At 67.6% G+C, this 52,640-nt stretch carries 50 protein-coding genes, 1 tRNA gene and 1 pseudogene; 22 read left to right on the plus strand and 30 right to left on the minus strand.

Features of this window, described 5'->3' with window-relative positions; translation table 11 throughout:
- The 6 genes and pseudogenes from ACDP63_RS15860 to ACDP63_RS15885 form a co-directional block, all read right to left on the minus strand.
- Positions 1–335, minus strand: a pseudogene (locus tag ACDP63_RS15860) (IS5 family transposase); the annotation flags it as partial.
- A gap of 68 nt (positions 336–403) precedes the next feature.
- On the minus strand, positions 404–1,033 hold the full coding sequence (locus ACDP63_RS15865; protein ID WP_024844918.1) for an FMN-binding negative transcriptional regulator: 630 nt from the start codon (positions 1,031–1,033) through the stop codon (positions 404–406).
- Positions 1,034–1,140: 107 nt separating this feature from the next.
- Positions 1,141–3,459 (minus strand): aldehyde dehydrogenase family protein, encoded by a 2,319-nt coding sequence (locus ACDP63_RS15870; protein WP_409928281.1) that lies wholly within the window; start codon positions 3,457–3,459, stop codon positions 1,141–1,143.
- 2 nt (positions 3,460–3,461) lie between these two features.
- The gene (deoC, locus tag ACDP63_RS15875; RefSeq protein ID WP_024844920.1) at positions 3,462–4,406 is read right to left on the minus strand and encodes a deoxyribose-phosphate aldolase; all 945 of its coding nucleotides are present in this window, start codon (positions 4,404–4,406) and stop codon (positions 3,462–3,464) included.
- Between the two features lie 3 nt (positions 4,407–4,409).
- Positions 4,410–5,069 carry a DUF1523 family protein gene (locus ACDP63_RS15880; RefSeq protein ID WP_409928277.1) on the minus strand — a complete coding sequence of 220 codons (660 nt, stop codon included), beginning with the start codon at positions 5,067–5,069 and terminating at the stop codon, positions 4,410–4,412.
- A 10-nt stretch (positions 5,070–5,079) separates the two neighbouring features.
- Positions 5,080–5,361, minus strand: a complete 282-nt coding sequence (locus ACDP63_RS15885; RefSeq protein WP_024844922.1) for a hypothetical protein — start codon at positions 5,359–5,361, stop codon at positions 5,080–5,082.
- A gap of 104 nt (positions 5,362–5,465) precedes the next feature.
- On the opposite strand from ACDP63_RS15885, the gene ACDP63_RS15890 reads away from it, so the two are divergent.
- The 5 genes from ACDP63_RS15890 to ACDP63_RS15910 all read left to right on the plus strand — a co-directional run bounded on the left by ACDP63_RS15890 (position 5,466) and on the right by ACDP63_RS15910 (position 11,059).
- The gene (locus tag ACDP63_RS15890; protein ID WP_028710481.1) at positions 5,466–6,734 is read left to right on the plus strand and encodes an acetylornithine deacetylase/succinyl-diaminopimelate desuccinylase family protein; all 1,269 of its coding nucleotides are present in this window, start codon (positions 5,466–5,468) and stop codon (positions 6,732–6,734) included.
- Between the two features lie 68 nt (positions 6,735–6,802).
- On the plus strand, positions 6,803–7,096 hold the full coding sequence (locus ACDP63_RS15895; protein WP_024844923.1) for an FtsB family cell division protein: 294 nt from the start codon (positions 6,803–6,805) through the stop codon (positions 7,094–7,096).
- Positions 7,097–7,324: 228 nt separating this feature from the next.
- Positions 7,325–8,356 (plus strand): pyruvate dehydrogenase (acetyl-transferring) E1 component subunit alpha, encoded by a 1,032-nt coding sequence (gene pdhA, locus ACDP63_RS15900; protein WP_024844924.1) that lies wholly within the window; start codon positions 7,325–7,327, stop codon positions 8,354–8,356.
- A 12-nt stretch (positions 8,357–8,368) separates the two neighbouring features.
- On the plus strand, positions 8,369–9,739 hold the full coding sequence (locus ACDP63_RS15905) for a pyruvate dehydrogenase complex E1 component subunit beta (RefSeq protein ID WP_024844925.1): 1,371 nt from the start codon (positions 8,369–8,371) through the stop codon (positions 9,737–9,739).
- A gap of 12 nt (positions 9,740–9,751) precedes the next feature.
- A complete protein-coding gene (locus tag ACDP63_RS15910; protein WP_024844926.1) occupies positions 9,752–11,059 on the plus strand; it encodes a pyruvate dehydrogenase complex dihydrolipoamide acetyltransferase in 1,308 nt (435 codons plus the stop codon).
- 107 nt (positions 11,060–11,166) lie between these two features.
- On the opposite strand, the gene ACDP63_RS15915 is transcribed toward ACDP63_RS15910, so the two are convergent.
- The 3 genes from ACDP63_RS15915 to ACDP63_RS15925 form a co-directional block, all read right to left on the minus strand.
- Positions 11,167–14,223 carry an efflux RND transporter permease subunit gene (locus ACDP63_RS15915; RefSeq protein WP_024844927.1) on the minus strand — a complete coding sequence of 1,019 codons (3,057 nt, stop codon included), beginning with the start codon at positions 14,221–14,223 and terminating at the stop codon, positions 11,167–11,169.
- The gene (locus ACDP63_RS15920) at positions 14,220–15,386 is read right to left on the minus strand and encodes an efflux RND transporter periplasmic adaptor subunit (protein ID WP_024844928.1); all 1,167 of its coding nucleotides are present in this window, start codon (positions 15,384–15,386) and stop codon (positions 14,220–14,222) included. Before ACDP63_RS15920 ends, ACDP63_RS15915 begins: the two co-directional genes overlap by 4 nt.
- A gap of 69 nt (positions 15,387–15,455) precedes the next feature.
- Complete coding sequence (locus ACDP63_RS15925) at positions 15,456–16,238, minus strand: division plane positioning ATPase MipZ (RefSeq protein ID WP_024844929.1); 783 nt, start codon at positions 16,236–16,238, stop codon at positions 15,456–15,458.
- A 271-nt stretch (positions 16,239–16,509) separates the two neighbouring features.
- On the opposite strand from ACDP63_RS15925, the gene ACDP63_RS15930 reads away from it, so the two are divergent.
- Positions 16,510–16,758 (plus strand): hypothetical protein, encoded by a 249-nt coding sequence (locus tag ACDP63_RS15930; RefSeq protein ID WP_024844930.1) that lies wholly within the window; start codon positions 16,510–16,512, stop codon positions 16,756–16,758.
- Complete coding sequence (locus ACDP63_RS15935; protein ID WP_024844931.1) at positions 16,755–16,961, plus strand: hypothetical protein; 207 nt, start codon at positions 16,755–16,757, stop codon at positions 16,959–16,961. The genes ACDP63_RS15930 and ACDP63_RS15935 overlap by 4 nt, the downstream gene beginning before the upstream one ends.
- Positions 16,962–17,082: 121 nt before the next feature.
- Here the strand turns inward: ACDP63_RS15935 and rpmE are convergent, their stop codons facing one another.
- The 9 genes from rpmE to ACDP63_RS15980 all read right to left on the minus strand — a co-directional run bounded on the left by rpmE (position 17,083) and on the right by ACDP63_RS15980 (position 24,521).
- Entirely contained in the window at positions 17,083–17,304 is a 222-nt protein-coding gene (gene rpmE, locus ACDP63_RS15940; RefSeq protein ID WP_011750118.1) for a 50S ribosomal protein L31, read from the minus strand.
- Positions 17,305–17,315: 11 nt separating this feature from the next.
- The gene (rplS, locus tag ACDP63_RS15945; RefSeq protein WP_024844932.1) at positions 17,316–17,696 is read right to left on the minus strand and encodes a 50S ribosomal protein L19; all 381 of its coding nucleotides are present in this window, start codon (positions 17,694–17,696) and stop codon (positions 17,316–17,318) included.
- Positions 17,693–18,562 (minus strand): tRNA (guanosine(37)-N1)-methyltransferase TrmD, encoded by an 870-nt coding sequence (trmD, locus tag ACDP63_RS15950; RefSeq protein WP_024844933.1) that lies wholly within the window; start codon positions 18,560–18,562, stop codon positions 17,693–17,695. Before trmD ends, rplS begins: the two co-directional genes overlap by 4 nt.
- Entirely contained in the window at positions 18,559–19,062 is a 504-nt protein-coding gene (gene rimM, locus ACDP63_RS15955) for a ribosome maturation factor RimM (RefSeq protein ID WP_024844934.1), read from the minus strand. Before rimM ends, trmD begins: the two co-directional genes overlap by 4 nt.
- Positions 19,062–19,436 (minus strand): 30S ribosomal protein S16, encoded by a 375-nt coding sequence (gene rpsP, locus ACDP63_RS15960; RefSeq protein ID WP_024844935.1) that lies wholly within the window; start codon positions 19,434–19,436, stop codon positions 19,062–19,064. Before rpsP ends, rimM begins: the two co-directional genes overlap by 1 nt.
- A 46-nt stretch (positions 19,437–19,482) precedes the next feature.
- The gene (locus ACDP63_RS15965; protein WP_024844936.1) at positions 19,483–19,779 is read right to left on the minus strand and encodes a chorismate mutase; all 297 of its coding nucleotides are present in this window, start codon (positions 19,777–19,779) and stop codon (positions 19,483–19,485) included.
- Positions 19,780–19,833: 54 nt separating this feature from the next.
- Positions 19,834–20,376 (minus strand): GNAT family N-acetyltransferase, encoded by a 543-nt coding sequence (locus tag ACDP63_RS15970; RefSeq protein ID WP_024844937.1) that lies wholly within the window; start codon positions 20,374–20,376, stop codon positions 19,834–19,836.
- A gap of 4 nt (positions 20,377–20,380) precedes the next feature.
- Entirely contained in the window at positions 20,381–21,877 is a 1,497-nt protein-coding gene (gene ffh, locus ACDP63_RS15975) for a signal recognition particle protein (protein WP_024844938.1), read from the minus strand.
- Positions 21,878–22,562: 685 nt separating this feature from the next.
- Positions 22,563–24,521 (minus strand): protein meaA, encoded by a 1,959-nt coding sequence (locus ACDP63_RS15980; protein ID WP_024844939.1) that lies wholly within the window; start codon positions 24,519–24,521, stop codon positions 22,563–22,565.
- A 698-nt stretch (positions 24,522–25,219) separates the two neighbouring features.
- Here ACDP63_RS15980 and ACDP63_RS15985 point away from each other — a divergent pair.
- Positions 25,220–26,590: a sigma-54-dependent transcriptional regulator gene (locus tag ACDP63_RS15985; protein ID WP_024844940.1), complete on the plus strand. Its 1,371-nt coding sequence runs from the start codon at positions 25,220–25,222 to the stop codon at positions 26,588–26,590.
- Complete coding sequence (locus ACDP63_RS15990) at positions 26,583–28,592, plus strand: cache domain-containing protein (RefSeq protein WP_409928278.1); 2,010 nt, start codon at positions 26,583–26,585, stop codon at positions 28,590–28,592. Before ACDP63_RS15985 ends, ACDP63_RS15990 begins: the two co-directional genes overlap by 8 nt.
- Positions 28,593–28,650: 58 nt before the next feature.
- Here ACDP63_RS15990 and ACDP63_RS15995 read toward each other — a convergent pair whose 3' ends face one another.
- Positions 28,651–30,174 (minus strand): OFA family MFS transporter, encoded by a 1,524-nt coding sequence (locus ACDP63_RS15995; RefSeq protein ID WP_231493230.1) that lies wholly within the window; start codon positions 30,172–30,174, stop codon positions 28,651–28,653.
- A 700-nt stretch (positions 30,175–30,874) separates the two neighbouring features.
- Here ACDP63_RS15995 and ccrA point away from each other — a divergent pair.
- The 4 genes from ccrA to ACDP63_RS16015 all read left to right on the plus strand — a co-directional run bounded on the left by ccrA (position 30,875) and on the right by ACDP63_RS16015 (position 34,489).
- The gene (gene ccrA / locus ACDP63_RS16000; protein WP_024844943.1) at positions 30,875–32,164 is read left to right on the plus strand and encodes a crotonyl-CoA carboxylase/reductase; all 1,290 of its coding nucleotides are present in this window, start codon (positions 30,875–30,877) and stop codon (positions 32,162–32,164) included.
- 15 nt (positions 32,165–32,179) lie between these two features.
- Entirely contained in the window at positions 32,180–32,395 is a 216-nt protein-coding gene (locus ACDP63_RS16005; protein ID WP_409928279.1) for a hypothetical protein, read from the plus strand.
- A gap of 36 nt (positions 32,396–32,431) precedes the next feature.
- Positions 32,432–33,793 (plus strand): NADP-specific glutamate dehydrogenase, encoded by a 1,362-nt coding sequence (gene gdhA, locus ACDP63_RS16010; RefSeq protein ID WP_024844944.1) that lies wholly within the window; start codon positions 32,432–32,434, stop codon positions 33,791–33,793.
- A gap of 90 nt (positions 33,794–33,883) precedes the next feature.
- Entirely contained in the window at positions 33,884–34,489 is a 606-nt protein-coding gene (locus ACDP63_RS16015) for a hypothetical protein (RefSeq protein WP_024844945.1), read from the plus strand.
- Here the strand turns inward: ACDP63_RS16015 and ACDP63_RS16020 are convergent.
- The gene (locus tag ACDP63_RS16020) at positions 34,477–34,929 is read right to left on the minus strand and encodes a type II toxin-antitoxin system RatA family toxin (protein WP_028710479.1); all 453 of its coding nucleotides are present in this window, start codon (positions 34,927–34,929) and stop codon (positions 34,477–34,479) included. The two genes, ACDP63_RS16015 and ACDP63_RS16020, sit on opposite strands and share 13 nt — an antisense overlap.
- Positions 34,930–34,987: 58 nt before the next feature.
- Here ACDP63_RS16020 and ACDP63_RS16025 point away from each other — a divergent pair, with 58 nt between their 5' ends.
- On the plus strand, positions 34,988–35,176 hold the full coding sequence (locus ACDP63_RS16025) for a hypothetical protein (RefSeq protein ID WP_024844947.1): 189 nt from the start codon (positions 34,988–34,990) through the stop codon (positions 35,174–35,176).
- A gap of 159 nt (positions 35,177–35,335) precedes the next feature.
- Here the strand turns inward: ACDP63_RS16025 and ACDP63_RS16030 are convergent, their stop codons facing one another.
- On the minus strand, positions 35,336–36,187 hold the full coding sequence (locus ACDP63_RS16030; RefSeq protein ID WP_024844948.1) for a neutral zinc metallopeptidase: 852 nt from the start codon (positions 36,185–36,187) through the stop codon (positions 35,336–35,338).
- A 128-nt stretch (positions 36,188–36,315) separates the two neighbouring features.
- Here ACDP63_RS16030 and ACDP63_RS16035 point away from each other — a divergent pair, with 128 nt between their 5' ends.
- The 4 genes from ACDP63_RS16035 (at position 36,316) to ACDP63_RS16050 (ending at position 41,426) form a co-directional block, all read left to right on the plus strand.
- On the plus strand, positions 36,316–36,912 hold the full coding sequence (locus ACDP63_RS16035; RefSeq protein ID WP_024844949.1) for a DedA family protein: 597 nt from the start codon (positions 36,316–36,318) through the stop codon (positions 36,910–36,912).
- Positions 36,913–36,964: 52 nt separating this feature from the next.
- Complete coding sequence (locus tag ACDP63_RS16040; protein WP_028710478.1) at positions 36,965–37,459, plus strand: disulfide bond formation protein B; 495 nt, start codon at positions 36,965–36,967, stop codon at positions 37,457–37,459.
- A gap of 93 nt (positions 37,460–37,552) precedes the next feature.
- Entirely contained in the window at positions 37,553–40,294 is a 2,742-nt protein-coding gene (gene gyrA / locus ACDP63_RS16045; protein ID WP_024844951.1) for a DNA gyrase subunit A, read from the plus strand.
- Positions 40,295–40,355: 61 nt separating this feature from the next.
- The gene (locus ACDP63_RS16050; protein WP_024844952.1) at positions 40,356–41,426 is read left to right on the plus strand and encodes an AI-2E family transporter; all 1,071 of its coding nucleotides are present in this window, start codon (positions 40,356–40,358) and stop codon (positions 41,424–41,426) included.
- 62 nt (positions 41,427–41,488) lie between these two features.
- Here ACDP63_RS16050 and ACDP63_RS16055 read toward each other — a convergent pair whose 3' ends face one another.
- From ACDP63_RS16055 to ACDP63_RS16065, 3 genes are read right to left on the minus strand one after another with little or no spacing between them, the layout of a single operon-like run.
- On the minus strand, positions 41,489–43,897 hold the full coding sequence (locus ACDP63_RS16055; protein ID WP_024844953.1) for a DUF3772 domain-containing protein: 2,409 nt from the start codon (positions 43,895–43,897) through the stop codon (positions 41,489–41,491).
- 8 nt (positions 43,898–43,905) lie between these two features.
- Entirely contained in the window at positions 43,906–44,937 is a 1,032-nt protein-coding gene (locus tag ACDP63_RS16060) for a cysteine synthase A (RefSeq protein WP_024844954.1), read from the minus strand.
- Between the two features lie 34 nt (positions 44,938–44,971).
- Positions 44,972–46,078: an NUDIX domain-containing protein gene (locus tag ACDP63_RS16065; protein WP_024844955.1), complete on the minus strand. Its 1,107-nt coding sequence runs from the start codon at positions 46,076–46,078 to the stop codon at positions 44,972–44,974.
- Between the two features lie 149 nt (positions 46,079–46,227).
- On the opposite strand from ACDP63_RS16065, the gene ACDP63_RS16070 reads away from it, so the two are divergent.
- Positions 46,228–46,317: transfer RNA gene (locus ACDP63_RS16070), tRNA-Ser, on the plus strand.
- Between the two features lie 132 nt (positions 46,318–46,449).
- Here the strand turns inward: ACDP63_RS16070 and ACDP63_RS16075 are convergent.
- Entirely contained in the window at positions 46,450–46,590 is a 141-nt protein-coding gene (locus tag ACDP63_RS16075) for a hypothetical protein (RefSeq protein WP_155984402.1), read from the minus strand.
- Between the two features lie 200 nt (positions 46,591–46,790).
- On the opposite strand from ACDP63_RS16075, the gene ACDP63_RS16080 reads away from it, so the two are divergent.
- A complete protein-coding gene (locus tag ACDP63_RS16080) occupies positions 46,791–47,474 on the plus strand; it encodes a hypothetical protein (protein ID WP_024846110.1) in 684 nt (227 codons plus the stop codon).
- A gap of 93 nt (positions 47,475–47,567) precedes the next feature.
- On the opposite strand, the gene ACDP63_RS16085 is transcribed toward ACDP63_RS16080, so the two are convergent.
- The 4 genes from ACDP63_RS16085 to ACDP63_RS16100 all read right to left on the minus strand — a co-directional run bounded on the left by ACDP63_RS16085 (position 47,568) and on the right by ACDP63_RS16100 (position 50,957).
- A complete protein-coding gene (locus tag ACDP63_RS16085; protein ID WP_177209352.1) occupies positions 47,568–48,842 on the minus strand; it encodes an OmpP1/FadL family transporter in 1,275 nt (424 codons plus the stop codon).
- Between the two features lie 317 nt (positions 48,843–49,159).
- On the minus strand, positions 49,160–49,717 hold the full coding sequence (locus ACDP63_RS16090) for a thiol-disulfide oxidoreductase DCC family protein (protein ID WP_409928280.1): 558 nt from the start codon (positions 49,715–49,717) through the stop codon (positions 49,160–49,162).
- A gap of 179 nt (positions 49,718–49,896) precedes the next feature.
- Complete coding sequence (locus ACDP63_RS16095) at positions 49,897–50,397, minus strand: Hsp20/alpha crystallin family protein (protein ID WP_024846107.1); 501 nt, start codon at positions 50,395–50,397, stop codon at positions 49,897–49,899.
- Positions 50,398–50,480: 83 nt separating this feature from the next.
- Positions 50,481–50,957, minus strand: coding sequence for an Hsp20 family protein (locus ACDP63_RS16100; RefSeq protein ID WP_024846106.1), 477 nt, complete (start codon positions 50,955–50,957; stop codon positions 50,481–50,483).
- 212 nt (positions 50,958–51,169) lie between these two features.
- Here ACDP63_RS16100 and ACDP63_RS16105 point away from each other — a divergent pair, with 212 nt between their 5' ends.
- Positions 51,170–51,388: a hypothetical protein gene (locus ACDP63_RS16105; protein WP_024846105.1), complete on the plus strand. Its 219-nt coding sequence runs from the start codon at positions 51,170–51,172 to the stop codon at positions 51,386–51,388.
- An 8-nt stretch (positions 51,389–51,396) separates the two neighbouring features.
- Here ACDP63_RS16105 and ACDP63_RS16110 read toward each other — a convergent pair whose 3' ends face one another.
- Positions 51,397–51,864 carry a hypothetical protein gene (locus tag ACDP63_RS16110; RefSeq protein ID WP_024846104.1) on the minus strand — a complete coding sequence of 156 codons (468 nt, stop codon included), beginning with the start codon at positions 51,862–51,864 and terminating at the stop codon, positions 51,397–51,399.
- 307 nt (positions 51,865–52,171) lie between these two features.
- On the opposite strand from ACDP63_RS16110, the gene ACDP63_RS16115 reads away from it, so the two are divergent.
- Positions 52,172–52,486, plus strand: a complete 315-nt coding sequence (locus ACDP63_RS16115) for a co-chaperone GroES (protein ID WP_024846103.1) — start codon at positions 52,172–52,174, stop codon at positions 52,484–52,486.
- Positions 52,487–52,640: the final 154 nt, after the last annotated feature.

Below are 52,640 nucleotides of genomic sequence, written 5' to 3' on the forward strand. Positions count from 1 at the left end.
CCTCAAGCCCCCGTTTTGCGAGGTCGCATCTGCGTGGACCTTGGAAATGGTGGCATCGACCAGCACATATTCGAAGTCGGGATCGGCGCTCAACTCCCTGAAAGGACGCTCCCAGACCCCGGCGCGGGACCAGCGGCGGAACCGGGTGTAGACGCTCTTCCAGTGCCCAGTTCCGGCGGCAGGTCGCGCCAGGGCGAAGCACCTCGTGCCAACCACAGGATCGCGTCGATGAACAGCCGATTGTCCGCAGCGCTGCGGCCCCGATCACCAGCCTTGCCGGGCAACAGAGGCCCGATCCGTTCCCATTGCTCGTCTGTCAGCGTCCGCCTGCTCAAGATCGCCTCCGTTTTCGATCTTGAAACAGAACTCAGACAGTATGGGAATCCTTAAATGAAGGCGGCGCCTAGGCGTCCTTTGGCCGCCGCCTTGCCATCGCTTCGGCCATCGCCTCGCGCCCGCTGGCCCGCAGCCCCGCAATGGCCCCGTGATAGTCGCGCGCCTCGCGGTTCTGGCTCAGCTTGGATTTGGCCAGCGTCCGGCGGATCGCGATGCGGAAGGCGACGATTCCGGCCAGCATCTGCTGCATGTAATCGGCCGGTGCATCGGCCATGCGCCAGGCCTCGGCGCCGTTCACCCGCCGTTCGTGGCTGCGGGTCAGCAGGCCGACCGCCGCGCGCTTGGCATGCTCGTCATGCTGGAAGGCGATGCCGCCATGGACATGGACCACCTGGTAGTTCCAGGTCGGGACGTGGCGGTGATGCTCGGGCTTGGTCGGGTAGAAGTTCGGCGAGACATAGCCGTCCTCGCCGCGAAAGATCGCCAGCACCTCCTGGCCCTCGGCGATCAGCCGGTGCATGTCGTTGGCCAGGGCCACATGGCCGATCAGCGTGCCGCCGGGACCGGCCAGCAGCGGGACATGGTTGGCGATCAACCCCTCGGAGGTCTGCGCCACGATGCAGGCCAGGGGCGACGCCTCGATGAGGGCGGCGATCTCCTGCGGGTCGATCTCGTGGAAATGCGGCGGGATATACATGGGCGCTTCCGGTGCTGGGACCGCCCGAGCTTGCCCGCCGGGCGGGCGGATGACAACGCCCTCCGTCCGCCACGGTCGCCCCGCCGGGGCAGGGCCAGCCCGATGACCTAATAGGCCGTGCTGCCGGTGCCGGCGGGAAGCGCGCCATAGGGCAGCCAGACGGTCTTGGTCCGGCTGGCGGCGCGCAGGAACTCGCGGCCCTGCGCCTGCGGATCGCTCCAGTCGCGCGGCGCCGGGGCCCAGACCGGGATCAGGGTCTCGGCCGCGGCGCGCTGCACCTCGGCCAGCCCCTCGCCCTGGCCGGCATGCCAGATGGCCGAGACGCCGTCATGGCCGGCCAGCGCCCGCGCCAGTTCGTCGCGCGGGCCGGTGACGATATTGACCACGCCGCCCGGCACGTCCGAACAGGCCAGCACCTGCGCCAGCGTCAGCGCCGCCATCGGTCGGTCCTGCGACGGGATCGCCACCACCGCATTGCCCATGGCGATGGCCGGCAGCACCAGCGCCATGAAGCCCGCCAGCGGCGCGGCGGTGGGCGCGACCAACCCCATGACGCCATGCGGCTCGGGCTGGACGTGGCACAGGTGGCCGGGCTTGGCCGAGACCGTCGCGCCGTCGTATTTGTCGGCGAAACCGGCATAGAAGAAGCAGCGGCGGATGGCGGCATCGACCTCGGCCGGGCTGGCGTAACCGGCAAATTCCGCGCGACGCTGCGCCAGGTTCTCGGCCAGGAAATACAGCACCTGCGCCCGGCCGTGCCCGCCCAGGCCCTGCCATTTCGCCAATGCCGATTGCGCCGCCTCGACCGCATTGCGGATGTCCTTGCGGTTGCCCAGCGGTACCAGCTCGTCCTGTGCGAAGTAGCTCGTGCCGCCGTCCGGCCGCTTCTGCGCACCGCCGATATAGAGCTTGACGGTGCGGTCGATCCCCGAGCCCTTGGCCGGGACGATCTCGGACGGCGCCGGGTCGCGCTGCGCGGCGACGGGGACGGCCAGATAGTCCAGCATCCCCTCGCGCCCGCCCTCGCGGCCATAGCCCGAATCGCGCATGCCGCCAAAGGGCGCGGCGGCATCGAAGAGGTTGGCGCAATTCACCCAGACCACGCCGGCCTTGATCCGCGCCGCCATGTCGGTCGCCACCGTGGCGCTTTCCGACCAGACCGAGGCCGCCAGCCCATAGCGGGTATTGTTGGCCAGGTCGGCAGCCTCGTCCGGAGTGCGGAAGGTCGAGAGCGTGGCAATGGGGCCGAAGATCTCCTCGACCATGCCGGGATTGGCGGGGGCGATGTTTCGCAGATAGCCCGGCGCGATGAAGCAGCCCGGCGCCGCCGTTCCGCCGACCAGTTCCGCCCCGGCGGCGGTCGCCCGGTCGAGGATGCGCAGGATGCGGTCCTTTTGCACCGGGTCGACGATGGCGCCGATATCTGTGGACTTGTCGAGCGGCGCGCCAAGCCGCAGCTTGCCCATCCGCGCCCGCAACAGCGCCTCGAACCGCGCGGCGACCGATTCGGCAACCAGGATGCGCGAGCCGGCGCAGCAGACCTCGCCCTGGTTGAACCAGACCCCGTCGACCACGCCCTCGACGGCGGCGTCCAGGTCGGCATCCTCCATGACCACGAAGGGTGACTTGCCGCCCAGTTCCAGCACCAGCCGCTTGCCCGAGCCGGCGACGGCACGGGCGATGCCGCGCCCGACCTCGGTCGAGCCGGTGAAGGCGATCTTGTCCACCGGGGCCGCGACCAGCGCCGCGCCGGTCTCGCCGTCGCCGGTGACGATGTTGACCACCCCGGCGGGCAGGCCGACATGGGCGCAGATCTCGGCAAAGACCAGCGCGGTCAGCGGCGTGTATTCGGCGGGCTTCAGCACCACGGTATTGCCGGCGGCCAGCGCCGGCGCCACCTTCCAGGCCAGCATCAGCAGCGGGAAATTCCACGGGATGATCTGGCCGCAGACGCCCAAGGGGCCGTGGCCGGGAAACTCGGTCTCGGCCAGTTCGGCCCAGCCGGCATGGTGGTAGAAATGCCGCACCACCAGCGGCACGTCGATGTCGCGGCTTTCGCGGATCGGCTTGCCGTTGTCCAGCGTCTCCAGCACCGCCAGGAACCGCTCGCGCTTCTGGATCGTCCGGGCGATGGCATAGAGGAAGCGCGCCCGCACATGGCCGGGCATGGCGCCCCAACCGCGCTGCGCCCGGCGCGCGGCACGCACCGCCTTCATCACGTCGCGGGCGGTGCCCTGCGTGACCTGCGCCAGTTCCTCGCCGGTCGAGGGATCGCGGCTGGCGAAGGTCTCGCCCGGCCGGGTAAATCGCCCGGCGATGAAATGGCCGAAGCGGCCGCGTTCGCGCAGCCAGTCGCGGACGGCCGAGGCATCCTCGGGCGCGGGGCCGTATTCCATGCTTTCCATGATCTCGCTTACCTTCGGCATCATCACCCCGCGGCCAGACGATGGGCGGCAGCATAGCGCCCGGTGACGTGATGGGAAATCTGCCGCTCGATATCGGCCAGAAGCGAGCTGGCGCCGATGCGGAACAGATCCGCCCGCAGCCAGTCGCGGCCCAGTTCCTCGGCCATCAGCACCTGCCAGTTCAGCGCGTCCCTGGCGGTTTTCAACCCGCCGGCCGGCTTGAAGCCGACGGAAAATCCGGTCCGATCGCGATAGTCTCGGATCGCGCGCAGCATGACCAGCGACACCGGCAGCGTGGCATTCACCGGCTCCTTCCCGGTCGAGGTCTTGATGAAATCGGCGCCGGCCTGCATGGCGACATGGCTGGCCTTGGCGACATTGCCAAGGGTCTTGAGCTCGCCCGTCGCCAGGATCGCCTTCATCCGGGCATGGCCGCAAGCCTCGCGCATCTCGCAGATCTCGTCGTAAAGCGCCGCCCATTCGCCGCGCAGCACCAGCGCGCGGGAAATCACGATGTCGATCTCATCCGCGCCCTGGTCCAATGCATAGCGGATCTCGGCCAGCCGCAGGTCCAAGGGCATCAGCCCGGCGGGAAAGCCCGTCGCGACCGAGGCAACGGGGATCGCCGTGCCCTGCAAGGCGCGTTTCGCCGCCGCCACCATGGTCGGATAGACGCAGACTGCACCGGTGGTCAGATGCTCGCCCCCCAGCGCCGCCAACTGGCCGGCATCGACCGGCTGGCGCGCCTTGGCGCAAAGCCGCGCCACACGGTCGGGCGTGTCGTCGCCCGCCAGCGTGGTCAGGTCGATGCAGCGCACCGCGTTCAGAAGCCAGGCCGCCTGCCATTCCTTCTTCAGGCTGCGGCGCGCGGTCAGGCTTGCGGCGCGGCGCTCGGCCGCCGGGGTGTTGACCTGGATGGTCTCGAACCAGTCGAGGCTGAAATCCGTGCCGGGGTTCTTGCGCTCCATCGCTCAGCGCCCCCGCAGCCCGTCCCACCAGCGCCGCATGCGCCCGCGCGCCCGGTCGCGGGCCGCGTCCGCCCGGGCGTCGAGCCGGTCCCAGGCCTCGTCGGCAGAGCGCACGGCAGGGTTGATCGTCCGCTCGCGGAACTGGTTCCACATGCGCCAGAGCAGGAACAAGAGCGCCCCCAGGATCAGCAGGATGATCTGCGCCGCCCAGTTGAAGGGCTTCACCTCGGGCCCCGCCACCGGCTTGATCGAGATGGCGTTGGGATAGACCGAGAGCCAGGCGATGCGCCAGCCGTAAGAGGTCACGCTGACCCATTCCGGGCTGGTCGCGGTCGAGCGCAGATCGGTCGCCTGCGCATGCAGGTTCGAGCTGTCGTATTTGAAATAGGGCGGCCAGATCCAGCCGGTATCCTCGTTGCGATAGACATAGGGCTTGCCGTTCGGCCGTACCGTGTCGATGAAGCGCACGTCGCGCTGGCCCTGGGCGTTCTGCACCGTGCCGGTATCGGGCGAGGCATAGAAAAAGGCATTCGCGCCGATATCCGTCAGCCGGTTGTAGGTGTTGGTGATGCGGACCGTCTGCTTCGAGGGCAGCGTGTAATCCAGGAACAGGAAGACCACGATCCCGAAGATCACCCCAAGGACGGTCAGGAACCAGCGCATCGGCGCCCCCTCAATTGTAGTTCACGATCACGATGATCACGATGATCGCGACCACCGGCAGGACCAGCACCAGCCCGACGAGCCGCGCCCGCAGGGTCTTGCTGAAGCCCACCATCGAACGCCGCACGAACTCGGCGCGTTCCGGGCTTGGCCCCGCGCGCTCGGGGTGGCGGCGATCCCATTCCTTTTCAAGCTCTTCCCGGCGCAGGCTGCGGATATAGATCCAGATCAGCGCGTAAAAGACCAGCTCGACGACCAGGACCATGCCGATCAGGCGAAGAAAGGCGATCATCGGGCAGACCCTGGTTGCGAAAATCCTGCCCCATGGAAGGCCCCCGCGCCGCGACTGTCAATGACCCCATTGCCGCGCCGCCGCGCCCGGCCTAGCCTTGCGCCATGGACGCCCTTGCCCTCGAGATCGAAAACCGCCGCGACGACCTGGTCCGCCTGACCCGGGATCTGATCCGCATTCCGACGCTGAATCCGCCGGGCCGCAACTATCGCGAGATCTGCGAATACCTGCAGGCGCGGCTGGCGCCGCAGGGCTGGGCCTGCGAACTGATCCGCGCCCATGGCGCGCCGGGCGACAGCGAGGCCTTTCCGCGCTGGAACCTGGTCGCCCGGCATCGGGGCGGCCCGCCCGGCGACTGCGTGCATTTCAACAGCCATCACGACGTGGTCGAGGTTGGCCACGGCTGGAGCCGCGATCCCTTCGCCGCCGAACTGGAGGGCGGACGCATCTATGGCCGCGGCGCCTGCGACATGAAGGGGGGCTTGGCCGCCAGCATCATCGCGGCCGAGGCTTTCGTCGCGCTTTACCCCGACCATCCCGGCCAGATCGAGATCAGCGCCACCGCGGACGAGGAATCGGGCGGCTTCGGCGGCGTGGCCTACCTGGCGAGCCAGGGCGCCTTTGCCCATGTCGGCCATGTCATCATCCCCGAGCCGCTGCACAAGGACCGCATCTGCCTGGGCCATCGCGGCGTCTGGTGGGCCGAGATCGAGACGCATGGCCGCATCGCCCATGGCTCGATGCCCTTCCTGGGCGACAGCGCCATCCGCCACATGGGCGCGGTGCTGGAAGAAATGGAGCGCACGCTGTTCCCCCTGCTGATGAGCAAGCACACGGAAATGCCGGTGATCCCCGAAGGCGCGCGGAACTCGACCCTGAACATCAACTCGATCCACGGCGGCGAGCCGGATCACGGCCCGGACTTCACCGGCCTGCCGGCGCCCTGCGTCGCCGACCGCTGCCGCATCGTGATCGACCGCCGCTTCCTGATCGAGGAGGAACTGTCCGAGGTCAAGCGCGAGGTCACGGCGCTGCTGGAAAAGGTCAAGGCGGCGCGCCCCGGTTTCACCTACGAGATCCGCGACCTCTTCGAGGTGATCCCCAGCATGACCGACCGCGAGGCGCCGGTGGTGCGCTCGACCGCCGCCGCCATCGAACGGGTGCTGGGCCGCGAAGCCGGCTACGTGGTCAGCCCCGGCACCTACGACCAGAAGCATATCGACCGCATCGGCAAGCTGAAAAACTGCATCGCCTACGGGCCCGGCGTGCTGGACCTGGCGCACCAGCCCGACGAATGGGTAGGGGTGGACGATATGCGGGATTCCGCCCGGGTCATGGCCCTGGTGCTCGACGACATCCTGCGCGGCGCTTAGGGGATTCCCCCGACGGGCCGCCTGTGGCATGATCGCCCGAAACAGCCGAGCAGCCCTATGATCCGTGCATGACCCAACGCCTGTCGATCAGCGCCATCATCTTCTTCGTCGTGATGATCCTTCTGGGCGTCTATTTCGCCTATGCGGCGGTGCAGGGCCCATCCGGCATCCTGCGCCGGGTGCAGTTGCAGGCCGAAACGCAGGAACTGGTCCAGCAGCGCGATAAGCTGCAGACCGAGGTGGACCGGATGCGCAACCTGGCGCGGCGCCTGTCGGACGAATATCTCGACCTCGACCTGCTGGACGAACGCGCCCGCGACGTGCTGGGCCTGGTGCGCGCCGACGAGATCATCATCCGCTGAATGCCAGGCCACCAGGCCCGGCCCCGTCATTCACCGTTTCCCAAATACCCATGCACCCGCGCCCCAGGACGCGGCGACGCCCCCTTGCGCGCCTCGACTATTTCCCCAGCGCAGGCGGCTTTCCGCATCTGCCCTCTGGACGGATGCACGAGTCCGGTTTACTTCCCCCGAAAGCTTCGCCTAGAATTAGTTTAACGCTGAACTATCCCCGCCCCGAGGAGGAGGCCCATGGTCAGAAAGCCCGCAGCCAAGCAAAGCACGCCCAACGTGTCCAAGGATGAGCTGCTTCAATACTACCGCGACATGCTGCTGATCCGGCGATTCGAGGAAAAGGCCGGCCAGCTTTACGGCATGGGCCTGATCGGCGGCTTCTGCCACCTCTATATCGGCCAGGAGGCCGTCGTCGTCGGCCTCGAAGCCACGGCGAAGGAAGGCGACAAGCGCATCACCTCCTATCGCGACCACGGCCATATGCTGGCCTGCGGCATGGAAGCCCGCGGCGTGATGGCCGAGCTGACCGGACGCATCGGCGGCTATTCCAAGGGCAAGGGCGGCTCGATGCACATGTTCAGCCGCGAGAAGCATTTCTACGGCGGCCACGGCATCGTCGCGGCGCAGGTGCCGCTGGGCGCCGGCCTCGCCTTCGCCGACAAGTACCTGGGCAACGACAACGTCACCTTCGTCTATTTCGGCGACGGCGCCTCGAACCAGGGCCAGGTCTACGAGACCTACAACATGGCCGAGCTGTGGAGCCTGCCCGTCGTCTTCGTCATCGAGAACAACCAATATGCCATGGGCACCTCGATGAAGCGCTCGACCAAGTCGACCACGCTCTTCGGCCGGGGCGAGGCCTTCGGCATCAAGGGCGAGCAGGTGGACGGCATGGACGTGCTGGCGGTCAAGGCCGCGGGCGAAAAGGCGGTGGCGCATTGCCGCGCCGGCAAGGGGCCCTACATCCTGGAAGTCATGACCTATCGCTATCGCGGCCATTCGATGTCCGACCCGGCGAAATACCGCACCCGCGAGGAAGTGCAGAAGATGCGCGACGAGCGCGACGCGATCGAGCACGTCCGCGAGCTGCTGCTGCAAGGCCAGCATGCCTCCGAGGAAGACCTCAAGGCCATCGACAAGGAGATCAAGGACATCGTGAACGATTCCGCCGAGTTCGCCAAGGACAGCCCCGAGCCGCCGCTGGAGGAGCTCTGGAGCGACATCTATGCCCAGGAAGTGCCGCAGGGCGGCGCGGAACAGAACGCCTGAGGGGAGGGAACCATGGCAACCGAAATCCTGATGCCCGCCCTGTCGCCGACCATGGAGGAAGGCACGCTGGCCAAATGGCTGGTCAAGGAAGGCGATAGCGTGAAATCCGGCGACATCATCGCCGAGATCGAGACCGACAAGGCCACGATGGAGTTCGAGGCCGTGGACGAGGGCATCCTCGGCCGGCTGCTCATTGCCGAGGGCACCCAGGGGGTCAAGGTGAACACCCCCATTGCGGTCCTGGTCGAAGAGGGCGAATCCGCCGATGCCGCCCCGGCACCGAAAGCCGAGCCCGCACCCGCCGAGGCCAGGGCCGAGGCTCCGTCCGCTCCGGCGCAGGCGGCCGCCCCTGCCCCGACCCCGGTCGCGGACCAGTCGCCCGACTGGCCGGAAGGCACGCCGATGAAGACCATGACCGTGCGCGAGGCCCTGCGCGAGGCCATGGAAGAGGAAATGACCCGCGACGAGACCGTCTTCCTGATGGGCGAGGAAGTCGGCGAATACCAGGGCGCCTACAAGATCAGCCAGGGCCTTCTGGACAAGTTCGGCCCGCGCCGCGTCGTCGATACGCCGATCTCGGAAATCGGCTTTGCCGGCATCGGCACCGGTGCGGCGCTGGCCGGGCTGCGTCCCATCGTCGAGTTCATGACCTTCAACTTCGCCATGCAGGCCATCGACCATATCATCAACTCGGCCGCCAAGACGCTTTACATGTCCGGCGGCCAGATGGGCTGCCCGATCGTCTTCCGCGGCCCGAACGGCGCCGCCGCCCGCGTGGCGGCCCAGCACAGCCAGGACTACGCCGCCTGGTATGCGCAGATCCCCGGCCTCAAGGTGGTGATGCCCTATTCGGCGGCCGACGCCAAGGGCCTGCTGAAACAGGCGATCCGCGACCCGAACCCCGTGATCTTCCTGGAAAACGAGATCCTCTACGGCCGCAGCTTCGAGGTGCCGGATCTTCCGGATTTCACCGTTCCCTTCGGCAAGGCCAAGATCGTGCGTCCCGGCCGCGACGTGACCCTGGTCAGCTTCGGCATCGGCATGGTCCATGCGCTCGAAGCCGCCGAGAAGCTGGCGTCGGAAGGCATCGAGGCCGAGGTGATCGACCTGCGCACCCTGCGCCCCATCGACTACGCCACGCTGATCGAATCGGTCAAGCGCACCAACCGCTGCGTGACGGTGGAGGAGGGCTTCCCGGTCGCTTCGATCGGCAACCACCTCTCGGCCCATATCATGGAAAACGCCTTCGACTATCTCGACGCGCCGGTGATCAACTGCACCGGCAAGGACGTGCCCATGCCCTATGCCGCGAACCTTGAAAAGCACGCGCTGATCACCTCCGACGAGGTGGTAGCGGCGGTCAAGAAAGTCACCTACCGTTAAGGAGCGAGCGAGATGCCGACAGAAATCCTGATGCCCGCGCTTTCTCCGACCATGGAAGAGGGCACGCTGGCCAAATGGCTGGTCAAAGAGGGCGACGAGGTCAAATCCGGCGACATCATCGCCGAGATCGAGACCGACAAGGCCACGATGGAGTTCGAGGCCGTGGACGAAGGCAAGCTGGGCAAGATCCTGGTGGCCGAGGGTACGGCGGGGGTCAAGGTGAACACCCCCATCGCCGTGCTGCTGGAAGAGGGCGAATCCGCCGATGACATCGGCGCCGCCCCGGCGGCCAAGGCGGAAGCTAGGCCCGAGGCGGCGACAGCCGAAGCCGCCCCGGCAGCGACGGCCGCCGCCGTCGCCCCTGCCCCGGCCGCGCCGAAATCGGCGGCGGGCGGGCGCATCTTCGCCTCGCCGCTCGCCCGGCGCATCGCGGCGGAAAAAGGCATCGACCTTGCCGGCGTGACGGGTTCCGGCCCGCATGGCCGCATCGTCAAGGCAGATGTCGAAGGCGCCAAGCCCGGCGCGGCCAGACCCGCCGCCACTGATGCCCCGAAAGCCGCCGCTCCTGCCCCGGCGGCCGCAGCCCCCGCCAGTCCCTCCGCGGAAACCATCCTCAAGCTCTATGCCGACCGCGAGACCGAGGAGGTGGCGCTGGACGGCATGCGCCGCACCATCGCGGCCCGCCTGTCGGAAGCCAAGCAGACGATTCCGCATTTCTACCTGCGCCGGTCCGCGAAGCTCGACGAGCTGATGAAGTTCCGCGCCATGCTGAACAAGCAGCTGGAATCGCGGGGCGTGAAGCTGTCGGTGAACGACTTCATCATCAAGGCCTGCGCCTTGGCCCTGCAAGAGGTGCCGGATGCGAACGCGGTCTGGGCCGGCGACCGCATCCTCAAGCTGAAACCGTCGGATGTGGCCGTCGCCGTGGCCATTGAGGGCGGGCTCTTCACCCCGGTCCTGAAGGACGCGCAGCAAAAGACGCTATCCGCCCTCTCGGCCGAGATGAAGGATCTGGCCAACCGCGCCAAGACCAAGAAGCTCGCGCCCCACGAATACCAGGGCGGCAGCTTCGCCATCTCCAACCTCGGCATGTTCGGGATCGAGAATTTCGACGCGGTGATCAACCCGCCGCATGGCGCGATCCTCGCCGTCGGTGCCGGCATCCAGACCCCGGTGGTCGAGAATGGCGAGGTGGTGGTCCGCAACGTCATGTCGATGACCCTCTCGGTCGACCACCGGGTGATCGACGGCGCGCTCGGCGCCCAGCTGCTGGAGGCCATCGTCAGGCACCTGGAAAATCCCATGGGCATGCTGGCCTGAACCCGGCCGCCAGGAACGAAGAAAAGGGGGCCCCCACCGGCCCCCTTTTTCTTTCTTGTCCAAATATCCCGCGGGGGTCCGGGGGCGCGAAGCCCCCGGCAGCGGCCTCACTCGCCGGCCGGCTCCGGTGCCGCGTTCAGCCCGATCCGCCGCCGCAGCCAGCGCGCCACTCGCACCTGCCCGCCATGGATGACCGAGAACAGCGACGGCACGAACAGCAGCGACAGCAGCGTGGACAGCAGCAGGCCCCCGATCACCGCGATGGCCATGGGCGAACTGAACTCGGCCCCCTCACCGGTGCCAAGGGCCGAGGGCACCATGCCCGCGGTCATGGCGATGGTGGTCATCACGATGGGCCGGGCGCGCTTGTGCACCGCATCCAGGATCGCCTCGCGCTTCTCCACGCCGCGGTCTATGGCGCTGACCGCGAATTCCACCAGCATGATGGCGTTCTTGGTCACGATCCCCATCAGCATCAGGAAGCCGATCACCACCGCCATGCTGATGGAATTGCCGGTCAGGAACAGCGCCAGGATCGCGCCGCCGATGGCCAGCGGCAGCGACATCAGGATCGAGACCGGGGTGACGAAATTGTGAAACAAGAGCACCAGCACCACATAGGTCAGCAGCACGCCCGAGATCATCGCCACGGTGAAGGCCTGGAACACCTCGGCCATGATCTCGGCATCGCCCGAGGGCTGGATCTCGGTCCCGGCCGGCAGCTCGACCCGGTCCTGCAGGGCCGTGACCTGGGCATTGACCGGCCCCAGCAGCGCGCCGCCGGCCAGATTCGCCGAAACCGTCGTGCGATAGCGCCGGTCGTAGCGCCCGATCTCGGTCGCCCCGGCCGAGATCGACACATCCGCCACCGCCTCCAGCGGCACCTGCCCGGCCGAGCTTGGCACCCGCAGGTTGCGCACCGTCATCAGGTCGCGCCGGGCGGACTCGTCCAGCCGCACCATGATCGGGATCTGCTTGTCGCCGGTGTTGAACTTGGCCAGGTTCGATTCCGTGTCCCCCAGCGTCGCCACCCGCAGCGTCGTCGCCAGCGCGCTTGCCGTCACGCCCAGCTGGGCCGCGACCTCGGGGCGGGGATGGACCTGGATCTCGGGCCGTTGCAGGCTGGCCGAGGATGTCACCCCCTCCAGCGTGGACAGGGTCTTCATCGCCGCCATCAGCCGCTCGGCCGCCTCGGCCGCGCCTGCCTCGGTATCGCCCAGCACCGAAATGGACAGGTCGGCATTGCCCTCCTCGTTCTGGAAATTGATCCGCAGGTCGGGGATCTGCGACAGGTCGCGCTTCAACTCGTCCTCGATGGCGAAGCTCGATCGCTCGCGCTCTTCCTTGGGGCCGTAATTGACCATCAGCTTGGCCTTGGCCACGTCGTCCTCGCCGCCATTGACGAAGACCGAGCGCACTTCGGGCACCGCCTTGATGCGCGCCGAGATCATCCTTGCCACGGCTTCGGTTTCCGACACCGTGGCGCCCGGCGGCAATTCGATGCTGATCTGGCTGCGGCCGACATCCGAGGCCGGGATGAACTCGGTCGGCAGCAGCGTGGCGGAAAAGATCGAGCCGGCAAAGACCCCCAGCCCCATCAGCAACGTCAGCCCGCGATGGCGCAGCGTCCAGCGCAGCACCGCCATCAGCCTCCGCAGCACCGGTCCGTCGCGCTCCTCGGCCAGCCGCGTGTTGTCGCGCAGGAAATAGGCCGCCAGCATCGGCGTGATCAGCCGCGCCACCAGGAGCGAGAACAGCACCGAAACCGCGACGGTCAAGCCGAACTGCTTGAAATACTGGCCCGGAATCCCGCCCATGAAGCTGACCGGGGCAAAGACCGCGACGATCGAGAAGCTGATGGCGATGACGGTCAGGCCGATCTCGTTCGCGGCCTCCATGCTGGCCTCATAGGCGGGAACGCCCATGTTGATGTGCCGCACGATGTTCTCGATCTCGACGATGGCGTCGTCGACCAGGATGCCGGTGACAAGGGTGATCGCGAGCAGGCTGATGCCGTTCAGCGTGAAGCCCAGCCAATGCATGACGAAGAAGGTCGGGATGATCGACAGGGGCAGCGCCACGGCGGCGATCAGCGTCGCGCGCCAGTTCCTCAGGAACAGGAACACCACCACCACCGCCAGCGCCGCGCCCTCGTAGAGCGTCTCCATGGTCGAGTGATAGCTGCCCGAGGTATAGGTCGTCGCATCGTCGATCAGGGTGATGCGGGTGCCGGGGTTGCGGGCCTCGATCTCGGCGATGCGGGCCTTGGTGCCGTCGCCGGCCTCCAGGTCCGATTCGCCGCTGGCGCGGAAGACGCCGAAGGCCACCACCGGCTGGCCGTCGAGCAGGGCGAACTTGCGTTCCTCGCTGGCGCCGTCGGTGACGCTGCCCAGCTGGTCCAGCCGCACCGTGCGCCCGCCCCCGATCAGGATCGGCGTCGCGGCCAGCCGGGCCACGTCGCCCGCCGATCCCAGCGCACGGATGGAATATTCCGTGCCGGCCAGGTCGCCGCGCCCGCCGCCCATGTCGATGTTCTTGGCCCGCAGCTGCTCCGAGATCTCGGCCGCCGTCAGCCCGAAGGCCATGATGCGATGCGGGTCCAGATCCACGTTGATCTGCCGGTCGGCGCCGCCGATGCGGGTGATGCTGGCCACGCCCGGCACGGTGGAGAGATCGCGCGACACCACGTCGTCGACGAAATCCGACAGTTCCTCGATGCTCATGCCGGGATTGCTGACGGCATAGGTCAGGATCGCCATGCCGCTGATATCGATGCGGTGGATCAGCGGCTCGACGATGGATTCGGGCAGGTCGGCGCGGACATTGGCCACCGCGTCCTTGACATCGTTGACGGCGCGGTCGGTATCGGTCTCCAGCTCGAACTCGACATAGATGCGGGCCGAACTGTCGGTCGCAGAGGAGGTGATGTGCCGCACGCCGGTGATCGAGGCGATGGAATCCTCGATGGGCTGGATCACCTGCCGGGTCAGTTCCGAGGGCGCGGCACCCGGCTGGCTGACCACCACGCTGACCAGCGGCAGGTCGATGTTCGGCATGGCCGTCACCGCCAGCCGGCTGAAGCTGTAAAACCCCATCAGCATCAGCACCAGGAAGATCGCGATGGGTGGCACCGGATGGCGTATGGACCAGGCCGAGAAGTTCATGGCGCCGCCCGCACCTGGTCGCCGCTGCGGAAGAAGGCGCCGGCGCGGGCCACGACCGTCTCGCCCGGCGCGACGCCTTCCAGGATCTCGCGCCGGCCCTGCCAGATCAGCCCGCCGCGGACCTCGCGCGTCTCGATCCGGCCGTCCTTGACCACCTGCACCCGCTCGCCCGAGGCATCGGCCAGGACGGCTGACGCAGGCACCGTCACCGCCTGCCGCCGGTCGGTGATGATCCAGCCGCTGGCGAAAAGCCCGGTCCGCAACCGCGGATCGGGGTCCAGCGCGATGCGCGCCGGCCCCAGCCGCGTCACCGGATCGACGGCGGCCGGCACCAGGCGCAGCTGGCCCTGGACGCGGCCAAGGCCCGCGACCTCGATCTCGGCGGCATCGCCGGGGTGTAGCTGGCTCAGCGCGGTCTCGATCACATCGGCCTCCAGCTCGACCTCGCCGCCAGCAATCAGGGTGAAAAGCGGCTCGGCCCCGCCGCCGGGAATGGCGCCCAGCCGCACGGTGCGGGCCACCACCAGCCCGTCGACCGGGGCGATGATGCGGGCATGGTCCAGGTTCAGCTGCGCGATGCGCCGCGCCGCATCGGCCTGCGCCAGGGCGGCACGCGCCACGCCCAGCCCGTCCGAGGCCGAGGCCGCAGCCGCGCGCGCCGAGGCCTCGGTGGCGACGGCCTGGTCCAGCACCGCCTGGCTGGCATTGCCGCTTTGCCGCAGGCTGCGGGTGCGCTCCAGCGCCGCAACCGCCTGGGTCAGGCTGGCCTGGGCGCTGGCGATCTGGCTTTCGGCCTGGCTGATCCCGGCCTCGGCGCGCTGATATTCCGCCTCGGCCTGGGCCAGTTGCGCCGACAGCACCTTATCGGACAGCCGCGCCAGCACCTGCCCGGCCTGGACGCGGTCGCCGACCTCGGCCTTGATGCCGGTGATCTCGTGTCCCGAGACGAGGGCATGGACCTGCACCTCCTGCCGGGCGACCAGTGACCCCGAGACCGGCACCCGCGCCTCGATCCAGTCCTGCCGGGCGGTGGCCAGCGTGACCACCGGCAATTCGGGTTGCTCGACGGCACCCGCCGTCTCGGCCATGACCTTGCCGCCCGGCCCCAGGGCCAGGGCCAGGGCCAGCACCGCGATTCGGGTGATCCGGCAGGCTGCCGTCATCGTCCCCTCCAATCCAATCTGCCGCGCAACATAATGGCGCCGGCCATCGGCAACAATGCCGGCCGGGTTTCAGAAGGAAACGCTGACGCCGGGTAGGTTCAGCTCGCCGATCAGCTCGCGCAGTTCCTGCCGGGCGGCGATGTTGGACATGTTGAGCTGTTCCGTGCCGATGTCCTTGAGATCCAAGAGCGTCAATCCGCGCGGAAACAGCTCGCGGAAGATCACCCGCTCGGAGAAGCCCGGCGCCACGCGAAAGCCGATGCGCTTGGACAGCGTGGTCAGCGCGCCACCGACCTTGCGCTTGTTGTGCATGGCCTGCGTGCCCAGCCGGTTGCGCAGCACCAGCCAGTCGATCGGCCCGGCCCCCGCCTCGCCGCGCAGCTGGCGGGCGGACCAGACCATCTCGGCATAGATCGAAGGGCCGAGGATCCTGCCCTCGGGCGACAGGCGCGCCAGAAGGTCGAAATCGACGAAACTGTCGTTCATCGGCGTGATCAGCGTATCGGCCAGCGTATGCGCCATCTGGCTGAGCCGGGTATGCGAGCCGGGACAGTCCAGCAGGATGAAGTCGCATTCCGCCTCGAGCGCGGCCACCGCCTGCGACAAGGGGTCCGGGCCGCCCTGCGTCTCGGGCTCCAGCCGGCCCAGCAGCGGCGTGGGCAGGTCCAGCCCCTCGCGTTGGGCGAAGGCGGCCCGGTTCTCCAGGTAGCGGCCGAAGCTGCGCTGGCGCACGTCCAGGTCCAGCGCACCGACCCGGTGGCCCATGCGCGCCAATGCGGTCGCCACATGCATCGAGGTCGTGGACTTGCCCGAACCGCCCTTTTCGTTCCCGACGACGATGATATGCGCCACGAATCCCCCTGCGATGCCGGCCCGCGTCGCGCCGGACAATAGGCCGCGCCCGGCACGATGAAAAGCGCCGAGACCGGCCGAATCGCGGCCCGGCGCACGCTTTTCGCAGCGGGACAGCCCTGCCCCGCCGGCCGTTCAACCGTTTGTTCCAGCTTCATTCTTTTATCACGACAAAGCCGGTAGATATTTATCTTGAAAAACACGATCAACTATGTCGTTATATAGCGGTGCCGGAAGCCCCGGCCGGGTCAGTCAAGGGAAGGAGCCAAAGATGACCATGCTGAACCATCTGTCGGCCTTTGCCGATCGCGCGCTGCAGGCCGCCATGCCTGCCTCGCCCCGCTATGCCGTCAGCCTGATCGACCGGCGCACGGGCAAGCCGCATCGCATTTCCGGCATTCCGCTGCGGCTGATCACCTGCGACCCCTTCGAGACCGCGCGCGACCTGATGCGCCACCGTGATCCGGCGCGCTGGGATACCGCCATCCATCGCCTCGACCGGAAAGGAGCGATCCAATGATCCACGCCGTTTTCTCTAGGCCGAACCGCGGCTATGCCACCATCGCGCTGTCGCCCTATCAAAGCGCACAGGGCCCGGTGCTGCGCGAATATCGCGACGGCCGTGTGGTGATCGATACCGGCCGGGGCGAGCTGACCGGCCTGGCGCTGAACCGCACCCCGAGCATGCCGGCCTGGATGCCGATCTTCGGCCTGGCCTATTGAGCCGCCGATCCGTCGCGGCCGGCCTTGCGCCACCGCACGCGCCAGGGCCGCCCACCGCCCGCCGCAACGAGAAACGCCGCCCCCAAGGGGGCGGCGTTCGCAATTCCGGTCGGCAGCGGGATCAGAAGCCCAGGCCGGCGTATTTGTTCTTGAACTTCGACACGCGGCCGCCGGTGTCCATCAGCTTGGCCGAGCCGCCGGTCCAGGCGGGGTGCGAGTTCGGGTCGATGTCCAGCGACATGGTGTCGCCTTCCTTGCCCCAGGTCGAGCGCACCTGATAGGTGGTCCCGTCGGTCATCTTGACCTCGATCAGGTGGTAGTCGGGATGGATGTCTGCTTTCATGGCGCGTCTCCTCAGGCCTTGGCTTCGGCTTTGGGCTTGTAGTTGCTGACCTCGGCGATGCGGGCGGACTTGCCGCGGCGATCGCGCAGGTAATACAGCTTGGCGCGGCGGACGCGGCCACGGCGCACGACAGTGATCGAGTCGATGTTGGTCGAATAAAGCGGGAAGACGCGCTCGACCCCCTCGCCGAACGAGATCTTGCGCACGGTGAACGAGGCGCCGATGCCGCCGCCCTTGCGCGAGATGACCACGCCTTCGTACATCTGCACGCGGGTGCGGGTGCCTTCCGTCACCTTGTAGCCGACGCGAACGGTGTCGCCGGCCTTAAAATCGGGGATGTCCTTGCCGAGCGCGGCGATCTGCTCGGCTTCCAGTTGGGCGATCAGGTTCATCGCTTTGGTTCCTTCGGTTGCTCGCGGTAGTCCCGCGATTGGTCTGATGCGCCCGAGAGCTGTCGGTCCTTTGCCGGGTCCATATGAGCCTGCTCATATGCCCGCCACAGGTCGGGGCGGCGTTCCTTGGTCAGCCTTTCGGCCATGTCGTGCCGCCAATTGGCAATAGCCGCGTGATTGCCGGACAAAAGCACCTCCGGGATCGCGCGGCCTTCCCAAAGGGCGGGCTTCGTGTACTGCGGATGTTCCAGCAGGCCGCCATGGTCCGGGGAAAAGGATTCCTCGGCCAGAGAGTCCTGATTCCCCAGCACGCGCGGTATAAGGCGAACCGTCGCGTCGATCAAGACCTGAGCGGCCAGCTCGCCGCCGGTCAGGACATAGTCGCCGATGCTGATCTCTTCGACGCCATGGGCGTCCAGCACACGCTGGTCCACGCCCTCGAACCGGCCGCAGATCAGGGTCATGCCGGGGCCCTGCGCCAGTTCGCGGGCGCGGGCCTGGGTAAAGGGCTTGCCGCGCGGCGAAAGATAGATCACCGGCAGGTCGGCCCCCGCCTCGCGCAGCGCCGCGTCCATGACATCCGGGCGGATCACCATGCCGGCGCCGCCGCCGGCGGGCGTGTCGTCCACGTTGCGGTGCCGGCCAATGCCAAAGGGACGCAGGTCGATGCTGCGCAGGTTCCACAGCCCCTCGGTCAACGCCCTGCCGGTCAGGGAAAGGCCCAGAACCCCCGGAAAGGCCTCGGGGAACAGCGTGACGACCTGGGCGGTCCAGGCGCCCCTGACCTGCGGCGCGGCCATCAGGTCGCGCGGCTGCAGGCTGGCGCGGATCGACAGCCGGCCGTGGGATCTCGGCGCATCGCTCATTCCTGCTCGTCCGGCGGGTCGGCGACGATGCGGCCGGCGGCCAGGTCCACCGTGGGCACGAAGGCGCGGGTAAAGGGCAAAAGCAGCACCCGCCGCCGGCCGGGCCCGTGGATCTCCAGGATGTCGCCCGCGCCATGGTCATAGATCGCGCGGACCTTGCCGAGCAGCGCCCCGCCGGTGTCATGGACCGACAGGCCGATCAGGTCGGCATGGTAGAATTCGTCGTCCGGCAGCGCCGGAAGCTTGTCGCGGTCGGCCCAGAGCGTGACGCCCTTCAGCGCCTCGGCCTGTTCCCGCGTCTCGACGCCCGACAGCCGGGCGCCAAGCCCGCCCGTCACCGGCCGCGTCAGGCGGACGGTGAACGAGCGGCTGCCGTCTTCGGTATAAAGCGGGGCATAGGCGGCAATATCATTGGGCTGCGAGGTAAAGCTTTTCAGCCTCACCTCGCCCCGGACGCCGAAGGCGCCCGCGATCGCACCGACGCAGACCCGCTCGGTCATTATTCCGAAGCGGCTTCTTCGGCCGGGGCGTTGGCGGCGGCTTCACGCGCGGCGCGCTTTTCGGCGCGTTCCTTGGCGGCCTTGCCGGGCTCGCCCTTCTTCAGGTTCTTGCGCTCGGTCTTTTCCTTGACGCCGGCGGCCTCCAGGAAGCGGGCGACGCGGTCGGTCGGCTGGGCGCCCTGCGACAGCCAGTATTGCACGCGCTCGAGGTTCATCTTGATGCGATCCTCGGAATCCTTGGGCAGGAGCGGGTTGTAGGTGCCCAGCTTTTCAAGGAAGCGGCCGTCGCGCGGCATGCGCGAATCGGACGCGACGATGGCGTAATGGGGGCGTTTCTTCGAGCCACCACGGGCCAGGCGGATTTTCATTGCCATTGCGTTTTCTCCTTTGGAATGGCGGGGTTGGCGGGAAGATCCCGCCTCAGGGAAGGAAGGTCTCGTGATGCCGGATCACTTCGGCGATCACGAAGTTCAGGAATTTGCGCGCGAATTCCGGGTCCAGGTCGGCCTCGCGCGCGAGGCGTTCCAGCCGCTCGATCTGGCTCGCCTCGCGGGCGGGATCGGACGGAGGAAGGTCGTGTTCGGCCTTGAGGCGGCCGACGGATTGGGTGTGCTTGAACCGCTCGGCCAGCGTATAGACCAAGATCGCGTCCAGCCGGTCGATGCTGGCGCGATGCTCTTTCAGCAGGGTCGCGGCGCGGGCGGTCGGATCACTCATTCGGGTCTCCAGCGATTGCAATACGCGGCGCCGCATCTGGACGGGACGCGCCATTCATGCCGCACCTGTGGCGGGATGGCGAAAGACATGCGGCGGCGCGCGGTCGTCGCCGAAATGCGGCGCCTCCGCCAAGGGGTCATGCGCGGCACCAAGCCGACAGGCCAGCGCGACCGAACGCACATTCGCCGGGTCGATATAGCTGACCGGCCGCGCCCAGCCGAGCCTGCGGACCGCGAAATCGCGCGCCGCCAGGGCCGCCTCATGCGCATAGCCCCTGCCCTCCAGCCCGCCGGACCACAGCGTCCAGCCGATCTCATGCTCGGGCCAGCCGTCGGGAAACCACGGCCCGACCGCCCCCAGCGCCCGGTCTGATCCGCGCTCGGTCAGCACGAACATGCCATAGCCGCGCAGCACCCAATGGCCGATGAAATGGCCAAAGGCACGCCAGGACTGGCCGGGCTGCGCCATCGGCCCGCCGACGAAGCCGGCGCGGTCGCTTTCGAAGAAATCGCGCCATGCCGGCCAGTCGCCGGCCTGCGGGGCGCGCAGGACCAGCCGCTCGGTCGTCAGCACGGGCGTGTCGGCAAGCCGGATCATGCGCTCACTTCTTCCCGAACAGGCCGGAAAGCCCGCCCGGCAGGCCCATGCCGCCCAGCTGGCCGCCCAGCCCCTTGGGGTCTTGCAGCATCCGGGTGGCCTCGGCCATCTTCTCGGGATCGACATTGGCCATGTCGGGCAGCCCGCCGCCCTTGCCGGTCATGGCCCGCATGGCCTGTTTCAGCATGCCGCCCTTGCCCATCTTGCCCAGCTTCTTCATCGTGTCGGCCATCTGCTTCTGCATCTTCAGAAGCTTGTTGAGCTCCGACACCTCCATGCCCGCCCCGGCGGCGATGCGCTTCTTGCGGCTGGCCTGCAGCAGGTCGGGATTGGCGCGTTCCCTTTTCGTCATCGAGTTGATCAGCGCGATCTGGCGCTTGATCGCCTTGTCGTCGAAGCCGGCGGCCTCGGCCTGCTTGGCCATCTTGCCCATGCCGGGCATCATGCCCATGATCGACTGCATGCCGCCCATCTTGAGCATCTGCTCAAGCTGGCCCCGCAGGTCGTTCATGTTGAACATGCCCTTCTGGAAGCGCTTCATCATGCGCTCGGCCTGCTCGACCTCCAGCACCTCCTGCGCCTTCTCGACCAGCGCCACGATGTCGCCCATGCCGAGGATGCGGCCGGCGATGCGCTGCGCGTCGAAGGCCTCCAGCGCGTCCATCTTTTCGCCCAGGCCCACGAAGCGGATCGGCTTGCCGGTCACGGCGCGCATCGACAGCGCCGCGCCGCCGCGGCCGTCGCCGTCCATCCGGGTCAGCACCACGCCCGAGATGCCGACCTTGCCGTCGAACTCGCTGGCGACGTTCACCGCGTCCTGACCGGTCAAGCCGTCCACGACCAAGAGCGTCTCGCGCGGGCTGGCCACGTCGCGGACGGCCTGCACCTCGTCCATCAGCACTTCGTCGATATGCAGCCGGCCGGCGGTGTCGAGCATGTAGACGTCATAACCACCCAGCGTCGCCTGCTGCTTGGCGCGCCTGGCGATCTGCACCGCATTCTCTCCCGGCACGATGGGCAGGGTGTCGACACCGATCTGCTGGCCCAGGATCGCCAGCTGCTCCATCGCGGCCGGGCGGTTGGTGTCGAGCGAGGCCATCAGCACTCGCTTCTTCTCGCGGTCCTTCAGGCGCTTCGCCAGCTTCGCCGTGGTGGTGGTCTTGCCCGAGCCCTGAAGCCCGACCATCAGGATCGGCGCCGGGGGATTGTCGATCCTCAGCGCATCGGGCGCGCCCTCGCCCTGCAAGACCTTGATCAGCTCGTCATGGACGATCTTGACGACCTGCTGGCCGGGGGTGATCGACTTGGTGACGGCGCTTCCGGTGGCCTTCTGCGTCACCGCCTTGACGAAGCTGCGCGCCACGGGCAGCGAGACATCGGCCTCCAGCAGCGCGACGCGGACCTCGCGCATGGCGGCGGCGACGTCCTCCTCGGACAGCGCGCCCTGCTTGGTCAGCCGGTCGAAGACGCCGCCAAGGCGGTCGGACAGGTTTTCAAACATCGGCGGCCCTCCAATGGTTGCCGTTTGCCCGAAAAGCACGGGCGCGAATAAACAGGTGCGCCCCCGTGGGCGCAACGCGCTGACGGGGGGCGATCCCCGGCAAGACGGGGACCGGAAGGACGGACCTTCCGGGAATCCCGGCGTGGATAGGGCCAATACCCGTCAAAGTCAAGCGCGCGCCGGCGGGGCCCGCCCCGGCCGCGGGGAATCCTCGCACTTCGGGAACCGGGCCATGCCCCGTCCCGTCAGCCGCTTCCCGGTGCCCTCGTTCGACGCGACGTACAAGACATCGCGCTGCACCACCGCAGGGTTGCCTGGGGCCGGGCCCTGCATCCCGCGCAAGCGTTCCGCGCGCCCCGGCGCCATCCGGTCCTGAGCAGACACGTCGCTGCCCGTTTCGCAGCGATGTCCGAGGGGTCGCGAACGCCGAGGCCGGACCCAACCGCAACGGCATCCATGCCGCCGCCGATATCGGCAGGCTGCGGCCACGGCCGCCCGGCCCATCACATGCCTCCGCCCCTCGTGGCGCCCGTCGTGTGTGTGGGGGGGGCCATCGCCGCGCTTCTTCTGCTGGCGAAGGGCTGACGGTGCGGCTGCGATGCGAGTATTTGTGAAACGGTGAAGGATGAAGCCGCGGCCTCTCCTTTCACCGTTTTCCAAATACTCATGAGACCGGGCAACCGGATCAGGCCGCGGCCTCCCTCGGCTCGACCAGAGCGACAATATCCATCATGATGCGGTTGAGTTCGAAATCCTTGGGCGTGTAGACCCGCGCCACGCCCATGCCGAGCAGCCTCTCCGCGTCTTCGTCGGGGATGATGCCGCCGACCACGACCGGGACATGCGAAAGGCCAGCTGCACGCATGCGCTCCATCAGTTCCTCGATCAGCGGCAGGTGGCTGCCCGACAGGATCGACAGGCCGACGACATGGGCATTGTCCTCGGCGGCGCGGGTCACGATCTGCTCGGGGGTCAGGCGGATGCCTTCATAGGTGATGTCCATGCCGCAGTCGCGGGCGCGGAAGGCGATCTGCTCGGCGCCGTTGGAATGGCCGTCGAGGCCGGGCTTGCCGACCAGGAACTTCAGCCGCCGGCCCAGGCGGCGGCTGACGGCATCCACGGCCTCGCGGATCGGCTCCAGCCCCTCGGTGCGGTTCGAGGGGCTGGTCGAGACCCCGGTCGGGCCGCGATATTCGCCATGCACCTGGCGCATCACCGCCGCCCATTCGCCGGTGGTCGCCCCGGCCCTGGCCGCGGCGATCGAGGGCGGCATCACGTTCTGCCCCCCCTGCGCGGCATCGCGCAGCGCGGCGAGGGCGGCCTCGACGGCCGTCTCGTCGCGCGCTTCGCGCCAGGCACGCAGCCGGGCGACCTGATCCTGCTCGACCGCCGGGTCCACGACCATGATGCCGCCGTCGCCCGCGGTCAGCGGTGAGGGCTCGCCCTGCTGCCAGCGGTTGACGCCCACCACCACCGTCTCGTTCGCCTCGATCCGGTTCAGCCGCTCGGCATTCGATTCGACCAGCCGTGACTTCATGTATTCGATGGCGGCGATGGCACCGCCCATCTCGTCCAGCGTCGCCAGTTCGGCGCGGGCGCCGGATTTCAGCTCCTCGACCTTGGCGGCGATCACCGGGTTGCCGTCGAAAAGGTCGCCGTATTCCAGCAGGTCCGTCTCATAGGCGACGATCTGCTGCATGCGCAGCGACCATTGCTGGTCCCAGGGCCGCGGCAGGCCCAGGGCCTCGTTCCAGGCCGGCAATTGCACGGCGCGGGCGCGGGCGTTCTTCGACAGCGTGACCGCCAGCATCTCCAGCAGGATGCGGTAGACGTTGTTTTCCGGCTGCTGCTCGGTCAGGCCCAGGCTGTTCACCTGCACGCCATAGCGGAAGCGGCGGTATTTCTCGTCCTCGATGCCATAGCGGGCGCGGCAGATTTCGTCCCAGAGCTCGGTGAAGGCGCGCATCTTGCACAGCTCGGTCACGAAGCGGATGCCGGCATTGACGAAGAAGCTGATGCGCCCGACCATGGCCGGGAAATCCTGCGGCTCGACCTTGGTCTTCAGGTCATCCAGCACCGCGATGCCGGTGGCCAGAGCATAGGCCAGTTCCTGCTCGGGCGTCGCCCCCGCCTCCTGCAGGTGGTAGGAACAGACGTTCATCGGGTTCCATTTCGGCAGGTGCTTGGCCGTATAGGCCGCGACGTCGGTGATCATGCGCAGCGAGGGTTTCGGCGGGCAGATATAGGTGCCGCGCGACAGGTATTCCTTGATGATGTCGTTCTGCACCGTGCCTTGCAGCCTGGCGATGTCGGCGCCCTGCTCCTCGGCCACGGCGATATAGAGCGACAGGAGCCAGGGCGCCGTCGCATTGATCGTCATCGAGGTGTTCATCTGCTCAAGCGGGATCTGGTCGAAGAGCATGCGCATGTCGCCCAGGTGGCAGATCGGCACGCCGACCTTGCCGACCTCGCCCCGCGCCAGGACATGGTCGCTGTCATAACCGGTCTGGGTCGGCAGGTCGAAGGCCACCGACAGGCCCGTCTGCCCCTTGGCGAGGTTGCCTCGATAGAGTGCGTTGGATTTCTCGGCGGTCGAATGGCCCGCATAGGTGCGGAAGAGCCAGGGTTTGTCTTTCTCGGCCACGATTGCCCTCGCAACAATATTACGACTGGCCAAGCGATAGCGTAACAATCCTGCCCGGTCAATTCGCCGCAGCGCAGAGAGAGTTTTTTGCCGCGATCATCGGCGGGCTACTGAATCGGCAGGCGGTTAAGGCCCATTTCTGGGGTTTCGGCACCCATTTCCCAGGTCATTAGCGCCCATCCGATCGGCTCGATCAGTTATTCTATTTTATTACAATTGCTTACCTGACCGGCCCGAAACCGGCAGTTCGGATCGCCCATCGCTCTGCCTGGCGACCGCCCTTCGGCTCCTCCCGTTGACGAAACAGCCGCTGCCGAAGATGGTCGCAGCACGCCCTCCAGGGCTGGCGACCATGCAGATGCAGAAGACCGCCGCTCTGGACCCCACCCGTTCCGCCCTTCTCCACCGGCAAGGCACCGCTCTCGCGACCGATGCGGGCTTGGCCTTGAAAGCCGGCCGTCATGCCTGCCGATTCCGCCCCTGCCATGACCCGCATCCCTTTCGCCGAGACCCGCTTTCCGCTTGCAGGCCGGCCCCCGGGCCGAGATCCGGTCGCGCCTGAGGCGGCCTTGCCGAGAGAACCGGACATTTTGTCTGTATTTTTTGGACAAACTGTCTGTTGATCTTTTGTTCTGGATTGCGCGGAATGCTTGCCAGGGAGCGGTTCCCGGTGCGACTGTCCGGGCAGGGAGCGCAGCATGGCAGGCGAGAACGACCCCCGTGCCGTGCCGGCCGCCGCCGATGGCGGGGCGCTGGCGCAGGCGACGATCCTGGTGATCGAGGACGAGCCGGGGATGCGCCATTTCCTGGAACGGATCCTCGCGCCCAAATGCCGCGGCCTCCGGCTGGCGGCGAATACGGCCGAGGCCAGCAGGCTGATCGCCGAGACCGATTTCGACCTGGTGATCCTCGACAACATGATGGAGGGGCAGCGCGGCGTGGAATGGCTGCGCGACCAGCGGGCCCTGGGCTTCTTTCCGCCCGCGATCATGACCACCGGCCATGCCGACCTGGAAACGGCGATCCGGGCCGTGCAGGCCGGCGCCTCGGATTTCCTGCTGAAGCCGTTTCGCACCAACCAGCTGCTGGCGGCGGCGGCGCGCTGCCTGGACCGCGAAAGGCTGCGGCGCGAGAACCTGGTGCTGCAGCAGGAGCTGCGCAACAATGTCGACCTGGGCCGGATGCGCGAAGAGCTGATCGGCAGCTCGCCCGCCATCGAGCGGGTGCGCCAGCTGATCGCGCGCGTCGCGGCGGCGCCCAGCTCGGTGCTGGTCACCGGCGATTCCGGCACCGGCAAGGAGGTCGCGGCGCGAATGATCCACGCGCTGTCGGACCGGGCCGAGATGCCCTTCGTCGCGGTGAACTGCGCCGCGATCCCGCCCGACATGCTGGAGGACGAGCTGTTCGGCCATGTCCGGGGCGCCTTTCCCGGCGCCGACCGCGACCGCGAGGGGCTGTTCGCCTCGGCCCGCGGCGGCACGCTGTTCCTGGACGGGGTCGCCGAACTGCCGGTCGGCCTGCAGGCCAAGCTGCTGCATGCCATCGACGACCGCCGCATCCGGCCGCTGGGCTCCGAGCGCGAGACCGTGGTGGACCTGCGGCTGGTCTTTGCCGCCAGCACCGACCTAGACCGTGCCGTGGCCGAGGGGCGGCTGCGGGCCGACCTGCTTTACCGCATCAACGTGCTGCATATCGCGATGCCGCGACTGGCGGAACGCGGCGGCGACATGTTCGACCTGGCCGCGCTGTTCATGGAGGGGCTGTCGCGCAAGCTGGGGCTGCCGGCGGTGCCGATCACCCCCGAGGTGCGGGCGAACATGGCCGCCTATGACTGGCCCGGCAATGTGCGCGAATTGCGCAACGCCGTCGAGCGGGCGCTGATCCTGGGCCGGTTCACGCCGCTGACCGCCACCCTCGGCGGCCGCGACGGCCCGACCCTGGCCGAGATCGAGCGCCGCGCCATCCTGGGCACGGTGGCCGCCTTCGACGGCGACCGCGAGGCGGCGGCGGCGCGGCTGGGCATCTCGCGCAAGACCATCGACCGCAGGCTGGCGGACTGGAATGGCTGAGGCGGCGCGGCCGATCCGCCATTCCGTCCGCCACAAGCTGCTGGCCATCGCCCTGCTGCCGGTGCTGGTGATCCTGCCGGTCCTGCTGGGGCTGACCATGTACCAATGGTCGCTGAAATTCGACCGGCTGCTGCTGGTCAAGGTCAACAGCGACCTGACCGTGGCCCGGCAATACCTGGACCATATCCTGGACACGACCGGCGAGCGGATCGAGATGCTGGCGCGCTCGGCGGAATTTTCCCGCACGACCGACATGGCGGCGCTGCTGGACAGGCAGCGCCGGCGGCTGGGGCTGGACTACCTTTACCTGGCCGGGCCGGACGGGCGGATCCTGGCCGCCAGCCCCGCCGGGGCCCGGCCCGGCCCGCCGGCAGGGCCGGCCCCGGCGCGGGGGGCGCGCAGCACGCTTGCCCTGCTCGAGCGGGAGCAGCTGCGCGCCATTGCCCCTGCCCTTGCCGCCCGGGCCGAGATGAGCCGGCCGCGCGACGCCGTCGCGGGCGGCTCGGCGGCGGAAACCCAGGGCCTGGTCGCGCAATCCGTCGTCGCGGCCAGGCTGCCCGGCTCCGGCAGCGACCCCGGCGGCGGCACTGGCGGCGGCGGGGCGGTGATGGTCGCGGGCCTGCTTCTGAACGGCAACCTTTCCGTCGTGGACAGCATCAACGCGCTGGTCTACCCGCCCGGCAGCCTGCCCGAGCAAAGCCGCGGCACCACCTCGCTGTTCCTGGGCGACCTGCGGATCGCGACCAATGTCACCGATGCCGGCGGCGCCCGGGCCCTGGGCACCCGCGCCTCGGCCGCGGTGCGCGAGCGGGTGATCGGCCGGGGCGAGGTCTGGCTGGACCGGGCGCTGGTGCTGGAGCAATGGTATGTCTCGGCCTATGCGCCGCTGCGCGACGGGGCCGGCAAGGCCATCGGCATGATCTATGTCGGCATCCTCGAGCAGCCCTTTGCCGAGGCCAAGCGCCGTACCCTGGCCTGGGTGCTGGCCGGCTTCCTGCTGGCGGCGCTGGTGACGGTGCCGGTGTTCCTGCTTTGGGCGCGCAGCATCTTCCGGCCGCTGGAGCGGATCGGCGCGACCTTCGACAGGGTCCGGGCCGGCGACCTGGCGGCACGCACCGGCGTCACCCGCGGCGATGACGAGATCGGCGCGCTTGCCCTGGCACTCGACGGGGTGCTGGCGCGGCTGCAGGAACACGACCGGCGGCTGCGCGCCTGGAACAGCACCCTGAACCGGCGCGTCGAGGCGCGCACCGCGGCCCTGCACCGGGCCGCGCGCGAGCTGGAGGCCGCGACCTACCAGCTGGTGCAATCCGAAAAGCTGGCCGCCCTGGGCGAGATCTCGGCCGGGATCGCGCATGAGGTGAACAATCCGCTCGCGGTGATCCAGGGCAACCTGGACGTGCTGCGCGAGACCCTGGGCCCGGCCGCCGCCCCGGCCGAGACCGAGCTGCGGCTGATCGACGAACAGGTGCAGCGCATCTCGCAGATCGTGACCCAGCTGCTGGACTTCGCGCGGGCAGACCAGCCCGGCACCGATCCCGCCGCCGATCCTGGCACCGATCCGGCCCGGGCCCTGGCCGATTGCCTGCCGCTGGTGGGGCATATGCTTGCGCGCTCCTCGGTCGCGCTGCGCCAGGACATCCGCGCGACCCGGGCGGTCCGCATCGGCCGCATCGCCTTGCAGCAGGTGCTGGTCAACCTGATCGTCAACGCGGTCCATGCCATGCCGGAGGGCGGCGAGATCCGCATCCTCGGGCGGAACGAGGATCGCGGCGGCGCGCCGGGGGTGCTGCTGGAGGTCGCCGACGATGGCGAGGGCATCCCGGCGGCGCTTCAGGAGCGCCTGTTCGACCCCTTCGTCACTGGCCGCGCGGGCCGCGGCGGCACCGGCCTGGGCCTGTCGATCTGCCGCAGGCTGATCGAGCGGCAGGGCGGCAGCATCGCCGTCAGCAGCGGCAGCGGCGGCGGCAGCAGCTTCCGCATCTGGCTGCCCGCGGCGTGACCGGCAAGAGCCCCTGCGGCCATGCCGGCGCCATGGCCGCCGATGCCGGGCGGCCGGTTCATCCGAACAGCGCCGCCGTCTTCATCGCGGTCATCCACACGCCCCAGGCCAGCGGGATGCAGACCGCCGCCCAGGCCAGCAGCGCCGCAAGGTCGAAACGCCCGCGGTCGATGCCGAACGACCCGCTCTGGACAGGGCCGGCCGTGGCGGCGCTGGCCTGCAGGGCCGCGACCGCTTCGGGCTTCATGAACCATTTCTCGTCCAGCGGCCGCACCAGGGCGTTGCAGACGAGGCCCAGGGCAAGAAAGCCCGCGAGAATGTACATGGTATAGTCATAGGCCTGCGCCCGCGGCACGCCGGCCGCGATCTGCGCCTCGCGCAAATAGTTGACCACCACCGGACCGACGATCCCCGCCGTGGCCCAGGCGGTCAGCAGCCGGCCATGGATCGCGCCCACGAACTGCGTGCCGAAGACATCCGCCAGATAGGCCGGCACGGTCGAAAACCCGCCGCCATACATCGAGATGATGACGCAGATCATCGCCACGAACAGCACCTGGTTGCCCGAATGCGCCGCGCTTGGCGCCAGGGTGTAAAGTACGATCCCCAGCCCGAAGAAGATGAAATAGGTGGTCTTGCGCCCCAGCCGGTCCGAGGCCGAGGCCCAGCACAGCCGCCCGGCGATATTGAACAGCGACAGCAGCCCCGCGAAGCCGGCGGCAATCGCCGCGACCGCCGCCTTCTGGCCCGCATCCAGCTGGGTGAAGCCCAGATCGGGCCGTCCGACCAGACGGCCGGCAAAGATCTCCTGCAGCATCGGCGACGCCATGCCGATCACCCCGATCCCGGCCGAGACATTCAGGCACAGCACCAGCCAGATCAGCCAGAATTGCCGCGTCTTGTGCGCATCCCCCACATGCACATGATGCTGGGTGATCATCTCGCCCCGAGGCGCGCGCGCCTTGGGCTGCCAGCCTTCGGGCTTCCATCCCGCGGGCGGCACGCGATAGCCGAACGACCCGGCCATCATGAACACAAAGTAAATCGCGGCCATGACGAAGAAGGCCTGCCAGACGCCGACCTCGGTCGGGGACTGGAAATGGTTCATCAGCCGGTCCGCCAGCGGCGCCCCGATCATCGCGCCGCCGCCAAAGCCCATGATCGCCATTCCCGTCGCCAGGCCGCGCCGGTCCGGGAACCACTTGATCAGCGTCGAGACCGGGGAGATATAGCCAAGCCCCAGCCCGATCCCGCCGATAAAGCCCGAGCCGAGCCACATGAGCCAAAGCTGATGGCTCATCACCCCGATGCCCGAAATGACCATGCCGCCGCACCAGCAGAATGCCGCGACGACCCCGGCCTTGCGCGGCCCCGCCGTTTCCAGCCACCCGCCCCACAGCGCCGCCGAGGAGCCCAGCAGAACGAAGAACAGCGTATAGATCCAGCCCAGATCCGCGATGCGCCAGTCGCAACTGGTCGTCACCAGCGCCGCAAGGACGCTCATCCCCTCGCAGACAACAGGCGCGCTGAGGCCGATGGCCCGCGACAGGGGCAGCCAGAACACCGAAAAGCCGTAGGCCATGCCGATACACAGATGAATCGCCAGCGCGGTTGGCGGCACCAGCCACCGGTTGAAGCCAGGCTGCGCAATCGTGCGCTCGCGAGACAGTAATGGCGTTCGGAATCCCGTAGCATCTTCTATGGCTGTCATCGCTTCCCTCCCCTGAAATAGACTGCGTGTGGCATCCGGAGTGGATCGCAAGATCCGTTTCGCCCCGCCCCTTCCTGAGGATCAAGGCCCGTCGCAAGACCCTCCCCCTTGGGTCGCGCAGGCAGTTTCCGAATTGAAGATATTGATTTCAATGGACAATATGTCCATCCGGCCGGACAAGTTGTCCAAGCCCGTCATAAAGCCGAGCGATGACGCGCCTTGGCGAGCTAAATGAATGAACTATTCCATTGCCGCGGCGGACATCGGTTTTCCGCTCGGCCGGACACCGGCGCGGGAAGCCCGGCCCTGCACCGTCCGGCTGCTGGCCAAGGCCCGACCGGGGTGGCAGCGGGACGATCGACAAGGCCTTGGGTAATGCCCGCGCAAGGGACGAGGCGCGGGTCTCCGCTGCATCGCGGCGGTTCGCAGATTCGTTACGACAGATTATTACAATTTACGCGTCAGGAATATTGCAATGTTGCGCAGACCCTCTTACAACCGGCTCTGCAACCCGCACTGATTCTGCGCCGCGGCGGAAGCCCGGCGGAAAGCGGCAAAAGAGGACTCTGAGATGGCCCTGGACCAACCCACCCCGATCGCGCCCTATGACGCACCGGAAAAGGATCTCTACGAGATCGGCGAGATGCCGCCTCTGGGCTATGTGCCCAAGCAGATGTACGCCTGGGCCATCCGCCGCGAACGTCACGGCGAGCCCGACAAGGCGATGCAGGTCGAGGTGGTGGAAACTCCCGCCATCGACAGCAATGAGGTGCTGGTCCTGGTGATGGCGGCGGGCGTCAACTACAACGGCATCTGGGCCGGCCTCGGGGTGCCGATCAGCCCCTTCGACGGCCATGGCGCGCCCTATCACATCGCGGGCTCGGACGCCTCGGGCATCGTCTGGGCGGTGGGCGACAAGGTCAAGAACTGGAAGGTCGGCGACGAGGTCGTCATCCATTGCAACCAGGACGACGGCAATGACGAGGAATGCAACGGCGGCGACCCGATGTATTCGCCCAGCCAGCGCATCTGGGGCTACGAGACGCCGGACGGCAGCTTCGCCCAGTTCACCCGCGTGCAGGCCCAGCAGCTGATGAAGCGCCCGCGCCACCTGACCTGGGAGGAATCGGCCTGCTACACGCTGACGCTGGCCACCGCCTACCGGATGCTGTTCGGGCACGAGCCGCATGAGCTGAAGCCGGGCATGAACGTGCTGGTCTGGGGCGCCTCGGGCGGGCTTGGCAGCTTCGCGATCCAGCTCATCAACGCCGCCGGCGCCAATGCGGTCGGCGTCATCAGCGACGAGGACAAGCGCGACTTCGTCATGTCGCTGGGCGCCAAGGGCGTCATCAACCGCAAGGACTTCAAGTGCTGGGGGCAACTGCCCAAGGTGAACACGCCCGAATACAAGGAGTGGTTCAACGAGGTGCGCAAGTTCGGTAAGGCCATCTGGGACATCACCGGCAAGGGCAACAATGTCGACATCGTCTTCGAACATCCCGGCGAGGCGACCTTCCCGGTCTCGACCTTCGTCTGCAAGAAGGGCGGCATGGTGGTGATCTGCGCCGGCACCTCGGGCTTCAACTGCACCTTCGACGTGCGCTACATGTGGATGCACCAGAAGCGCCTGCAGGGCAGCCATTTCGCGCATCTGAAACAGGCCAGCGCCGCCAACAAGCTGATGCTGGAACGCCGCATCGACCCCTGCATGTCCGAGGTCTTTCCCTGGGCCGAGATCCCGGCCGCGCATCTGAAGATGCTGCGCAACGAACACAAGCCCGGCAACATGGCGGTGCTGGTGCAGGCCCCCGTGACCGGGCTGCGCACCTTCGAGGACGCGCTGGAGGCGGGGCGCCGCTGACCCCGATCCCGGCGCATGCGGACCGCCCGGCGCGAGAAGGCGCCGGGCGGTCTTTTCCTTGCCAAGGCCGCGACAAAAAGCCGCTGCCTTGGCAACGGGCAGAAGGCAATCGCGCTAACCACTGATATTCATGGGATTATTCCCAACGCCCGCCGACGTTACGCCAAAAAAACGGGCATTTTGCCCGAATATTGCTCTTACCCCATTCAAACTGCCCGCACCTTGGGCTAAGGAGCCCTCCGACCCCAAGGGAAAGGATTCCGCGACATGCCGCAGATCGACGACAAGCTTGCCCCCATCTATGAGGAGGTGGTCCGCCGCAACGCGGGCGAGCCCGAATTCCACCAGGCCGTGCGCGAGGTTCTGGAAAGCCTTGGCCGCGTCGTCGCCAAGCGCCCCGACTACCTGGAAGACGCGCTGATCGAGCGCATCTGCGAACCCGAACGCCAGATCATCTTCCGCGTGCCGTGGACCGACGACAAGGGCCGCGTGCAGATCAACCGCGGCTTCCGGGTGCAGTTCTCCTCGGCCATGGGCCCCTACAAGGGCGGGCTGCGCTTCCACCCCTCGGTGAACGTGGGCATCATCAAGTTCCTGGGCTTCGAGCAGATCTTCAAGAACGCGCTGACCGGCCTGCCCATCGGCGGCGGCAAGGGCGGCTCGGACTTTGACCCCAAGGGCCGCTCGGACGGCGAGATCATGCGCTTTTGCCAAAGCTTCATGACCGAGCTTTACCGCCACCTGGGCGAATATACCGACGTGCCCGCCGGCGACATCGGCGTGGGCGCGCGCGAGATCGGCTACATGTTCGGGCAATACAAACGCCTGACCAACCGCTACGAGGCGGGCGTGCTGACCGGCAAGGGCCTGTTCTACGGCGGCTCGCTGGCCCGCAAGGAAGCAACCGGCTACGGCAACACCTATTTCACCCAGGCCATGCTGAAGACCGGCGGCACCGATTTCGACGGCAAGACGGTCGTCGTCTCGGGCTCGGGCAATGTCGCGATCTACACCATCGAGAAGGTGCAGGAATTCGGCGGCAAGGTCATCGCCTGCTCGGACAGCTCGGGCTATATCGTGGACGAGGGCGGCATCGACCTCGGCCTCCTCAAGGAAATCAAGGAAGTGCGCCGCGGCCGCATCTCGCAATACGTGCGGATGAAGGGCGAAGGCAACGGCGCCTATTTCGTGAAATCCGGCGAGGGCTCGATCTGGGACGTGGCCTGCGAGGTCGCCATGCCTTCGGCCACGCAGAACGAGCTGACCGGCAAGGATGCCGCGAAGCTGGTCAAGAACGGCGTGACCGCGGTCGGCGAGGGCGCGAACATGCCCTGCACCCCCGAGGCGATCCGCACCTTCCAGCAGGCCGGCGTCAAGTTCGGGCCCGGCAAGGCGGCAAATGCGGGCGGCGTCGCCACCTCGGCGCTGGAGATGCAGCAGAACGCCTCGCGCGACCGCTGGACCTTCGAGAAAACCGAGGCCAAGCTGGCCGAGATCATGCGCGACATCCATGACAGCTGCTACAGCACGGCCGAGGAATTCGGCGCGCCGGGCGATTACGTCATCGGCGCCAACATCGCCGGCTTCATCCGCGTGGCCGAGCCGATGCGCGCCTTCGGCGTGATCTGATGCCGCAGCGGGCGGGCCGTATCCCGGCCCGCCTTGCCAGCACCGGCCGGGACCGCTAAGCGGCGGCATGGCCGTGTTCATGTCCCTCTCATGCTGATCTTTCTCCAGCCCCGCCTCGTGCTTCTGTCGGTGCCCAAGACCGGGACGACGGCGCTGGAACAGGCGCTGGCGCCCAGGGCCGAGATCGTCTTTCGCAGCCGCCCCGAGATCAAGCACCTGAACCTGCGGCACTATCTGGCCCGCATCCGGCCGCTGCTCGAGCCGCTGGGCGAGCCCGCGTTCGAAACCGTCGCGGTGATCCGCGAGCCGCTCGACTGGCTGCGCAGCTGGTATCGCTTTCGCGCCCGCGACGAGCTGATCGGCCATCCGAACAGCACCGCCCTTGTCAGCTTCCAGCGTTTCGTGGACGATTACCTGCGCCCCGGCGAACGCCCCGCCCATGCCCGGCTGGGCCGGCAATCCGATTTTCTGGTGGACGATGACGGCCAGATCGCAGTCGATCACATCTTCCGCTACGAGGCGATGCCGGCACTGACGCAATTCCTGACACAACGCCTGGGCAAGCCGGTCGAGTTGCGGCGCAGCAATGTCTCGCCCCCTGCCGTCACCGACCTGCCGCCCGAGGCCGAGGCGCGGCTGCGCACCGCCCTGGCCGCCGACCACGCCATCTGGCAAAACGCGCGTCAGGCGCCGTAAAGCGCCTTGGCGCGATCCTCGAAGGCCCGGACGATGCGCGACATCGCCTCGCCGAAGACCACGCCGATCACCTTGCCGAGGATGGCGTTGCGGAACTCGAAATCGACGAAGAACTCGACCTTGCAGCCGCCCTCCGGCAGGTCGGCGAAGCTCCAGCCGCTGCGCAGGTACTTGAAGGGCCCGTCCAGATATTCGGTGTCGATCCGCTTCGTCTCGGGCCACAGCGTCACGCGCGAGCCGAAGCGTTCGCGGAACACCTTGAAGCTGATGACCAGGTCGGCCTCGACCACCTCGCTGCCCGAGGCGCCGGGCCGACGCGCCCGGATACGCGCGGCGGTGTTCCAGGGCAGGAACTCGGGGTATCTTTCGATATCGGCCACCAGCGCATACATCTGGTCGGCGGTATAGGGCAGGATTCGGCTGTCGCTATGCTGAGGCAAGAGGGCGTCCCGGCGCATTTTCGGTTTCCGGGGGCAGCACTAGCAAAGGAACGGGCGCATGAACAACCTCATCTGGCTGATCCGGGCCTCTCGCTGGGCACGAAACCCGCCAAGCGCGCAAAGGGTCAAGCTGGTTCTTGCCGTCATCGCGGCCGGCCTGCTGCTTGCCGGGCTCGAACATGTCGGGCTCTGGCCCGATTGGGCCACCACCGAACGCCCGCGCGGCATCCAGCTGCAGCGCCCCTGACCTGGCCCCAGACCCCGCCGCGACAGGTTGGCGCACCCCGCCGCGGCACCGTCTTTCACCGTTTCCCCGAATATTCCGGCGGCCACCCCGCCAAGGGCATTGCCCTACGCTTCTTCGTTCTGCAAATACCCCTGCGGCCGCGCCACCCGCGCCGCCGCCCTAGTTCCCCACGGCCGCGAAACTGTCGCATTGTCCCATCTGTCCCGAAGCGAAGCCGCGCTTGAACCAGGCCTGGCGCTCGGCGGCCGAACCATGGGTGAAGGCGTCGGGCACCACTGCCCGGCCGGCACTTTCCATCAGCGTGTCGTCGCCCACCGCGGCGGCGGCATTGATCGCCTCGTCTATGTCGCCCTCCTCGATGCTGCCGAACTGCTCGCTGGCCTGGCGTGCCCAGATCCCGGCATAGCAATCCGCCTGCAATTCGGTGGCGACCGACAGCCGGTTCGCATCGCGCTCGCCCAGCCGCGCGCGCAGCCCGTTCACCTCGGAAAGCGTACCCAGCAGGTTCTGCACATGATGGCCAACCTCATGCGCGATGACATAGGCATAGGCGAAATCGCCGCCCGCCCCCATCTTGCCGGCCATGACGCGAAAGAAATCCGTGTCCAGATAGACCTTGCGGTCGCCGGGGCAATAGAACGGCCCCATCGCCGCCGAGGCGCCGCCGCAGGCCGATTGCACCGCGCCCGAGAACAGCACCAGTCCCGGATCCTGATAGGACACGCCGGCCTGGTCGGGCAGCACGCCGGCCCAGACCTCCTCGGTATCGGCCAGCACCACCGAGACGAACTGGCCGATCTCGCGCTCCTCCTGCGTCAGTTCGCGCGGCTCGCCGGTCCGGCCGCCCTCGTCCAGCGCGCCGACGATGGGCGAGATGTCGATGCCGAAGAAATACCCCACCGCCAGCACCACCAGAACCCCGACGACGCCCATGCCGCCGGCGCCCGCCGCCCGGCCCATGCCGCGACGATCCTCGACATTCCGGCTGCCGCGCCTGCCCCGCCATTCCATCGCGCCGTCCTCCCTGCCGCTGGTCCCGCCTGCCAAGGTTATCGCAACCCCGCCATGGCGCAACACGCGCGCGGGCTTGACAGTTCCGGCCCCAGCCCGCAGCACGTCCCGAAACGAAAGGGGCAGCCATGTTCGACTGGGTGGTTTCGACGATCGAGAGCTGGGGCTATCTCGGCGTTCTGATGCTCATGGTGGCCGAGAACGTCTTCCCGCCCATCCCCTCCGAGGTGATCATGCCGCTGGCCGGTTTCCTGGCCGGCAGCGGCCGCATGTCGCTGACCCTGACCATCCTGGTCGGCACCATCGGCTCGGTGCTGGGCACCTTGATGTGGTATTACATCGGCCTGTGGTTCGGCGAGGAGCGGCTGAAGCGTTTCGCCGCCCGTCATGGCCGGCTGCTGACGCTCTCACCCGCGGATATCGACGCGGCGCATGACTGGTTCCAGCGCCACGGCGCCATGGCGGTGTTCTTCGGCCGCATGATCCCGGCCATTCGGACACTGATCTCGGTTCCCGCCGGGCTGGCGCGCATGCCGATGTGGAAATTCCTGCTCTATACCGTGATCGGCAGCGCGCTCTGGACCGGGGTGCTGACATTCGCCGGGCTGATGCTGCATGAAAACTATGCGCTGGTCGCGGATTGGGTCGATCCGCTGTCCAAGCTGGTGGTGGTGGCCGTGGTGGCGATCTATCTTTACCGCGTCGTCACCTGGAAACCGCATTGAGTTCACGCGATTGGCATTTGCAGGCCGCCGCGCGCGGTCCTAACCGGAAGCCATGAACGGATTTTCGAGCAAGCATATCGCCGTCACCGCCGGCGCCGGTTCCGCCGCGCTGCTGGCCGCCGCGCTGACCTTCCAGGGCCTGGGCTATGCGCCCTGCGAGCTCTGCATCCTGCAACGCTGGCCGCATCTGGTGGCCGCGATCATCGGCGGGCTGATCTGGTTCTTCGGCTGGAAACGCTGGCTGGCGGCGCTGGGGCTGATCGCCGCGCTTTGCGCCACCGGCCTTGCCATCTATCACGCCGGGGTCGAGCTGCAGGTCTGGCAAGGGCCGCAGCATTGCTCGGGCGGCGTGTCAGGCCTGGCCAGCATGTCCACGCAGGATCTGATGGCGGCGCTGGAAAAAGCGCCGGTCGTGCGCTGCGACGAGGTGGCCTGGAGCCTGTTCGGCATTTCCATGGCCGGCTGGAACGCCATCTTCTCGGCCGGGCTTTCGGCGCTGTGGCTGGCCTCGGTCCGCGGCCGCAGGCGCGAGGCCGGGCTGGCCTGAGCCGCAATTCCCGCGCCGGGGCGGCCCGTCAAGATTGCACCCAAGGCGGGTATGGGATAGACCCATGCCCAACAAGATCTTGAGGTTTCCCCCGTGGCTGACATCCCTGAAAACGACGACGATACCCCCGAGAACGGCGGATCGGAGCGCGCCGTGATGCATCACGACGGCCCGGTGATCGACATCGCGCACGAGATGCGCTCCTCCTATCTCGACTATGCCATGTCGGTGATCGTCAGCCGGGCGATTCCCGACCTGCGCGACGGGCTGAAGCCGGTGCATCGCCGCGTGCTCTTCGCCATGCACGAGACCGGCAACACCCATGACAAGCCCTATCGCAAGTCGGCCCGCCCGGTCGGCGACACCATGGGTAAGTATCACCCGCATGGCGACGCCTCGATCTATGACGCGCTGGTGCGGATGGCGCAGGACTTTTCCATGTCGCTGCCGCTTTTGGACGGCCAGGGCAATTTCGGCAGCATGGACGGCGACAGCCCGGCGGCCATGCGCTATACCGAGGTGCGGATGGACAAGCCCTCGGCCTATCTGCTGATGGACATCGACAAGGACACCGTCGATTTCCAGGACAATTACGACGGCAAGGACCGCGAGCCGACCGTCCTGCCGGCGCGTTTCCCGAACATGCTGGTCAACGGCGCCGGCGGCATCGCCGTCGGCATGGCCACGAACATCCCGCCGCACAACCTGGGCGAGGTCGTGGACGCCACGCTGGCGCTGATCGAGAACCCGGACCTGCCGACCGAGCGGCTGCTGGAGATCGTGCCCGGCCCGGATTTCCCCACCGGCGGCATCATCCTGGGCCGCTCGGGCGCGCGCAAGGCCTATCTGGAAGGGCGCGGCAGCATCGTGCTGCGCGCCAAGACCCGGATCGAGGAGACCCGCGCCGGCCGCCAGGCCATCATCCTGGACGAGATCCCCTTCCAGGTGAACAAGGCCAGCCTGATCGAGAAGATCGCCGAACTGGCCAAGGAAAAGCGCATCGAGGGCATCGCCCATGTCCAGGACGAATCCGACCGCGTCGGCGTGCGGGTGGTGATCGAGCTGAAACGCGACGCCACCGCCGAGGTGGTGCTGAACCAGCTGTTCCGCTTTACCCCGATGCAGACCAGCTTCGGCGCCAACATGCTGGCGCTGAACGGCGGCCGGCCCGAGCAGCTGACGCTGCGCGACTTCCTGACCCATTTCCTGACCTTCCGCGAGGAGGTGGTGGCGCGCCGCACCGCCTACGAATTGCGCAAGGCGCGCGAGCGCGCGCATGTGCTGTGCGGCCTCGCCGTGGCGGTCAGCAATGTCGACGAGGTGGTGGCGACCATCCGCTCCTCGGCCGATGCCGCCGAGGCGCGCGAGCGGCTGATGACCCGGCGCTGGCCGGCGCATGAGATCGTGGAATATCTGAAGCTGATCGACGATCCGCTGCATCCGGTCAACGAGGACGGCACCTACAACCTGTCCGAGACCCAGGCCCGCGCCATCCTGGAACTGCGCCTGCAGCGCCTAACCCAGCTGGGCGTGCAGGAAGTCACCGACGAACTGAAGACGCTGGCCGATTCCATCCGGGAATACCTGGCCATCCTCGCCTCGCGCGAGCGGATCATGGGCATCATCTCGGACGAGCTGCGCGAGGTGAAAAGCCAGTTCGCCGTGCCGCGCCGGACCGAGATCACCGACTGGGCGGGCGATCTGGACGACGAGGACCTGATCGAGCGCGAGGACATGGTCGTCACCATCACCTCGGGCGGCTATATCAAGCGCACGGCCCTGGCCGAGTTCCGCGCCCAGCGGCGCGGCGGCAAGGGCCTGTCCGGCATGGCCACGAAGGAAGACGACGTGGTCACCACCCTGTTCGTCGCCAATACCCACACGGAGCTCTTGTTCTTCACCACCGACGGCATGGTCTATCGGATGAAGACCTGGCGGCTGCCGCTGGGCGGGCGCACCGCCAAGGGCAAGGCCATCGTCAACATCCTGCCGATCCAGCCCGGTGTCTCCATCGCCGCGCTGATGCCGGTCGATGCGCCGCAAAGCGAATGGGACGACTACCAGGTGGTCTTCGCCACCTCGGAAGGCGACGTGCGCCGCAACGCGCTGTCGGATTTCGCCAATGTCATGCGCAACGGCAAGATCGCCATGAAGCTGCCCGAGGGGGTGGAACTGATCGGCGCCCGCATGGCGACCGAGAATGACGACGTGATGCTGGTCACCGCCGCCGGCCGGGCGATCCGCTTCCCGACCACGGATGTGCGGGTGTTCAAGGGCCGCGATTCGACCGGGGTGCGCGGCATTCGCCTGGCGCCCGGCGACCGCGTGGTCAGCATGTCGGTGATCCGGCATTTCGAGGCCGATCCGGCCGAGCGCGCCGCCTATCTGAAGATGCGCCGCGCCGTCGAGGGCGCGCTGGACGACGGCGCCGAGGCCGACGAGGATGAGGATGCCGTCGCCGAGACCGCGATCAGCCAGGAACGCTATGCCGAGATGTCGGCGGCCGAGGATCTGATCCTGACCATCACCGCGCGCGGTGCCGGCAAGATCAGCTCGTCGCATGACTATTCGGTGCGCGGCCGCGGCGGCCAGGGCGTCATGGCCATGGACAAGGCGATGCGCGGCGGACCGCTGGTCGCCAGCTTCCCGGTGGACCGCGACGACCAGATCATGCTGGCCACCTCGACCGGCCAGTCGATCCGGGTGCCGGTGGACGGCATCAGCTTCCGCTCGCGCTCCGCCGGCGGCGTGCGCGTCTTCAACACGGCGCCGGGCGAGGAAGTGGTTTCTGTTGCCCGCATCGCCGAGAATGGCGAGGATGAGGCCGAAGCCTGAGACATGGCCGGGGCGCGCACGCAGGCCGCGCCCCGGCACCGGAAAGCATGAGGGGACGCGATTGGACGGGCGGGACTCGCATCTGAGCGAGCGGTTGCAGACCGGCTTTCTGGGCGTGATCGCCTTTGGCCTGATCCTGTTCCTGCTGGTGCAGGCGCGCTTCATCCTGATCTGCCTGGTGCTGGCGATCATCATTTTCTCGCTGACCAGCGACGCGATTTCGGCCTTTGCCCGGCTGAAGGTGCCGAACTGGCTGGCCACCACCCTGGCGCTGATCGCCATTGCCGTGGGCCTGCTCTGGGCCGCGACGGCGGTGGTGGCGCAGGTGAACGAGGTGGTCTCGACCTCGATCGTCTATGCCGACCGGGCGCAGGCGGCGCTGGCGCGGCTTAGCCAGCGCTGGGGGCCGAACGTGCAGGAGGCGATCGGCACCTTCATGGGCAGCATCGATTTCGCCGGCTGGATACGCTCGGCGGCGGCGCAGGCCTCGAACCTGATCTCGGGCTCGGTGCTGATCCTGACCTTCGTCGGCTTCATGTTCAGCGAGCGGATCTGGTTCCCAATCAAGATCGAGCGCCTGACCGGCGACCCGGACCAGGCCCGGCAGGTGCTTGAGACGGTCCACAAGATCATGCGCCGGGTGAACCGCTACCTGGTGGTCAAGGCGGCGATCAGCGCGGTCACGGCGGCACTGATCTGGACGATCTTCCGGGTGCAGGGGCTGGACCTGGCCGGGGCGGTGGCCATGCTGACCTTCATCCTGAACTTCATCCCGACCCTGGGCTCGATCGCGGCCACGGTCATCACCATCGCCATGGTGCTGGCGCAGACCGGCGACCCGGCGGTGACGCTGACCGTGGGCGGGCTGACCGTGGCGGTGCAGTTCATCATCGGCAATGTCTTCGACCCGATGCTGCTGGGCCAGACGCTGCGGCTGTCCTCGTTCGGGATCGTGCTGTCTCTGGCCTTCTGGGGCGTGGTCTGGGGCATCGCCGGCACCTTCCTGGCCGTGCCGATCATGGTGGCGATCATGATCGTCTGCGCCCAGATCCCCTGGCTGCGCCCGGTGGCGATCATGCTGTCGCAAGAGGGCCTGCCCGAACAGGAACCGCCCAGCGGCCTGCGCCGTTAGGCGCCAGGGGTATTTGGCGAACGAAGAAGCGCAAGGCGCGGCGCGCGCCCCGCGCTTCTCAACTAGCTGCGATCCTGCTGGTCCTGCGGGCCGGCAAGGGAAAGGGCGGCGGGCGCCTCTCCCTCGGCCTGGTGCAGGTAGACGTCCTGCGCGCCACGCACGCTGCCGGGCAGGACGATCCCCGCCGCGGCAAAGCGTTCCAGGATCTGGTGATTGATCTCGGAGACGATCGAGGCGCCGCCGTTGATGTCGGAAAGCACGGCGCGCAGTTCGAAATTCTGCCCCGTCGGCGTGATGCTGCGCAACAGGACCGCAGGAGGCGGGTTCACCAGCACTGTCGGCTGGTCCTCGGCGATCTCGCGCAGAAGCGCGGCCACCTGCCGGCTGTCGGCCGTCACCCCCACCGTGATCGGCACGATGATGCGCCCCGCCAGGCTGCCGCGCGTCCAGTTCGTCACCGGCTGGGTGATCAGGTTCGAATTCGGCACGATCACCTGGGTGCGGTCGAAGGTCTGGATCTGCGTGGCCCGCACCGCCATCTTCTTGACGATGCCCTGCTGGCCGCCAACCTCGATCCAGTCGCCGACGGCGATCGGCCGCTCGACCAGCAGGATGATGCCCGAGACGAAATTCGACACCACCTGCTGCATGCCGAAACCGATGCCGACAGACAGCGCACCGGCGACGAAGGCCAGCGAGGTCAGGTCGATCCCGGCCGAGGTCACGGCAAAGACCGCCGCCAGTGCCACGCCGACATAGCCGATCATCGAGGTGACGGCGTTCTGCCCGCCCGCATCCAGTTTCGTCTTGGGCAGGATCGAGCTGCGGAAGGCACCCTGCACGAAATTGGTCAGGAAATAGCCGATGGCAAAGACGATCAGGAAGGTCAGCAGCGCCATCGGCGACAGCCGCACGCCGCCCAGCGAGAAACCCTGCTGCGCCCTGGTCCATGCCTCTGCCAGGTCGCTGGCCCGCGCACCCCAGATCAGCGCGAAAACCGGCAGCGACAGCAGGATCAGCGCAAAGCCGATCAGCACCGGCATCAGCGCATCGCGCGCCGAACGGTCGCCGCCCTTGGCCAGGGCGTAGAGATCGGCGATGAAATCCTGCAGGATGATCAGCAGCCCGACCAGCGCCAGCGTCATGACCGAGGACCAAAGCAGCGCATTGCCCGCGGTGACATAGCCGACCGCCACCAGCGCCGGCGCGGCCACCGCCACCAGCCGTCCCATCATCGCCAGGAAATTCACCACCCGGATGCGGTAATCGGGCGTATCGGCCGGTTCGGGCTGGCGCAGGCCGCGCAGCATGTTGCACAGCCGCAAGAGGCAGAAGGCGCCGAACAGCACCAGCAGGAAATGCCACACCCCGGCCGAGGCCTCGCTGAGCCGCTGCGGAACGGTGTCGCTGTCATTCTGGCTGTGAAAGCCCGAAAGCGGCAGGATCGAGCGCGAGAAAAGCTGATGCAGCGCCAGGGCAGCGGCCAGAAGCGTCGCCCGGAAGCGCGCCTTGGCGCGGCGCTCCTCGCTCATCGGCAGGGGCGGCTCGACGGCGGTGTCGGGCGCCGGGAACAGCCGCCGCGCCAGCCACAGCCCGGCAAAGAAGGACACGCCCGCCCCCACCAGCGACATCACCAGCGGCAGGCCCCATTCGTCGAACAGGCCCGAGAGCACCAACGCCGAGGCGAACAGGATCAGCCCGAACATCGGGATGGCGATCTGGCCCAGAGAGACGCCGAAGACCAGCGCCGCGCGCGACCGTTCGCTGGCGCGGGCCGAAAGCCGCGAGGGCAGCGAATCGACCCAGCGCCGGCCGCGCGACAACAGCAGCAGCGCCACCAGAAGCACCACGGCAACGACCAGCCGCTCGGCACGGTCCGACGAGACGGCGGTGCTGTCCCAGCGCCCCCGCGCCTCGGCATAGATGCGGCTTGCGACATGGCCGGCCTCGGCCACGGCCGGCCCCCAATGCGCCGGGTTCAGCGGCGAGGGGGTCTTGCGGATCAGCGCGAAAGTCTGGCGGGCGCGCAGGGTCTGGTCGATCTGCGCCACGATGCCGTCGGCCCGGCCATAGGCCTCGACCGCCTGCAGCCCCGGTGCCTGCAGCGTGGCAAGCTGTTCGCCCAGTTCCTTGCGACGGGCAGCGATCTCCTCGGGCTCGGTCTGGCCTTCGGCCGGGGCCGGCCCCAGCGCCGCGATCTGGTCCTTGAGCGTGGCGATGCGGGTGGCGTTGACGCTTTGGCCCGCCTTCAGCCGCTCGCGCCATTTCACCACCTCGTCGCGGATGGTCTGCAACCGGACATCGTTGGCCGAGCCGGATTCCAGGATCTGCTCGGCCTGGTCGGCCAGCTTGTTCCAGGCGGTCAGATTCGGCGCCTCCTGCTCGGGCTGGGCCAGAACGGGCTGGCCGAGCGCCAGGAACAGCGCAAGGATCAGCAAGGCAAGCCGGGGCAGCGCGGCAAATCGGGGCATGGTTCGCTTCAGTCCTGATAGACCTCGGGCAGGTCGGCCGGCCTGCGGGCCATCCATTCCGGCACCGGCAGGCCCTTGGCGCGCAGGAATTCGGGGTTGAACAGCTTGGTCTGGTAACGCGTGCCATAGTCGCAAAGCACCGTCACGATGGTGTGGCCCGGCCCCATGTCCTTTGCCATGCGGATCGCGCCGGCCACGTTCACCCCCGACGAGCCGCCAAGGCAGAGCCCTTCGTATTCCAGCAGGTCGAAGATCACCGGCAGCGCCTCGGCATCCGGGATGCGATAGGCGAAATCGGGCGTGAAGCCTTCCAGGTTCGCGGTGATGCGGCCCTGGCCGATGCCCTCGGTGATCGACGAGCCGGGCGCGTCGAACTTGCCCTCGGTATAGAAGCTGTAAAGCGCCGCGCCCTCGGGATCGGCCAGGCCCATCTTCACGCCCCTGGATTGCAGCGCCATGGCGACGCCGGCCAGCGTGCCGCCCGAACCGACCGCGCAGATGAAACCGTCCACGCGGCCGCCGGTCTGTTCCCAGATCTCGGGGCCGGTGGTTTCCAGATGCGCCTGGCGGTTGGCGACATTGTCGAACTGGTTGGCCCAGATGGCGCCGTTCGGCTCGGTCCGCGCCAGTTCCTCGGCCAGGCGGCCGGAATAGCGCACGTAGTTGTTGGGATTCTTGTAGGGCGCCGCCGGCACCTCGACCAGTTCGGCACCGGCCAGGCGCAGCATGTCCTTTTTCTCCTGGCTCTGCGTCTCGGGGATGACGATGACCGAGCGGAAGCCCATCGAGGCGCCGACCAGCGCCAGCCCGATGCCGGTATTGCCCGCCGTGCCCTCGACGATGGTGCCGCCGGGCTTCAGCTCGCCGCGCGCCACCGCCTCCTTGATGATGTAGAGCGCGGCCCGATCCTTGACCGACTGGCCCGGATTCATGAACTCGGCCTTGCCCAGGATCTCGCAGCCGGTCTCTTCCGAGGCGCGACGCAGCCGGATCAGGGGAGTGTTGCCGATGGCAGAGGCGAGGTCGGGGCAGATGCGCATGGGCTTGGCCTTTCGCAGGATGTTCTCGCCCGGTTTACACGTCGCCCCATGACGGCGGCAACCCCGCGGGAACCGTCTTGCCTTCCTGCACCAGTTCGCGGCGAATGTCCTGGTGGCGCAATTCCAGCCACAGCGCCAGGTTCAGCAGCGGCCCGTTGCGGATCTCGCCCGCCAGCGCCATGCGCGTCAGCTCGGCGCGCGGGACAAGGTGCGAGCGGATATCCTCGTCCTCGGTCGCAAGCCCGCCAAGGCCGGCGCTGCCGTCGGGCAGGTCGGCAATTCCGACATAGAGATACAGGTATTCCGCCACCGCGCCGGGGCTGGGATAGTTGTGCGGCGCGGCGAAAAGGCGGGAAATCGCGATGCCGGTTTCTTCCACCGCCTCGCGCCGGGCGGCCTGCTGTGGCGTCTCGCCGGCATCGACGCGGCCGGCCACGGTCTCGTAGAGCCAGGGCTGGGCATCGCCGCGCGCCAAGGGCCCGGCGCGCAGCTGGTCGATCAGCATCACCCGGTCGCGCAGCGGATCCCAGGGCAGCACCACCGTCGCATCGCCCGAGACGAAGACGGCGCGCGCCAGCGGATCGGTCCAGCCGCCATCATTGCGGTGCTGGCTCAGCCGGATCGCCTCGACCGAGAAATATTCGGCATAGGGTTCCTCGACCGGCTCCATCCTGACCCGTTCGGATGCGGCCGGGCCGACATGCGGCAGATCCGCGGTTTCGGCCGCGGCGCGCCGGCGCGAGGCGAGCCAGGTCGCGATCATCGGCAGGCGCTTGCGGATCGCCCCGGCCGGGCGATCCGCGGGCAGCGCCAGCAGCCGGTCCGCCATGGCAGCGGCCAGCTCCGGCTGCCATTCGGGCGCATCGCTTGCCGCCTCGCCCAGGCCCAGCAGTTCCCGGCCATGATGGCTCTGCGGCACCAGTCCGAAGATCTCGGCATAGCGGCGCAGGGCGGGCGTCCAGTCGGCCTGCCACAGCGGCAGGTCTTCGTCGCCGGCGGCAAACCGCGGCCAGCCATCGGCGGCGATCCCGGCCAGCCCGCCGCCTTCCAGCCGGCCTTGCAGCGAACCGGCCTCGGCCGCCTGCGGGGCCAGGCGGGCGCGCAGAAGCGGATGGGCCAGCGGTCCGATCAGCAGCGGCATGGCTGCGGCTTCCTGGAGCTGGCGATCCTCCCGGCCCTGCGCATTCCGCCCATGATTCCCCCGCAAGACAAATTTTTCGCGGTTTTGACGCGAAGGCCCTTGCGCTTCAACCCCCGCCCGTCTAAATCGCCGCCACCACCCGAAAGCGCGGAGAGGTGCCGGAGTGGTCGAACGGGGCGGTCTCGAAAACCGTTGAGCCTTCACGGGTTCCGTGGGTTCGAATCCCACCCTCTCCGCCATTACTCTTTGAAATATCTTGGTAATTTCAGGACCGGACAAACATCGCCGCCGGTTCCGGCCCTTGGCTGCGACAAGCGCGCCCGGCACCGCCGCCATGCGCCAGAAGTCGCGCCGATACAAGCCGGGCGACGTCAGAAGGGCCGATAGACCGCAATCAGCGCGATCATCACCCAAAGCGCCACCGCCGCAGCCATACCGCCAAGCCCAAAGGCCAGCAGACGGATTGCGCCCTTGCGGTCGATACCGACAAGAAACGCGGCAAGCGCCGTCATGGACAAAAAAAGCGTCGTTCCCATGCCTGCAAGCTTAGCGCGCCGGCCGCGCCAGCGGCAGCCGGCCGGGAATCGAACGGCCCGTTCCTGTCCAAACGGCCCGGGCAGATGCGCAAGGTTTTGCTCGGGCCGGCAACGCCAGCTTGATGGACGAATGGTCCCGAAGCAGGGTTTCCCGGAACGCCGATTCCCAGGACGCCATGACCGACGACCCCCTCATCCTCAGGCAGATTTCCGAAGGGCGTGACCGCACAAGGGCTTATCTGCACATCGGCAAGACCGGCGGGACGACCTTCCGGGCGGCCGCCGAAAGGGTGGCTTCGACCGAACCGTCCCGCGTCCCGCTGATCTTTCACCACGACTGGACCGTCCCCAGGATCAGGGCGGCGTTTCCCGGCATCAGGATATCCTTGGTCCTGCGCGACCCGCTGGAGCGCATCATCAGCGGGTTCATGTCGCGCCTGCGGCAAGGGCGCCCGACCTACCAGAGCCCCTGGACCGTCGAGGAGGCCACCGCCTTCCTGCATTTCCGGGACGCGCGCGCCTATCTCGACGCCATATTGTCGGGCGGGGAATACGAAACCTCGGCCGTCGATTTCGCCACCAGGTCGATCGCCCATATCCGGCGCGGCTATCGCTTTCACATCCCCAACACCGCCACCGCGTCGAAATGGCTCGGTTCCGTCGGAACCCTGGCGAGCCTCGAGGGCTTCGCGCAAAGGCTTCTTGGCGGCCCGGTGGAGCTGGGGCATGCGCATGTCAACCCGGTTCCGGCCGGGAATATCCTGAAGCACTACGACGCAGACGAGCTCGACCGGCTGCGACGGTATTTCGCCGATGAATACCAGGTGTTCAACGATGTGATGCAGGCTGCCGGCCCCTGACAGGGGATCGGCGCCGCCGCGCATGATACGGCCGCCATGGAGCTTTCCCAAGCGGAACGGGCAAGGGGCACCGCAGGGGTGCCCCCGAGGCGCTCAGAAATCCCAGCTGATGCCCATGGAGATCTCGTCCTGCTCCATGAACAGGGTGGTCTGCTGGCCAAGGCCCGGCGTCCGGTTGGCGCCGGATTCCGTTTCGTGGAAGGCATGGGTATAGCTGCCGGTCAGCGTGGCCCGCTCGCTGAGCCTGTAGCTATACCCGATCGAGGCATGCCAGCGCGGCGTGGCCGGGGCCAGGATGTTCAGCAGCACCTCGCCATCGTCGTCGATGAAGCTCGAGGCGTGGCTGATGCCGCCGCGAAGCGTCAGCCTGTCGTTCACTTTCTGGGCGGCGGCGATGCGGATGACATCCATGTCCTGCCAGCCGAATCCGGGTCCACCGGCGCTGCCGAGCGGCGCGGCCAGCATCGCCCCGCTATTGGCCAGCGATTCGACCGAACCATAGAAGATGCGCTGATATTCGGCGGTCAGCGTCAGGCCGGGATTGCCGGAGGGGCGAAAGGCCACGCCCAGCGTCGCCACCGCCGGAATATCGAAATCGCCGCCATCGGCAAAAAGGCCCGCGTAATCCTCGAATGGCCGCATGTCGATGCGGCTGCGCCACGACGCACCCAGGCTCCATTGGCTGTCCAGCCGGTAAATCAGGCCCAGCGACATCCCCAGGCCGGTCGACCAATCGTCACCGCCATGGGTCAGGGCGCCGGGCTGGACGGACATGCCGGCGAAGGGTTCGAGCCCCGTTGCGCTGAACCGCTGCACCGCAAGCACCGGCCCCAGGCCCACCGACAGCCGTGGGGTCAGCCTGCGGGCATAGTTCAGGCTGATGAAGGCCTGTTCGAGATTGATCCCCAGCGGGTCGGTGGTCACCTTCGGGGCAAGGCCGGCAAAAGGGTTGGTGCCGTATTCCACGTTCATGCCGCCATTGCCGAACATGAAGACGGCGACCGAACTCTGCTCGTCCAGATTGTAGTTGAACCCGCCGCAGGGGATCCAGAAAAGGCTGTTGTCGCTGGTCTGGCGACCCTCGGCCAACGGCCCGCCCGGCGCGATGCTGAAGCCGCGCTCGGGTTGAAAGCCGGTCAGGCAAATCCCTGCCTGCGTCGGCAAGGCGGTACCCGTGGCCGGGTTCTGGGCCAGGCCCAGCACGCCGGTGGGGATCGCGACGCCCGCCCCGGCCATCCCCTTCGAGGTGCCGCCATAGCCATTGGCAAAATAGCCATTCGTAGCCTTGGCAGGCTGTGCGCCAAGGATCGCCGTCAGCATCACGCCTCCGGCCAGAGCCGCAAGGCGGCCTGGTTCTGTTCTGTTCATCTTTCCCTCCCTTGTCCGGGGCCTCGTTTCCACCCCGCTTGCCTCTGCCGCCCCGCTCTCCCCCGGGAATGATAGAGATGCATACATTCGTATGTAACGATATAGCCAAGCGTCAAGCAAATGTCGCGAGGGTCGGATCAAGGACGATCCGGGCCGATGCCGGACCTGGAGCAGCGCGGCCAAGACTTGATCACCGGGCCGGCCTTGGGCGCGCAGGGATGCGCCCTTCCGAGGCGGCCTTCATCCGCTCGGCGGCGATGACGATGCGGCGGCGCTTCGTCCCGATGCGCGGCAGCGGGCGTCCATGACCGGACCGGTCAGCGCAGCAGCCTTCGCTGGAACGCCGGGTCCGGGATGGCGCACATGTCCGACCTGCCGAACAGGTGATAGCGATTGCGCGCGAAGCGGCGGTAGAGCCAGTTGCGCAGCCCGCGTGGCAGGATCCGCAGCGGCGCGGCCAGCCTGCCGAGACCGCCAAGCCGCCGCCCGGCCTGGACGAGCGCATCGCAATCAGAATGCGCGATGCCGTCCTCGATGAACAGCCAGCTCGGGGGATCTTCCGCCTCCAGCCCGTAATGCCGCAAAAGCGCCTTGCCCAGTGGCGTCTGCACCGGGCATATCCGCACCGTCCCCGAGCGATCGAGCCGGTGGATCATCCGCGCGCCCCAGCTGCAGACGGCGCATTCCCCATCCATGACGGCCAGCGGCACGGAATCGTCGAATCGCGGGACCAGGGGATCGTTCCGAAAGGAATAGGGCGCGGTCATGCTGCCAGCATCGGACAATGGCGGCGGCCGGACAAGGCTGATCGGGCTGATCGTCGGGCCATCAAGCCTGTCGAACCTGGCACGCCGCGCCCGAAAAGCCCGGATCACGCGCCTCTTTCCCGGTGGGCTTCCTGTCGCCTTGACGGCCGCAAGGCCCCTGCGACAAGGACGGCCCGGGCACGTGACCCGCAAGATGCAAGCTCGCCGACTGCCCGCTGGCGGGTCGCGCGGCCCAGGGCGAAAGGCGGGGCGCGACGGGCATGGCCCGCCCCGCGCCCGCCTTTGGCTCAGCTCTTGATGGCGATGCGCCGGACCTGCGACTGCGCCTTTTCCGTCTTGGGCAGGGTCACGGTCAGCACGCCGTTCTTGAAATGCGCATCGACCCCGTCTTCGCGGATCTCGGCGCCAAGCGGGATGCGGCGCTCGAAGCGACCATAGTAGCGTTCCGAGAATTGCCGGTCCTTGTCCTCGGTCTCCGAGCGTTTCTCGCCCTTCAAGGTCAGCACGCCGTCATTCAGCAGGACTTCGATGTCCTTTTCCTCGAGGCCCGGCACATCGGCGGTCACGGTGATCTCCCTTTCGTTGTCAGAGATCTCGACACTCGGCCAGCCGCCGCCAAAGGCGGGGACCGCACCGGCGGATGGCAGGCCGAAGCCACGGAAGACATCGTCGAACAGCCGGTTCACTTCGCGATGCAGCGACAGGAAGGGATCGCGGTCGCCCTCGCGGAAGCTGGCGGGAAGCTGGCTGTCATTGCGGTTCCAGGGAATCAGGTCACGGACATTCATGGTTTTCCTCCTTCATTGGCAACAGGTCGCCATCGGCGCCGGACCATGCCGGCGCCAGGCGCGGATCGCGGGAATGAAAGGCCTCAGGCGGCCTGCTTGCCGCCCTCGACCAGCTTCGGATCGGGTTCGGCCGGGATCCTGGCCGTCGCGATCTCGATCCGCCGCGGCTTCATTTCCTCGGGAAGCTCATGGCGCAGGTCGATCGTCAGCAGCCCGTTCGCCAGATCGGCACCGATCACCTTCACATGATCGGCCAACTGGAAACGCCGCCGGAAACTGCGCTCGGCGATGCCGCGATGCAGGTACTGGCCCTTGTCCTCGCCCGCCTTCTGGCCAGTGACCACCAGCATGTTGCGCTCCTGGGTGACGGTCAGCTCATCCGGCGCAAAGCCCGCCACCGCCATGGCGATGCGGTAGTCGTTCTCGTCGGTCTTGGTGATGTCATAGGGCGGCCAGTTGTCGATGGTCTCGACCCGGCTTGCCGCTTCCAGCGCGTTCAGCATCCGGTCGAAGCCGATGCTCGACCGATAAAGGGGGGAAAAGTCGAAAGTGGTTCTCATAGCCACATCCTCCGTTGAGCAACATGGGTACAAGTTTTCCGCCGTGGGACGCCTTGGCGTCCGCCCAGCCTTGCCGGACCCGTCAAAGGCTTCCGGCGATTCACGATTTAGGGTGGCGAAACGACGCTTCAAGGGGCCCGCGCGCCCTTCTCCCTGCCCGCAAGATCCCTATCTATCGGATGCAGGCCGCAAGAAGATCACGGGAAACAACCATGCGACTTGATGACATCAGGGCCGTTCTGGGTCCGGTCGACGAGACGCTGATCGCCCAGATCAGCCGGACGGATGCCACGGTCGAGGAACTGGCCGAGGCCTGGGGCTGGCTCAATGCCGACGAGGCCATGATCAGCGAGGGGCGCCCCCTGCCCAGGGGCCGCGTCGCCGAACTGGTCGCCATCCTCGAGGCAGCCGAGCCGGACCCCGAGGAATAGCGCCGGGCTCAGTGCCGGAACCTCGGCGCCAGAAGCAGGATCCTGGGTTCCTGCTCGGCCTCGCCGTCCCTGGACGGCAGGGGGCGTTCTTCCACATGCGGGCTGCTGGCTTGCAGCACGTCCAGCATGTCGGGAAAGCCATGGGCCACATCCGGCATCCCGGCGATCTCATAGGCGCTCTGCCCCAGGCCGGCATAATGGACGATGGAGCCGCCCTGCCGCGTCAGCCGCGCCGCGAAGAAGGCGCAGGAGATCAGGCATTCGTCCCCGATCCGGCGCGACTCGCCCTTTCTCGCCCGCCGCTGCGCCGCGTCCATCAACCGAAGCGTCAGGCGGTCGGGGGCGATGGGACGATGCATGTAATGTGCCAGCGTCGAGGCAAGGTGATACTCCAGCTCCGACGACAAGGCGACCTGGCTTTCGCGCATCCCCTCGATCACCAGATCGCGGGCGGCAGAGAGATACGTGTCCGTCATGAAACCCTCGGCATCAGTCTGAACGAACCATTCCCACTAGAAAAAGTTTGGCGCGGTCCTGGCGCAGGTCAAGCCCCTGCATCGGGCCGAGGCAACTGGAATCACACAATATTGCACGCAGGCATCAGTCTGTTGGCAGCCGATGTCAGCGAGTGCCAAAAATATTTCGCGCCACCCCTTGAAACCGCCGGCTTGCGTGCCAATTCCTGTGTCGCGCGATGCCAGCAGGGTCGCGTGAACCCCGTGCCGGACGCTTGGCCGGCGCGGAGGAACCTCTCGCAATCTGTTTGTCCATGAGGAGAACGATATGACGTTCCGTCCACTCCATGACCGTATTCTGGTCCGCCGCATCGATGCCGAGGAAAAGACGGCCGGCGGCCTGATCATCCCCGACAGCGCCAAGGAAAAGCCGCAGGAAGGCGAGGTTCTGGCCGCGGGTCCGGGTGCGCGCAGCGAAAACGGCACGCTGACGCCCCTGGACGTCAAGCCCGGCGACCGCATCCTGTTCGGCAAGTGGTCGGGCACCGAGATCCGGCTTGATGGCGAGGATCTGCTGATCATGAAGGAAAGCGACGTGCTGGGCGTGATCGAGGCCCCGGCCAGCGCCAAGAAGGCCGCCTGACGGCCATTTCCCAGGATCCAACCAAAGAATGCTGCTCAGGAAGGAGTGAGCCACATGGCTGCGAAAGAAGTTAAGTTCAACAGCGACGCGCGCGACCGGATGCTGAAGGGCGTGAACATCCTGGCCGATGCGGTCAAGGTGACGCTTGGCCCGA

This window comes from Paracoccus sp. P2 (genome assembly GCF_046335115.1).
In the GTDB taxonomy this organism is placed as follows: domain Bacteria; phylum Pseudomonadota; class Alphaproteobacteria; order Rhodobacterales; family Rhodobacteraceae; genus Paracoccus; species Paracoccus pantotrophus.

Bases quoted from the DNA above. Each gene is read 5' to 3' on its own strand.
- ACDP63_RS15865 (WP_024844918.1), bottom strand. From the start codon at position 1,033: ATGTATATCCCGCCGCATTTCCACGAGATCGACCCGCAGGAGATCGCC.
- ACDP63_RS15870 (WP_409928281.1), bottom strand. From the start codon at position 3,459: ATGCCGAAGGTAAGCGAGATCATGGAAAGCATGGAATACGGCCCCGCG.
- deoC (WP_024844920.1), bottom strand. From the start codon at position 4,406: ATGGAGCGCAAGAACCCCGGCACGGATTTCAGCCTCGACTGGTTCGAG.
- ACDP63_RS15880 (WP_409928277.1), bottom strand. From the start codon at position 5,069: ATGCGCTGGTTCCTGACCGTCCTTGGGGTGATCTTCGGGATCGTGGTC.
- ACDP63_RS15885 (WP_024844922.1), bottom strand. From the start codon at position 5,361: ATGATCGCCTTTCTTCGCCTGATCGGCATGGTCCTGGTCGTCGAGCTG.
- ACDP63_RS15890 (WP_028710481.1), top strand. From the start codon at position 5,466: ATGGACGCCCTTGCCCTCGAGATCGAAAACCGCCGCGACGACCTGGTC.
- ACDP63_RS15895 (WP_024844923.1), top strand. From the start codon at position 6,803: ATGACCCAACGCCTGTCGATCAGCGCCATCATCTTCTTCGTCGTGATG.
- pdhA (WP_024844924.1), top strand. From the start codon at position 7,325: ATGGTCAGAAAGCCCGCAGCCAAGCAAAGCACGCCCAACGTGTCCAAG.
- ACDP63_RS15905 (WP_024844925.1), top strand. From the start codon at position 8,369: ATGGCAACCGAAATCCTGATGCCCGCCCTGTCGCCGACCATGGAGGAA.
- ACDP63_RS15910 (WP_024844926.1), top strand. From the start codon at position 9,752: ATGCCGACAGAAATCCTGATGCCCGCGCTTTCTCCGACCATGGAAGAG.
- ACDP63_RS15915 (WP_024844927.1), bottom strand. From the start codon at position 14,223: ATGAACTTCTCGGCCTGGTCCATACGCCATCCGGTGCCACCCATCGCG.
- ACDP63_RS15920 (WP_024844928.1), bottom strand. From the start codon at position 15,386: ATGACGGCAGCCTGCCGGATCACCCGAATCGCGGTGCTGGCCCTGGCC.
- ACDP63_RS15930 (WP_024844930.1), top strand. From the start codon at position 16,510: ATGACCATGCTGAACCATCTGTCGGCCTTTGCCGATCGCGCGCTGCAG.
- ACDP63_RS15935 (WP_024844931.1), top strand. From the start codon at position 16,755: ATGATCCACGCCGTTTTCTCTAGGCCGAACCGCGGCTATGCCACCATC.
- rpmE (WP_011750118.1), bottom strand. From the start codon at position 17,304: ATGAAAGCAGACATCCATCCCGACTACCACCTGATCGAGGTCAAGATG.
- rplS (WP_024844932.1), bottom strand. From the start codon at position 17,696: ATGAACCTGATCGCCCAACTGGAAGCCGAGCAGATCGCCGCGCTCGGC.
- trmD (WP_024844933.1), bottom strand. From the start codon at position 18,562: ATGAGCGATGCGCCGAGATCCCACGGCCGGCTGTCGATCCGCGCCAGC.
- rimM (WP_024844934.1), bottom strand. From the start codon at position 19,062: ATGACCGAGCGGGTCTGCGTCGGTGCGATCGCGGGCGCCTTCGGCGTC.
- rpsP (WP_024844935.1), bottom strand. From the start codon at position 19,436: ATGGCAATGAAAATCCGCCTGGCCCGTGGTGGCTCGAAGAAACGCCCC.
- ACDP63_RS15965 (WP_024844936.1), bottom strand. From the start codon at position 19,779: ATGAGTGATCCGACCGCCCGCGCCGCGACCCTGCTGAAAGAGCATCGC.
- ACDP63_RS15970 (WP_024844937.1), bottom strand. From the start codon at position 20,376: ATGATCCGGCTTGCCGACACGCCCGTGCTGACGACCGAGCGGCTGGTC.
- ffh (WP_024844938.1), bottom strand. From the start codon at position 21,877: ATGTTTGAAAACCTGTCCGACCGCCTTGGCGGCGTCTTCGACCGGCTG.
- ACDP63_RS15985 (WP_024844940.1), top strand. From the start codon at position 25,220: ATGGCAGGCGAGAACGACCCCCGTGCCGTGCCGGCCGCCGCCGATGGC.
- ACDP63_RS15990 (WP_409928278.1), top strand. From the start codon at position 26,583: ATGGCTGAGGCGGCGCGGCCGATCCGCCATTCCGTCCGCCACAAGCTG.
- ACDP63_RS15995 (WP_231493230.1), bottom strand. From the start codon at position 30,174: ATGGCCTACGGCTTTTCGGTGTTCTGGCTGCCCCTGTCGCGGGCCATC.
- ccrA (WP_024844943.1), top strand. From the start codon at position 30,875: ATGGCCCTGGACCAACCCACCCCGATCGCGCCCTATGACGCACCGGAA.
- ACDP63_RS16005 (WP_409928279.1), top strand. From the start codon at position 32,180: ATGCGGACCGCCCGGCGCGAGAAGGCGCCGGGCGGTCTTTTCCTTGCC.
- gdhA (WP_024844944.1), top strand. From the start codon at position 32,432: ATGCCGCAGATCGACGACAAGCTTGCCCCCATCTATGAGGAGGTGGTC.
- ACDP63_RS16015 (WP_024844945.1), top strand. From the start codon at position 33,884: ATGCTGATCTTTCTCCAGCCCCGCCTCGTGCTTCTGTCGGTGCCCAAG.
- ACDP63_RS16025 (WP_024844947.1), top strand. From the start codon at position 34,988: ATGAACAACCTCATCTGGCTGATCCGGGCCTCTCGCTGGGCACGAAAC.
- ACDP63_RS16030 (WP_024844948.1), bottom strand. From the start codon at position 36,187: ATGGAATGGCGGGGCAGGCGCGGCAGCCGGAATGTCGAGGATCGTCGC.
- ACDP63_RS16035 (WP_024844949.1), top strand. From the start codon at position 36,316: ATGTTCGACTGGGTGGTTTCGACGATCGAGAGCTGGGGCTATCTCGGC.
- ACDP63_RS16040 (WP_028710478.1), top strand. From the start codon at position 36,965: ATGAACGGATTTTCGAGCAAGCATATCGCCGTCACCGCCGGCGCCGGT.
- ACDP63_RS16055 (WP_024844953.1), bottom strand. From the start codon at position 43,897: ATGCCCCGATTTGCCGCGCTGCCCCGGCTTGCCTTGCTGATCCTTGCG.
- ACDP63_RS16060 (WP_024844954.1), bottom strand. From the start codon at position 44,937: ATGCGCATCTGCCCCGACCTCGCCTCTGCCATCGGCAACACTCCCCTG.
- ACDP63_RS16065 (WP_024844955.1), bottom strand. From the start codon at position 46,078: ATGCCGCTGCTGATCGGACCGCTGGCCCATCCGCTTCTGCGCGCCCGC.
- ACDP63_RS16075 (WP_155984402.1), bottom strand. From the start codon at position 46,590: ATGACGGCGCTTGCCGCGTTTCTTGTCGGTATCGACCGCAAGGGCGCA.
- ACDP63_RS16080 (WP_024846110.1), top strand. From the start codon at position 46,791: ATGACCGACGACCCCCTCATCCTCAGGCAGATTTCCGAAGGGCGTGAC.
- ACDP63_RS16085 (WP_177209352.1), bottom strand. From the start codon at position 48,842: ATGAACAGAACAGAACCAGGCCGCCTTGCGGCTCTGGCCGGAGGCGTG.
- ACDP63_RS16095 (WP_024846107.1), bottom strand. From the start codon at position 50,397: ATGAATGTCCGTGACCTGATTCCCTGGAACCGCAATGACAGCCAGCTT.
- ACDP63_RS16100 (WP_024846106.1), bottom strand. From the start codon at position 50,957: ATGAGAACCACTTTCGACTTTTCCCCCCTTTATCGGTCGAGCATCGGC.
- ACDP63_RS16105 (WP_024846105.1), top strand. From the start codon at position 51,170: ATGCGACTTGATGACATCAGGGCCGTTCTGGGTCCGGTCGACGAGACG.
- ACDP63_RS16110 (WP_024846104.1), bottom strand. From the start codon at position 51,864: ATGACGGACACGTATCTCTCTGCCGCCCGCGATCTGGTGATCGAGGGG.
- ACDP63_RS16115 (WP_024846103.1), top strand. From the start codon at position 52,172: ATGACGTTCCGTCCACTCCATGACCGTATTCTGGTCCGCCGCATCGAT.